This is a genomic window from Agrobacterium tumefaciens (assembly GCF_017726655.1).
Lineage (GTDB): Bacteria > Pseudomonadota > Alphaproteobacteria > Rhizobiales > Rhizobiaceae > Agrobacterium > Agrobacterium tumefaciens_B.
Genome location: NZ_CP072308.1, coordinates 2,430,001 through 2,487,671, shown reverse-complemented (window position 1 = coordinate 2,487,671; position 57,671 = coordinate 2,430,001). Strand labels below are relative to the sequence as shown.

Here is a 57,671-nt window from a genome sequence, read left to right as displayed (position 1 = left end):
GTCGCTGATCGGTTACGCCTCCGGCTATGCGACCCACGCGCTGGGCAAGCTGATCGTCTACAAGGAAATCGAGTGCAAGGCGATGGGCCACAGGCATTGCCGTGTCGTCGGCAAGCCGGCCGATGCCTGGGGCGAAAGCGATCCGGATGTTCAACGCTTTCGCCGGCAGATCATGCCGCGCTATCTGAGCGAGGAAATCGCCGCGCGTCCAGTCAAGAGCAAATCCAGCCCCTCGGAAGGCGATGCATCGGCAAGATACGATCTTGCCGTCCTGTCTCCGGTCATGGACCAGATCGAAGCCTGTTCGCGCGCGCGTTTGCCCGTGCTGCTTTCGGGTCCCGTGGGCAGCGGCAAACGAATAGCCGCCAGTCAGATGGCGAGCATCGCCGCGCCCGGCGGCGCGATGCCCGAATGGACGTCGGGCCACGGATTGACCCCCGATGGCTTGCGCGGTCTTTTGTCGCCCTCCCCGACACGCTCGGGCAGACAGCCCATGGCGCTGCTTCAGGACGTCGAGCATCTCGACGAGGCGTGTCAGGCCCTGCTTGAAAATCACCTTCGATCGCATAGCCAGGCCGCCGCGCAGACCTTTCTGATCGCGCTGACGGAAGCCTCGCCCGCCGCCTTCCTGTCGGATACGCGCCTGCGCCCCGCTTTGCGCCGCCTGCTTTCCATAAAGCCGGTCGTCATGCCTGCCTTGGGCGCAAGACGCGGCGATATTCCGGCGCTTGCTCTTGCCTTGGCGGATGTCGTGGCGGAAAAATTGCACCTGCCGGCGCGCGACATCGACCCCACAGCCCTGGAAAAACTGGCATCGCTAGCTCTGCCGGAAAATCTGCTGACCCTTGAGGTCATCCTTGCCAATGCGCAAATGGCGGCCTCGCCTTTGAAACGGATCGATGCCGACGCCATCGAAAAAGCGGCCGCCATGCCGTCGCCCGCCGATCATCGCGATTGCGCGCTCCGGTCTCTGGCTGAAGCCGCGCTGGACGAAAAGGGCTTCGAGCTCGAGGAATTCAACCGCTTGATTTATGAGCTTGCCCTGGAGCGCGCGAACGCAAACGTGGCGAAAGCCGCGCAATCCCTGGGCTTGAGTCGAGCGCAACTGGCCTACCGCCTCAGGACCGCCGGGGCATAGGCCGCCCGATCTATATTGGCAGGGGTTTCGCGCTGATCTAGCAGTTTGGACCGCCGGGAATTGGAGTTTTCTGGCTCTGATCACCCGATACATTGATGGCTTTTCAAGCTAATCCGGCGGCACTCCGCGCTTGACTACCTAAGCGCTGCACAGTTCGAAAGGCTAGCGGCCTGATCTGAAATTGCCTCTCCAGTTTTCCGAAGTAAGCCGAACCTGCCTGACATAAAACCGAAGGCGTACGCCGGGCAATCGAAGTGGCGCGATGCTGACTGCTTTACCTTCCGTCATACAGCCAAGACTTCAGTAAGACCGCAAAGCGTTCGCAAAACTGATGGCGGTCTTGCACGCAAAAGCCGAGCGGACCGTCGATGCACTTTGGGCTGCAGTCGGCCAAGCTGTGACCACGTTCCTGCCGCAAGAATGCGCCAACTGCTTCATATCTTTGCGGAATGGAACTGAGTAAAGTGTCCGTGCCCCATCAAAAACCGGGCGATTCCGCGCGCTAACTTTGACATGCGTATGGCGTTCTGCCGTCTGAAATTCTTAAGTAGAAGCGACACTCTGCTAGCGATTGTTTGTGCACCGTTTAGCCGAGCGCTTTCGCAACACGTTCAAGAATGTCGAGATAGCCCGCTGGTTGCCAAGCAGATCGGCCGATGAAAAGGCCGTCGATATGCGGCTGGGTGATCAATTCCGCACAGTTTTCCGCACTAACGCTGCCCCCGTATAGCACGGGAACCTTAACGCCTAAGACCGCCCTGGCCACGCTTGCGATCATCGCCTGGCGTTCGTTGGCAAAATCGGCTGATGCTGGGATACCGTTGACACCGATGGCCCAGACCGGCTCATAGGCTAACAGGATCGTCTTGCGCCTTTCTGCTCCTTCTAGAAATGCCAGCGCCGCTTCTACCTGCCGTTTCAATACCGCATCCGTTTGCCCTGCCATGTACTCGGCCCGAGTATCGCCTATGCAGATCAGCGGTATCAGGCCATGTCGAACGGCGGCAGCGGTTTTTCGGCCAACGGTTTCGTCGGTCTCGTTGAAGAATTCCCGCCGCTCCGAGTGGCCGAGTTCCACCAGGTCGAGGTTACAGTCCTTCAGCATCGGAGGTGAGATCTCCCCGGTCCATGCGCCGGCATCTTCCCAGTGCATGTTCTGGGCTCCAACCTTGACGCTGGTCTTCATTAGGCGTTCCTTGACCTGCCGCATCGTCGTGAACGGCGGAATGACAAAACGCTGCACCCGTTCATCGCTGCCTGTCTCTGTTGCCGATAACATGTCAGAGAAGGCCATCGCTTCCGCTAGAGACTTGTTCATTTTCCAGCTGGTGCCGATCCAATATGTCGCTTCGCGCATCTCTTCTCCTAAACTTTGCCGACAAGCGTCGCCACGCCACTAGCAGCGCCGCCTTCCTTTTAGTGTGACATCAGCGGTTGAAGCCGGTATCGATATAGGGCTCCCAGAATTCGACGGATTCACGAATCATATCGACAACTAGATGGTCGGTCGGTTCGCGTTCGCGGAACGACAGTTCAAGGCATATCTCGTTGTCGATGCCTCCACCACGTTCGATTGCGGCAAGCAACTTTGGAGGCGTGATACGGCCGTCAACGTTGTAAGCGGCGGTGAATGGCCAGTGGCCGCCCTTGTTCATCGAAGATTGCTTGATGTGGATGATCGGTGATTCCTTCGGGAAGGCTTCTGCCCAGGCATAAGGATCGATATCTGCGGGATTACTGGAACTGACGTCGCCATGGTCGATATCGATCATCATCTTCAGCGGGATTGCCAGATCTGATTGCACCAGACGCGTGTCCAGCGCCCGGCAGTCGGCAAGCGTATGGCCGAACTCGCGTCCGACCGACATTGGCTCCCAAAAAAGATAGTCAAGGCCGGCAGCCTTTCCATGGTCGGCTACCGCGCGCCAGCAGTCGATGGCAACCTTAATCAGCTCCTCACGGCGGAGCGGGTCGTCGTAGTCCTTTTGGGCGAAGATGGCGAATTGTGTGCCGATCCCGGAGGCACCGAGGTCGGCGCAGGCGTCAGCAAGCGTCTTGAACCAATCGACGTAGTACCGGCGCACGTCGGCATCTGGGTGGCCGAAATGATTGAGACGGCCGTAAGGCCCGGTCATGCCGGATGTCACCTTCACACCGGTGCGGGCCATTGCCTTGTTCAGAAGTCGCACATGTTTGGTAATTGTCGCTGCTGGCCATCCGGGATTGATGAATTCATGTGTCAGTTGCAAATGGCCGATCCGCATCTTCTCGGCCACGGTCTCGATCAGGTCGTCTGGCTCGGCAAAGCGATTGACGAGAGGATTAGTATTGAGCGACAGCGTGAAAGCCATAAACGAAGCCTTTTCTACCAGGTAAACGCCGGGAGTATGAAATCGGGAACGGTGTTATGCTCGGTGAACATCGCCTTGCATTGCTGTTCCGGGGTTTGTGGGAGTATGCCCGTCGTGACGAGACAGAATAGAGACCGGCCCTCCTCCCGCCCACGATGTCGTGCTCGATGCTGTCCCCGACGCATCCTGTCGGTGAGGAATCCGGCTAGATTCTCGCGCGCGGTTGCGTAAATGTCCGGAAAGGGTTTGCCGATCCAGTGCACTCTTCCACCCATGGCTTGGTAAAGCTCAGCAATCCGCCCGGCGCCGAACGATGAGCCCTTCTGCGTAAGCATCACCTTTTCGAGATTGGTGCAAAGGCAGGGTACGCCGCGCCGTGCAGCCGTCTCCAGAAGCGCGCGATAATGGTCCAGTGAATATAAATCATCCTCGCTGGCGGCCAGCAGGATGACATCTGCTTCCGCGCCATTATCGACACGCCGCATCGGAAGGCAATCGATGGGTGATGTGTCACCGTCTCGGCTGATGAGTAGGCATGATTTCGGCAGCGGTTGGGGTCCTTTGCTCTCTGTGGAGAGCAGCCGCCAAGCAACTTCACCGAACGTGAAAAACCAGTTCCAGGTCGTTGCATTGAAACCCAGTTTTGCCAGCCGTTCGCTGTTCACGGCCGAACGCTTTCCGGAATTCGCTAAGACGATCACGATCTTTCCAGCTTGTCTAAGCGCTGAAGGCGTCGCCGCGGCGTCCTGATAAGGGCTGTGCCCGTCTCGCAGCATGCAGAATTGATCGATGAGAAAGGCGTCGAAACGATCGGCAATGGCGGACATGCCTGCCATGGTCTGCGGCAAGGTCATGTGACACCTGCCGTGATGGCGCCTGCCAGCCACATGTCCCCTATTCGGTGGCTGTAGATGCCGTATTCCGGGACAAACAGCGGAACGTCAGACAGCATCATTATCGTCAGCGTCGTGCCAAGCACGCTGACGCCGTCGCCCCGCCGGTGGGGCCCCGTTGCTAGAAATGAGGCGCATCCATCGGTCGTTCCTGCCACGCTGAGGGCGTTACCTGGCAGTCCGTAGGCCGCTGCGGCATCGGCGCAAATGCTGGCGGCGAGGGTGCGAGCGGGCAGGATCTCCGGCAACAGGGCGGTATCGGCATCTGTTTCAGCGATCCAGCCCGGCCAGCAACGCGTAATCGGGTCATAGCCGGTATTTAGGGCGCAATTTCCGTCGGACACACCATAGAGACCACTGAAATGACCCATGATCCAGTCGGCCTGATGGATGACGCGGAACGCCTCGGATTGCCTTTGGGAAGTCCGCAGTTTCGCCAGAGCAGAGGTGCCCCCGTGAACAGCGCTGTTCTGCGGTGCATGCCTGGCGATCCAGGCAAGGATGACATTATCGTCATTAGCGTCGTTATACATCATTGGCACGGCAAGAAGTTCGCCGACTGCGCTTACCGGCAGCTTGGTGCCGGAGGTTCCATCGGCAGCCAGCGCCCGGATTTTTCCAGGCTCCACTGCATCGAGCACGAGGCGCAGAGCTGTTTCTACGGCTTTCCGCCAGTCAGCCGGATCGCGGTGATCCGCGGAAAAAGCCGCTAGTTTCGCAGCCCCTGACGCGACGATTGAAAAATCCGCTGGCATCGCGACCGCTCTTGCGTCGAATGTGCGGATGTCGATACCGACAACGAGAGACTCGTCATGCCGTCTCATTGAAGCGCCTCTCCGTCACGGCTGAGAGCCTGGCGATGTTTTTCCGCATCCCAGCCGAGAAGTTCGGCGTTTTCATCCTGGGTGAGATAGCGAAGCCGGGCCGCCTCTGGAATACGGAGCGTCACGTCGGATAGGCAGCGTGCCATTGCCAGCGCACCTGAGGTGATGTCCTTGCGGACAAGTACGCCCTTGCCGGGAAACATAAGCATCGGTGAGACGGCTGCGCCCTCATGGCTGGTGCGGTCCTCGATCGACGTGGCAGTTTCGGTCGGGCCGGCTATCTCCGGGGTTTTGCCGAGAAAGATCACATGGTCGGGATAGAGGCTGCCGCGGGCGGCGATGCGGCAGCTTGCCAGATCGGTCGCAACGTCGTGCAGGCGTGTGTCCTCAGGCAATGTGTAGGTGCTGTCGAGCGCAAGCCGCGCGAGGGCAACAAAATCGGGCGTGGGTGCCTGTCGCTTTGGCCGGGCCAGCAGTGCGGAGACGCACGCCAACAAGGCTTTTGCTTCCGCCACGGTCTCACCGGCGACAACCAGCCCATGGTTGCCGAGCACAAGCACCGACGTATCGTCACGCAGGCGCGCGGCAATCGCCTTTGCCAATGGAAGACCGGGATGGGCATAAGGCACGAAGACATGCCGGATCCGGCCGAGTTTTTCTGCGACGATTGCCGCGCCATTGGCTTGTACGGCGGTGGCGAGCGTCTCGACACAATGAACGTGGAGGACAACCTTCTGAGGCATCAGCGCGTGCACGGTCGTCTCGATTGAAGGCCGCAGGCCGGATGGATTACGCTCGGCGATCACGAACGCCTGCGCCTTTTCCGCTGCCGGATCATCACGCTCCAGCGCCGCAATCAGCGGCTCCAGCGCCACTGGCACCATCAGATCACGCTGCCGCGCCTGCTTCAGCCATAGACCAGACGCCTTGATCCAAAGAATATCGCCTTCCTTGATTGACGTATTTCCGCCAGCACCCTGTACAAGGTGCGGATCGGCGCCTAAGGCTGCAGAAACATCCAGGAGGGCCTCGAACTCCGCGCTTTTCACCGCCACGTCACGCTTTCTCCGAATAATCGTTAAACCAGGCAAGGAATGCCAGCCGCTGGGACGGCGTCATCTGCAATCCGTGTTTGGTGCGGCGTTCGAGAATGTCGTCTGCAGACCTTGCCCATTCGGTTTGCATGAGGAATTGCGCTTCGCGCTCTCGAAAAAGCGGTGTGAAGGCGAGGCCAAGGTCCTCGACGCCGCCTGCCTTGCCGATCAGCGCGTGCAGACGCGTGCCGTAGAGTCGTGCATAATGCTTGGCGAGATCAGTCGGTAACCAAGCATATCGTACTTTGATGTCACTGAGAAACTTGTCGAAATCCGCATCGAGCATGTCGCCGCCCGGCAAAGGTGCAGAACCGGTCCATGCCGCCCTCATTTTAGGAAAAAAGGGGCTCAGCCGCTCCAGCGCATGCTCCGAAAGCTTGCGGAAAGTGGTGATCTTACCGCCGAAAACGGACAGCAGAGGCGTCCGTCCGTCGTCCTCGTCGATCTCGAAAATGTAATCGCGCGTCACGGCGGACGGGTTTGCCGCATTGTCGTCATAGAGCGGCCGTACGCCGGAAAAGCTGTGAACGATATCGGCCTGCGTCAGCTGCTGCTTGAAGTACCGGTTCACCGACGTGATCAAATAGGCAATTTCGTTGCCATCGGCAGCGACGTCTTCCGGGCGGCCCTCATAGGGAATGTCGGTTGTTCCGATCAGGGCCAGATCGTTCTGGTAAGGGTTGATGAATATCACCCGCCTGTCCGGATTCTGCACCAGGTAGGCCTGTTGCCCTTCCCAGAATTTTGGCACAATAATGTGGCTGCCTTTGATCAGGCGAACGCTGCGGCTTGAATTCAGTCCCGCGACACGGCCGATAATGTCGTTTACCCAGGGACCCGCCGTGTTGACGACGCCCCGCGCCGTGGCTTCGCTTTTCGCCCCTGTTAACGTATCGGTCATCTCGATCGTCCAGAGATCGCCGGTGCGGTGGATTGACGAGCAGGCGGTGCGGGTCATGATCGTCGCGCCGCGCTGATGTGCATCTAATATGTTGAGCAACACCAGGCGGGCATCGTCTACCCAGCAATCGGAATATTCGAAAGCCGTGCGATACTCTGGTTTTAGTGCGGCCCCTTCGGGGGCCTGCGCCAGATTGAGCATACGCGTCCCCGGCAGTCGCCTGCGCCCACCCAGATGATCGTAGAGGAACAGGCCAAGACGTACGAGCCAGGCGGGCCGGTTCTGCGGATTGTGCGGCAAGACGAACCGCATCGGCCAGATGATGTGCGGCGCTGACTGCAGCAGCACCTCACGCTCGATCAGAGCTTCACGGACCAGACGAAACTCGTAATATTCCAGGTAACGCAAGCCGCCATGCACGAGCTTTCCGGACCGCGAGCTGGTGCCTTGCGCCAGATCGTCCTTTTCGCACAGCAGGACGGAAAGGCCGCGGCCGGTCGCATCGCGGGCGATCCCGGCGCCGTTGACGCCGCCGCCGATGACAAAAAGGTCATATATAACGGGTTCACGGTGCACAGCCATCTCTCCTCAGCAGGGGTTGAGCGGCGGTTCACCGGCAATGTAGCGGCGCACCTCTTCGGCTGCCAGCTCCGCAGCATAGGTCACCGTCTGCACCGAGGCGCCTGCGATGTGTGGCGTCAACGTGACATTAGGAAGTTGCAACAGCGGCCAATCCGCCGGTACAGGCTCGACACCAAAGGTCTCCAGCATGGCGCTGGAAAGGTGACCGCTTGTCAGCGCCACGTAGAGGGCATCGTAATCACAGAGTGGCCCGCGGGCGGTGTTGACGAAGATTGCCCCGGGTTTCATCTGCGCGAATGTCGAGGCATTCATCATGCCTTTTGTTTCCTCAGTCACACGCGGATGCAAGGTCACGACGTCGGAGCGCGACAGGAGGTCGCTTAATCCCACCTGCTCGACGCCGCCGTTCAGATCGTCTGCACTCAATTGGACGTAGGGATCGTGGACAATCACTTTGCAGCCGAAGGCGCGAAGCAGACGTACCACCCTGGTGCCGATATTGCCGTATCCGATGACGCCTACCGTCATCTCGCTGAGCTCCCGGCCCGTCCGGTCGGCGCGATAGAGGTCGCCGCGCCATTCACCTTTGCGCAAGGCTTCATGGCCCACACGGATCAGCCGTGTCTCAGCCAGGATCGCGCCGATGGTGAATTCGGCCACGGCGCTTGCGTTGCGGCCGGGCGTGTTAACGACGCGCACGCCGGCAGCGCGCGCCGCCGCCATGTCGATGTTGACCGGGCCGCCACGCGAAACGGCAACCAGCCTGAGATCAGGCAATTGGCCAAACATCCGCGCCGAAAGTGGCGCAAGTTGCGTAACGACGATTTCCGCATCGCAGATGAATTCCACGATCTCGTCGGCATTGCCCATATATTCCTTGAGGCCGTCCATCCCTTCAATGGCGTAACCATGTTGCATTGGTTCGTCTGGCCAGGGCTGTTCGACGGCGCGTATGTCATGTCCCTCTCCGCAGGCGGCAGCGATCTTGTCACGAAAAATCTCGGGAAGCATGAACCGGTCGCCTATGATGGCTATCTTTTTCATTTCGTCAGTCCTCATGAAAGGGTGGGCCTGTGGACAGTTTCAGCGTGAGAGTGCCAAACCGGGCGCAATGCTACCCACGATTGCCTGTAGACGGGAAAGACAGCATCGAAATAGCGAATCATGTCCGCGTCCGGCTGTTCCGGCGGCCGCTGAAAGGGCGTAACCCAGTCGCGGACGCAATTTTCCATCGTCTCGTAAATACCGAGCGAAACGGCAGCAATCATCGCCGCGCCTGCAGCGCCGGCCTCTTCCCGTTCGCTCGTCTGGATACTGGCGCCGAGGGCGCCACCCAGTATGCCCCGCAGCGAAGCGCTGCGGGAAGCTCCGCCGGTCAGGCGCACCCGTGCCGGCAACACGCCCATCTGCGTATAGCAATCCCGTGATGCCAAGGCGAGGCCGTTGAAGACCGCGCGCACCATATCGCCGAAACCGTGGCCGATTGAAAGGCCGATAAGCGAGGCAAAAGCCGAGGCATCGACGAAAGGCCCACGCTCTCCGGCCTCGGAAATATAGGGGTGGAAAATCGGCGGGCTGGAGCCTGCTTTTTTAAGCCAGCCTTCAAGATGGGCGAGCAGTTCCGACTTGCTTTGTTAGATGCCGGCTCCCTGAAACACACTGCCGGCGACACCGAGAATCCAGTCGACGTTCAGTGTTGCCGCCATATTCGATTGCATCTGTGCGTAGATACCGCTCACGGGCATGCACATTGTGTAGCCGGTATGGTCAGGATTGAGCTGCACGTCGCCGGGGCCATTGGCAAGTCTCATATGCATGCCGGTCGATCCTATGATCGAGCATCCGGCGTCGGTTCCGGGTTCGTAGAGACCCGCACCAAGGGCCGTGCAGGCAACGTCTACGTAGCCGAGGACAACGGGCGTGCCTTCCGGCAAGCCGCAGAGACGGGCAGCTTCCGTACTCAGCCCATGGTGTTCGACAGCACCATCGATGATGTCGGGCAGCAGATATTTCAGTCTTTCAAGACCCAGAAAACGGATGACCTCGTCGCTATAGTCGCGCCGCCGAAAGTCACCGAAAGTGAAGCAGGCTTCGGAGGGATCAGTCGCACGCCTGCCGGTCAGCTTGAAATAGAGCCAGTCCTTGCAGTGGAACGCGGTGGTCGCCCCGGCCAGCATTTCGGGCGCGTTGTCGGTCATCCAACGCAATTGCGGTCCCTGCTGGCACGCGGCGAGGCCACTGCCGGTGCTGCGAAAGCGGTCTAAATCCCCATTGTCGCCACGTAGCCTTTCGACCGTTTCGCCAGCGCGGGCATCAAGCCACAGCCATCCCTTGCCCACCGGTTCACCCTGCCTGTCGATCAGCCAGGTGCCGTCACCCTGTCCCGTGACGGCAATGCCAGCGACACGGCTGGCAAGATCGTCAATCTTGTTGGAGAGTTCAGCAAGCGTGTGAGCGGTATCGGCCCATGTCCGTCGAAGGTCCTGCACCGAACCTTGCCGTCCCACCGCGGCATAATGGTTGGGAGTGGCGCAAGCGGCAAGCGGCCGTCCCTTGAGATCGAAGGCAACGGACTTTATCACTGAAGTGCCGGCATCGATGCCGATCAGCACGTCGCGCATCAAGCAAGCTCCTTCCCGTGGGAAATTGCCCTTCCGGTTTCGCTATCGAAGACATGCAGGCTTGACGGGTCGAGATGGATGCGGATTTCCTCTCCAACGGCAAGACGTGTCCGGTCGTGTTCGACCAGGACGACGGTGGCACCGACAAAATCTGCTGCGATATGTGTCTGGTCGCCAAGCCACTGGTTGACAGCCACGCGCGCCTTGACGCCATCGACACTGCGCCGCACAGAATAGGGTCTAATGCCGAGCACCACCTTACGCCGTCTGATCAGCTCTTGCCTGAGGTCCGGCGAAAACGCGGCAATCTGGTAATCAAGTCTGACGCCTTCGCTGAGCTCGAAGGACAGGCGATCGTCACCCCCGCTGATGCTTGCCTCGAAGACGTTCATCGGAGGCTCGCCGACGAAGGTGCCTGTGAACAGGTTGGCAGGACGTTCCTTGATCTTTTGCGGCGTTTCAAATTGTTGCAGCACGCCGCCTTCCATGACGGCAATACGGTCGGCGAGCGCGTTGGCCTCCGTCTGGTCGTGTGTGACGAGGATCGCCGTCAGACCGCGTTCCTTGATGTAATGTTTGATGCGGCCGCGCAGTACGGCGCGCAGTTGCGGCTCCAGCTGCCCCATCGGTTCATCCAGCAAATGCAAATTGGCATCGCGGATAAGCGCTCGGCCGAGAGAAGCACGCTGTTGCTGGCCGCCGGAAATCGAGCTCGGGTAACAGCCGAGAATATCTTCGATCTCCAGGAGCTTGGCGATATAGGTGACTTTTTCGTGGACTTGGGCTTGTGACAGACGCTTGGCCTTGAGCGCAAAAGCAATGTTTTCATACACGGTCAGCGGCGGATAAAGTGAATATCCTTCGAATGCCATCGCGACGTTTCTTTTTACGGGCGGCAAGAGATGGACCTGCTGTCCGGCAAGGGTAATCGTACCGTCCGACACCGGTTCGAAGCCCGCGATCATGCGCAGGGTAGACGTCTTTCCACAGCCGGAAGAACCGAGCAGGGCGATAATCTCGCCCTTTTGGACATTCATCGAAAGATTTTTGACCGCGTGTAGACCATAGCCTTTGGGTCCATAGAATTTGTCGACATTCTTGATCAGCAGTGCCGTGTCGTTCATGCCGCCTCTCCGTTGCGACTGGTTATCGCCACAGGCGATGTGATGCGCACGCCGCTTTCCTTGTCGAAGAGGAAAGCGGCATCGCCGTTGACGACAATCGCTGCCGGGCCGGAAGACCGACCAGGCGTCCCGGCTGGCCGCGAAAGCAAGATTTCCCGGCCTCTCGCCGTCAACAACAGGGTCACTGTCTTTTCGTTGAGAGGCGTCTCGGCCTCCACCGTCACCGGAATGGCGCCCGGAGCGGAAGGCTCAGCGAAGACGATGGTCTCCGGCCGTAGGCCGAGAACGCATTCCCTACCGACCACACTTACCGGCATCGAAGGCAAGGGTATTCTGACATTTGAAAGCTCTACATAGACGCCGGAGGCATCCAATTTAGGGATCACGGCGAGGAGATTGATGGTGGGGTCGCCGAATAGCCTCGCAATCTCGATGTCTGCCGGAGAATTATAAATATCTTCAGGCGTGCCGATCTGCCGGATGTTGCCTTTCGACATGACGGCGATGCGATCGCCAAGCGCCATCGCCTCCTTGTAGTCCTGGGTGACGTAGACGACCGTCGCGCCTTGCTGGGCAAGCAAGCGCGGCAGTTCAAGACGCATCTCGAAACGCAGCTTGGCATCGACGTTGCGCAGCGGGTCGTCCAAAAGCAGCAGCGGCGGAGAGCCGGCGAGCGCGCGAGCCAACGCCGTGCGCTGCTTCTGGCCGTTCGACAAAGCCTTCGGACGATGACCGAGCACATGGTCTATCTTGAGAAGCTTCGCCACCTTCTCCACGCCGTCGCGGATTTCTGACGTCGAGCGTCGATTCGCCGCCAGCGGACTGGCGATGTTGTCAAAGGCTGTCATATGCGGAAAGAGTGCGAAGTTCTGGAAAGCCATGCCGACACCGCGGTGTTCGGCATCGACCTCGGCCATTTCCTCACCACCGATGAGGATACCGCCAGCATCCGGCTCGATGACGCCAGAAATGAGGCGCAGCAGAACAGTCTTGCCCGCTCCGGACGGCCCGAAAAGCACAAGGGTCTCGCCGGAAGCGACTTCGAGGGTCAGGTCGTTGATTACGGCCTGGTTTTTATAACGCTTGGTGATGTTTTGAAGTTGCAGCGTGGTCATGATTACCCCTTCACCGCGCCCAGCGACAGACCTTCAACAAGGTAACGCTGGGCATAGAGTGCTAGCGCCAGCGTCGGCGCGATCGACAGAACGATGGCGGCGGCAATCTGGCCGTACTGGATCCCGGAAGAGGTGACGAAAGCAAGCGCCCCGACCGTCACCGGTTGTTTGGACGCAGATGCCAGCACCAGCGCGAAGATGAAATTGTTCCAGGCAAAGATGAAAGCAAGCAGACCGGCAGCGGCGATACCTGGCCCGGCGAGCGGCAGCGCGATCTTGCGGAAAGTGGCGAACCAGGAATTTCCGGCAATGCGGTAGGCATATTCCACATCGGCCGAAATATCTTCGAAATATCCCCGTACGATCCAAAGTATAAGCGGCAGGCAGATCAGCTGGTAGACCCAGATAAGGCCAATATAGGTATCGGAAAGCCCGAGCCATTGAAAATACTGAGTGAGAGGCAGGAGTACCAGGAGCGGAGGTGCAAAACGGAAAGAGAGCAGCGTGAAGGCAATGTCCTCCGAACCGCGAAACTTGTGCCGAGCGAAGGCATATGCCGCCGGAACTCCGAGCATTAGCGATACGGCAACGGATGCCGCCGACAGAAAAACCGAGTTGCCAAGATTACCCATGAAAGCAATGTCGAGCGTCCCGGCAGCTGACGTCAGCTTTCCGGTAATCAGTGCGTTGTAGTTCGACAGCGTGGGTGTGAAGGCGAGCGATGGTGGGATTTGCAGGATCGTTTCGTTCGTCTGGAACGACATCATGAAGATCCAGAAGATCGGGAACATGAAGAAGAGGATGATGAGCGTCAGCGCGATACCGCGTAAAACTTTTGCGAGCGTGGATGTGTTTTCCATGGTTTCCTCCTCAGGCTTCACCACGTGCCCGCTCGCGCAGGCGTAGCCAGTTCTTGATAAAGACATTGGAGAGAACGTAGGTGATCGCCCACAGAATAATCAGAAGCGCTGCAGAGCGGCCGACATTGGTGGACTGGAAAAAGTTGAGATAAGCCTCGACCTGGAACACAGTCAGCGTATCGCCCGGCCCGCCCTGGGTCATCGCATAGATGATGTCGAACTGCTGTATGGAGTCGAGCAGGCGAAACAGCGTCGCCGTCAGGATGTAGGGCGTCAACATTGGCAGGGTGATGCGGAAAAACACGAATGTATGCGGCACGCCGTCCAGGGCAGCAGCCTCGAAGGGCTGGGTCGGCAGCGAGCGCAGGCCTGCCAGCAGCAGGATCATGATGAAAGGCGTGTAGACCCAAATATCGACCAGTACCACCGTGAGTAATGCGGTGTCGGGGGACGAGGCCCAGCGGAAATTTTCGAGTCCGATGAGCCCTGCGAGGTAGCTGAGAATACCGAAGCCCGGATTGGTCATCAGCTTCCACATCAGCGCGGCCAGCGCCGGAGCGATCATCAACGGCATCAAAAGCATGATCGAGACAAAGTTATTGAAGGTCGACCGCTTCTGCAAAAGCAATGCTATGCCGAGACCGAGCAGCAACTCAAACACCACCGTCAGGCCGGCATAGGTGAGCGACACCCGTAGCGTGTCCCAGAAGCTCTGATCGGTGAAGAAATTCAGATAGTTTTCACCCCAGTTCAATTGCCGCGCCCATGGCTGGCTCAGGCGATAACGCTGAAGGGAGTTGATGAACGCCGTAAAAAATGGGATCAGAATGCCGATGCAGACCAGCAGCGCCGGGAGGCTGAGCACATAGGGAAGAGCCCTCTTGCTGATCCTGAAACCGCTTGACGCCTTGCGCGCCGTTGCCACAGAAGCCATGGTCCAGCTCCTTCCGGATATCTGGGTGAATGAAATGATAAAGGGGATGCGCGCCACCGTTCAGCACGCCTGACGGACGTCCGGACGGACGGGTACGCGGCATTTTGCCCTGCACCCGCCAGCCGGAGACATCAACCGAGACCGGCTTCCTTCAGCTGGCCGTTGATGCTTTCAACCAGCCGGTCGAGCCCTTCATCCACCGGGACTTCCTTGGCCACCATCTTCTGGAGGGTGGCCGCCCATTCGGTGGTAACGTCAAAGAAGAGAGGCTGTGCTGTGAACTTGATCGATGCGCCCGGAGCCGAGGCGTTGAACATGTCCACATAACCCGGATAGCTCTTGTTGAGCCTGTCCGTGAAGGCTGGGTCTTTCCAGACAGACTGGCGGACCGGGTTGACGAAGTCCATCTTGGTCGCGCCAAAAATGGCATGCTCAAGTCCCGAGGCCCACTGCAGGAAGTACCATACGGCATCCTTGTCCTTGGCAAAGTTGGACATGGCCAGCGACCAGATCCATATGTTCGGCGTCGGGCTCTGCGCGTCGGGATTGGCGGCAAAACCGGCATAGGCCAGTTCTCCCTTCATCTTGTTATCGCCGCCATTCATGAAATAGCCGAGGATGTCCGCGTCATAGATCATTGCCGAGGCGCCGGCACCGAGATCGGTGCCCACCTGATACCAGGTATATGTCGACCAGTCCTTCGGACCGCTCTCCTGGATCATCTGCACCCATTTCGCATGAAAGGCCTTGGATTCCTTGGTATTCATCGCCGCGGAAAGTTTGCCGTCGCTGGAGACGTTGAGGTCCTTCTGGCCAAAGTTGACGTAACCCGAGAGGAAGCCAGGGTGGATCGTCGCCCACGAGCGCGAACCGCGGACGCCGATGCCGTAGATGCCGCCAATATCCTTTTTAAGCTTCGCAGACGTCTCCAAAAGCTCATCGAGATGTTTCGGAACGGTTACGCCGGCTTTATCGAACATCTTTTTGTTGTAGGTGAGATTGTTCTGTTCGAAGCCCCACGGAATGCACCATTGCTTGGCGTCGTCCGAGCCGAGTGCGCCACCGGGTTTGCCGTTCCACGCACATGAGTTCTTCACGCCTGGCAGGAAGTCGTCCCATGCGTATTTCGGGTTTGTCTTTGCGGGATCGTTGATCCACTCCTTAAGGTCGGTGATCCAGCCGGCAGGGCCGTAGGTCCATGTCATATAGGCGCCGGTCATGAAGGCATCGTATTCCGAAGAGCCGGACGACAGCGCTGCCGTTACCTTGTCGAAATAGACATCTTCCGGGAAAACGTCATAGGTCACATTCATGCCTGTCAGGTCCTTGAATGCTTGAAGGTTGGCGATCATTGCATCGGCGTAAGGGTGTTTGTTGAGCAGCAGTTTCAGAGATTTGCCGGAATGCACCTTCCAGTCGAAATCCGCAGCGAGCGCCTCTGTCGACATCATGTTGAAAAGAGTGCCAGCAGAACCGGCGGTCATGCCCAATGCCCCCAGCCCCCTCAACAGGGCGCGGCGATCCACCTGTCCCCGCAGGAATGCGCCGATGAGGTCTTTTTCCTTCTCATACATTTGTGTTCTCCTCCTCTACACGGGTATCAAAAAGCTGTCTTAAGCACCGGATATCCGACCGGTCAGTCCTCCTCAAAATCGTGATATGCCCTGCCCTCCATGCTCAGCAGTCACGAATTATTTCTTTTGATCGACACTCACCAGAGCCCTGGCTGTGCGCTCATCCGTGATCAGGCCGCTGAGAAAACGGCTTTCCAGCACGGAAAAAATGGCTTTGGTTTTGCCTTTGCCGGCAGCGACGGCAACTGTCCGGCGATCACGCAGCTCATCCCGGCCGAGGGTAAAGGTCCGGTTAGAGAGCGCCGTTTCGATAGGCTGCCCTCGATCGTCGAAGAAATGGCCGAGCAGTTCGCCAACGGCACCGCTGTTGCGGATGTCATCGATCTCGCTGGTTTCGATCATGCCAGTGAACACGAGCGAGGCTTCGCGCTCGGTGGTGCCGATACCGACGAACAGCAGATCGGCGCTTTTGGCGAGCTGGAATACGTCAGATACGCCACGTTGATTGAACAGCACATCACGATCTTCGACCGTATTGGCGAAGAAAGGCACCGGCATGACATAGGCTTCTCCCGCAACGCGGTCCGCCAGCCTATGGATCACATCATGCGGGTTGGCAGAGAATTTTCGCGTCAGACCACCAAGCAGTGAGACGAAGCGCGTCCGGCCCGCAGTCATGCGCGGTAGATATTCGACACAGGCGCTAAGCGTGCGACCATGGCCAACGCCAATGAGCATATCTTCGCCGCGTTCGATTTCCCGCTTGAGGAATTGTGCGCCGGCGATGCCGAGTGCACGCAACGGTAGATCGGCATCGTCGAATTCCGGCACGACTTCACAATAGTTGAGGCCGAAACGTTCGCAAAGGGCCTGCTCAAGGGCCACGCATTCCGAAACTTCACCGTCGATATAAACCTTCACCAGTCCGTCCTGGTTTGCTTTCATAATAAGGCGGTGGGCTTTCAGTGAGGTGAGACCAAGACGCTTGGCAACCTCAGCCTGGGTAAGGCCGCCCGCATAATGCAGCCATGCCGCCCGCGTTGCCATGCTCGCCTCGTCCTCACGCAAAGTGCCACCAATTCCTGCCATCATAGTTTTGCCTGCATGATAATTTTATCAACGTATGAAAAAATTGTCACAGCCCGGACAGCGTGTCAATAGTGGAGTGAACCACTCGGACTCAAACTCTGGACAAAATGAGCCACCTGCGATTGACGCCCGCAAAGTGAATCCGTTATTCATTGACTAAGCTGGAGACGCTGGCTCCAAAACCGGCTCAGTTCTACCTTACACCAACAGCATATTAAGTCTCACGAAGCGTGGGATTTGAATGTGGGATGCTCGGCCATCACCGACCGAGATCCTCTTTACCCCGCGCCATCGTTTTCCCGTCTGAACCAAAGCTCCTGCCGTGTTGCTTTAATTCCCGGAGAGGTGTTTCAAGAAATCTGCACAGCGAGGATAACTGGAATCTCTGCCTGACGTCCGCTAGATACCGTGAAAAGGCGATCGCGCCGAAACCAAAGCCAGTCTCTCGAAGCAAAGGTCGTTCGCCGCCACCCGTGCTCCGCTACGGCGCTTGCCAGGACGACGTGACCTGCGGTGTCATGCAGAGCGTCAAACTTCCGCGCCGACGAAGCCAATTCGTCACCTTGAACTTCAACTTCCTGATACAACGGCAACGGAAAGCATCGTGTTTGAACGGCGGGTGGGGACCGTTTATCGGGATGGCCTCGCATGTACGATAACCAGTTGAACGATCCCTGCACCAATGCCAATAACCAATAGAGTTGGCGAAGGGCCCTTCGCCTGCTTGATCGCATCTCAAGCCGATTAAACTTTTAAAAGGACGCGATCATCCGCGTCGAAGTGATGCGCGCGATCGTGGCTTGGCGTCGCGAAAACGACGTCGTCCGGCTCGTAGCGGTGGTCTGCGAACAATCGAACCGTTAAAAGTCCCACGGTTTCACTGTCGACATACACTACGGTGTCGGCACCAAGATGTTCAACATGAACAACTTTTCCTCGCCAATCTCCTTTGTCGTGCGACAATTCGATATGTTCGGGCCGGATTCCAATCGTCGCGACTTTCTCGCTGACGACAATACCGGCCGCCTTTCCGGCCTTGATGAAATTCATCCGCGGCGATCCGATGAAGCCGGCAACGAAGATGTTGGCGGGCCTGTTGTACAGTTCCATGGGTGAACCGACCTGTTCGATATGTCCGGCATTGAGCACGACAATCTTGTCAGCCAAGGTCATCGCCTCAACCTGATCATGCGTAACGTAGATCATGGTCGTCTTGAGGCGACGGTGCAATGCGGCGATCTCAAGCCGCGTCTGGACGCGTAGTGCCGCATCCAGGTTCGAGAGCGGTTCGTCAAACAGGAAGAGTTTAGGCTCTCGTACGATGGCGCGGCCAATGGCAACGCGCTGACGTTGGCCCCCGGATAATTCTGAGGGACGACGGGCAAGATAGGAACCAAGTGACAACATCGCCGATGCGTCAGCAACGCGTTTTTCAATTTCTGACTTGCCAGTCCCCGCTTGCCGCAGTCCAAGAGCCATGTTGTCCTTGACCGTCAGATGCGGATATAGGGCGTAGGATTGAAAAACCATGGCAATCCCGCGCTTGGCCGGCGGAACGCCTGCGACCTCCTTGCCGTCGATCTTGATCGAGCCGGAGGTTATATCCTCAAGACCGGCAATCGATCGCAACAATGTCGACTTGCCGCAACCAGATGGCCCGACAAAGATAACGAATTCGCCATCCTTGACGTCGAGGTCGATACCCTTCAACACCTCAAGGTTCCCATATGCCTTACGGATGGAGCTTAAATGTAACGAACCCACTCGCTTATTCCTTCAGGAGCTCAATCGACAGCGTTTCGACTTTTCCCAGAACGCTCTCACTCGTTATTTTCACGCTGCTTTTACCGGAAATATTTCAGATCGCTTTGGTTATTCCTTGAATCGCTGAATCTATCTAATTGTTTGTTTTGCAATGATTTTAAAGAAAGCCGCGTCACGCTTGCCTCAAAACGCTCTAGAGCCGGACCGGTTTGCCAAACCTTATGCTTTTATCGGCGGCAAGGCATATCCTCAGGGACTGAATTGCATCGTCCATGTGGCGGCTGAGATCCATGTCCTGGCGAATGGCCTCCAGTACGTAGGCCTGTTCGCGGTCGCACAGCTCCTGATGACCCGGCTCGCCGGCCATCGTCATGTCCTGATCAGCTTTAATGAACTTCCCGTCGAGGCCGGTCGCCGCGCTGTGCAGGCGGATGACCGACGTCCTGGTATGCGTATCGATATCGTCGGACTTGGCGTTCGGATCCATGACGATCGACACCGCGCCGTTCGGCGACATCACATCCTTCACGAAGAACGCCGTTTCCGAAATCATCGGTCCCCAGCTGGCTTCGTACCAACCGACCGAGCCGTCTTCGAAAATCACCTGCAGGTGGCCGTAATTATACATGTCCGCGGCGATCTCGTTCGAAAGGCGCAGGCCCATTCCCCGAACCTCGACCGGCTTCGCATCGGTGATCTGGCACATGACGTCGACATAATGGACGCCACAATCGACGATCGGCGGCGTCGTGTTCATCAACGACTTGTGCGTTTCCCAGGTCGCGCCGCTGGACTGCTGGTTGAGATTCATGCGGAAGACATAGGGCCCCCCAGCTTGCGTGCTTCCCCGATCAGCGTGATCCAGGACGGATGATGGCGCAGGATATAGCCGATCACCAGCTTCTTGCCGGCTTTCGACGCCGCCGTGACGACGCGCTGCGCATCGGCAACGGTCGTTGCCAGCGGCTTTTCGACAAAAACATGGCAGCCCGCCTCGAAAGCAGCAACAGCGTAATCGGCGTGACTGTCGGAATACGTGTTGATCGAACAAAGATCCGGCTTCAACTCGGCGAGCGCCGTCATGAAATTGGCATGGATCGTGTACTGCTCCAGCTCGGGGGCGATCTTGCTCGGCTTGGAACGGTTGACGAGACCGACGATCTCGTAGCCCGGATTGTTGTGATAGGCGAGCGCATGACTTCGGCCCATGTTGCCGAGACCCGCCACAAGAACGCGGATCGGTTTTTCGACAATGCTCATTTGACTGCTCCTGCCGTGATGCCGCGGATCAACTGTCGCGAGAAAATGACATAAAGAATAAGGATCGGCATGATCGCCAGCGACAGTGCTGCGAGCACCGCGTTCCAGCTCGTCACGAACTGGCCGATAAAGATCTGCGAGCCGAGTGTGATCGTCTTTGTTGCCTCGGAGGGCGCGAGGATCAGCGGGAACCAGAGATCATTCCATATTGGGATCATCGTGAACACGGCAACCGTCGCCAGGGCAGGCCGTACCAGCGGCAGCACCAGTCGAAAGAAGATCGCGTATTCCGACAGGCCATCGATGCGCCCGGCATTCTTCAAGTCGTCGGAAACGTTGTGCATGAATTCCGACAGAATGAAGATCGCGAGCGGAATGCCTTGCGCTGTATAGACGAGAACAAGCGCCGTCAGGGAATTTACCAATCCCGCCGCAGCCATGCCCTGCAGGATCGCCACGGTCCCGAGCCTGATCGGAATCATGATGCCGATTGCCATATAAAGACCAACGAGCGTGTTGCCGCGGAAGCGGTACTCCGAAAGCGCGAAGGCCGCCATGGCGCCAAACAGCAGGACTAGGAAGATCGACACGATGGCGACGATGAAGCTGTTCTGGAAATAGAGCGCGAAATCGCCCTGTCCCAGGACCGTCTGGTAACCGACCAGGCTGAAGGTTGACGATGTCGGCACCTGCATCGGCGTGCGGAAGATCGCATTGCGGTCCTTAAAAGAATTGATGATTGTCAGAAAAACCGGGAAGATCGCGATCAACGTGTATGCCATGAGCGCCAGATGAACCAGGAGGGCGCGGATAGGGTAAGTGCGGGCCTTGCCGGACATCGTTGGCCCTTCAGAATTTGTAGCGGCGCATGCGGCGCTGGATGGCAAAAAGATAGAAGGACACTCCGGCGAGAATGATCAGGAACATGACCGTCGCGATGGTCGCCCCCATTGAGCGATCGCCAAGCTGCAACTGAAAGCCGAAGAAGGTGCGATAGAGAAGCGTTCCCAGGATATCGGTGGACATGTCAGGTCCTGCAAGCGCGCCCTGGACGGTATAAATGAGGTCGAAGGCGTTAAAGTTGCCCACGAAGGTGAGAATCGACACGATCCCGATCGCCGGCAGGATAAGCGGAAGCTTGATCTTCCAGAATTGACTCCAACCCGTAATGCCGTCCATTTCGGCGGCCTCGATAACTTCATCGGGGATACTCAGAAGTGCTGCATAGATCACCATCATCGGGATGCCTACATATTGCCAGTTCGAGATCAACGACACCGCAAGCAACGCCGGGCCGGATTGTCCGAGCCACGGGGCGAAGAACGATTTCAGCCCGATCAAGCTCATCAGCCAGGGCGCAACGCCCCAGATCGGGGAGAGGATGAGCTTCCAGATAAAACCGACGATGACGAACGAAAGCAGTGTCGGAAGAAAAATCGCGGTGCGATAGAAGGCCGCGAAACGCAAGCGAGGTGTGGACAGGAGCGCCGCCAGCGCGATGCCGACAGGGTTCTGGATCCCCATATGAACAGCAAAGAACACGAGATTGTTGCGCAATGCATTCCAAAAGTCGTGCGCCCAGCGGCTTTCCCCAAAAAGCGTGGCGTAATTCTTCAGACCAACGAAGGCCGGTGCGCCGTCAACCGTATTGTAGAACGAAAGCCGAAGCGTTTCGATCAACGGCAGAATCATGATCGCCGTGTACACCAGGAAGGCCGGCAACAGAAAAATGACGATGTGCCATCTGACGGGGCGCCTGATCGCGGGGGATTTCGATATGACCCGGGTATCGTTCATCATCAACGCCTCAATGTTATATTGTGTACGGGATGCAGACCGCGCCACATCGGCGGTGGCGCTGTCCACATGTTCCCGTAAACGGTGCCAATCGCCCCTCGCGCAGAGGGGTTACATGTCACACCGGACGTTGGTCACTTCGCAGGCTTATACCAGCTGTCGAGGCCCTTTTGGAGCTTCTCGGCGGCAACCTGGGGGGTATCGGTGCCGTTGATGACATTGGCCGATTCCACCCAGGTCGCGTTTTCGAGATTCGGCGTGCCGCGCGACAGGATCTGATAGGTCGAACGGACGGTCGACTTGTACGGGCCGCGCCAGGAAACAAATTCCTGGGCGAGCGGATCGCTCATCTTGACCGGGCTTGAATTCAGGCTGAAAAAGCCCGGCAGGGAGTTCGCATAGATATCCGCGAACTCAGGCGAGGCGACCCAGGTGAGAAATTTTTTGGCTTCTTCCCGAGATGCACTCTTGGCGTTCAGGCCGATAGCGATATCCGGATGGTCGGAGATGTAGCCCTGGTCGCCAGCCTTGGCAACCGGCGGCGGGAAGGCGCCCATCTTGAACTGGGCCTGGCTGTTGAACAGCGCGATTTCCCAGGAGCCGGCCGGATAGATGGCGGCGCGGCCGAGCGTGAAGAGGTTTTGGCTGTCTGAGTAGGTCTGGGCTTCAAAACCGTCACCGAGATAGGGCTTCCACTTGGCCAGCTTTTCATACGGCTTGACCCAGGCGGCGTCGGTGAGCTTTTGCTTGCCGGAGATCAGAGCGGCACGGCCTTCCTCACCCTTCCAATAGTTCGGTCCGATGTTCTGGTAGCCCATGGTTGCGGCTTCCCAGAGGTCCTTCGTGCCCATGGCGAGCGGTATGTAAGTGCCGTCGGCCTTGATCTTGTCGACGGCGGCGAAGAATTGGTCTTCGGTCTTAGGAACGGCGATCCCGAGCTTGTCGAAGGCATCCTTGTTGTACATGAAGCCGTGGATGACCGACGCCATCGGCACGCAGAAGGTGGATTTGCCGTCGTCGGTCGACCAGGCCGCCTTGGCGACCGACGTGAAGTTTTCCATGCCCGACAGGCTGGTCAGGTCCGTCAGCTGTTTCTTGTTGAAGAGTTCGAGCGAAGCGTCGAATGGACGGCAGGTGATAAGATCTCCGGCGGAACCGGCGTCAAGCTTGGCGTTCAGCGAAGCGTTGTACTCCGTCGGCGCGGTCGGCGCGAAGACGACCTTGATTCCCGGGTTCTTGGCTTCGAAAGCCGGGATGATCTTTTCCTGCCAGATCTTCAAGTCGTCGTTTCGCCAGCTTTCGATCGTCAAGGTGACCTCGGCCGCGCTCGCGCTCGCGGCTGCAGAAAACATCGTCGTGGCGAGCAGTATATTGGTAATCAACACCTTCATTTCATTCTCCCTCTTCATTTTTTTTGTTCTTGAAACTATTTTATTTGCCCTTCTCCCTTTGAGCACGCCTCAGATTTTGTTTGGATGTAACGAGAAACGCGCGCCGTTAATGACTGCCTTCGATTGGCGACAAGTCGCCGACTTCACTGCAGAACAATTTGATGGCTTGATCTGCACTGACCCCTCAGGCTTGGGCCACCTCAAGAGCATCAATTCTCTCCATGGTCGGAGCTATAGTCTTCAAGAAAAAAGTACCTCTGCCGGATCGCGAGAGTTACATGCGGCAATAGTATCGGCAACTTCACGCCCAATTTCGAGAATTTACTCCCTCGCCCCTCAAAACAATTCCATAAAGATACTAAAATACACCATTTGTCCAGTTGATTTAATATTTCATATTCCAATATTAAATGCGGAAAACACTAATTTATATTGAGAAAAAGTACAATTTTATTATATTGGCATTGACGCAAGGAACTGCAGCATTTTCCGATCAAAGCGACGTGACCTGAAATGCACTTGGTTTAACGCATTGCCCCGACGTGAAATCCGATCCGGATTTCACTGGAAATGCTCTAGATGACGCCATGTAAGGCGGGATAGAGCCCGCCTTGACGTGCCGAAAGGGCGCGCCAATCGTCGCGTGTATGCAAATCAGGATCAACCTGTTCGGCAAGACGAGTCATGGCACGGGCTGCCGCAGCAAAATTCTCGTACCAGCCATGACCGACGGCTGCGCTGATTCCGGCGCCAAGGGCGGACGCTTGGTTGGAGAGGCTGCGGATCACGGGCAGACCGCTCGCGTCCGCTACTATCTGGCGCCAAAGCGAGCTTTCGGCCCCGCCACCGATGACGAATATACGATCCGCTTCAATACCCACCGTGCGCATCTGTTCGAGCGAGCGTACAAACTCCAGCGTGATCGCCTCTATCGAGGCGCGATAGAGATGAGACATGCCCGTTTCGGGGCCCATGCCGACGAAAGCAGCTCGGGCGGTCATATCCCAATGAGGGTCCATGCAGCCGAGGAGATAGGTTGACACCGTGACCCCGCCCGAGCCTATCGGCAAACCGCGCGCCTCCGCCTCCAGCTTTCCGAAAATTTCCGCGCTGCTGCGGCTGCCTGCAAAAGTTTCGAGCAACCAATTGATGAAATAAGCGCCTCCGCGCTGGCAGTTCTCCAGAAGATAACCTTCCCCGCTCGGCGAGGTGAGCGTTCGCCAGTATCGACTTAGTTCAGCCGTTGGTGACCAAAGACCGCCCACGACGGCGGTTCCGAGATTGAGATAGGCGATGCCGGAACTGATGGCGCCGACGCCCAGAGCCGCGCAATGGCCATCGCCGCCCGCCGCATAGACGGGTGTGCCGATCCGCAACCCTGTCGCAGATGCGGCATCTGCTGTCACGCGACCGATGAAAGAACCCGGTCGATGGGCGTGCGGCAGTTTTGTCGGCGGGATACCGAGATGGTCGAGAATTTCGTGAGACCAGACTTTCTTCTCTATATCGAAAATTCCAAAGGGATCGCCGCTCGTCCAGCTTGCGGCTGCGTGCCCCGTCAGTTTTCGTACGAGAAAATCATGGACGCTGAGTATCTGTGCGGCTTTGTCGAGCAGGGCGGGATCAGTCTCCCGCAGATGACGCAGACGATAAACGCAGGGAATGACATCCACCGGCTTTCCCGAAATGGCGTGTATGCGCTCGCCCCCAAGTTCCCTCGCCAGCAAGGGAACCATTTCGGCGGCGCGGCGATCCAGCCAGAGGGTTGCCGGCGCGAGCGCCCTGCCTTCTGCATCAAGCAAGACCATGGTTTCACGCTGGTTGGAAATGGCGATACCATCGATCTTTTCGGCGGCGACCTGCCGCGTCAAGGACTTCAGTGCGTCTGTGGCGGCCGTCCACCAATCGTCAGCGTTTTGCTCCGCTTTCAAGGGGTGAGGGGTTTTGATGACATGCGGCGCGCGACCCTCTGCGCGCGGTGTGCCGTCCATGGTCCAGGCGATCGCCTTGACCGACTGGGTTGATGAATCGATGCCGACGACATAACGTTCCCTGTCCTGCATAAACACTCCTCCCCTCCCGTCGCCCGGTGCCGCTTTCTCGCCCCGGTGAATTCGTAGTGTTGTGGCCTTTGCCCCCGACCGGCGTCTCCCACGCTACCCGGGCCCCTGTTGCTGCTTCAGTCGGACAAGAGGACTTCGGCCGTTGCCACGTCCGTCACGAAATGTGTGGCGTAACCGGCGTTCAGCGTCGCCTTGATCGCTGCGACTTTAAGCGATCCTCCCGCCAGACAGATGCGATTGCGCACTCGGCGCAACTCATCAAGCGTGATACCGACCATGCGCTCGTCATGATCGCCGCCGAGCGGGCGCCCACCCGCGTCGATAAAACGGCCGATAATGACAGCAACCGCGCCGCGAGCCACATAATCTTCCATCTCTTCCTTGCTGGCGATGCCAGAAAGACGCACCGTGCTCTTCGGCCCGATATCGCCGACACCGAAAAGCACATGGTTGGTGGAGTGCACCAGTTCCATTTGCTTCTTGAGGATAGGCTCGGCAAGCAGCTGGGCCTTGAGTTCCCGCGTTGTCAGAAAAGCGGGCGCCAGCAGGTTGACGCAGCGCGCATGAATACGGTTCGACAGGAGCGAGGTACAGAATTCCGGCGAGAAATCGCGCTCGCCCGTCGAGCTTCCCGAAACCTGCACCACCGTGAGGTCGGTGACCGGCCGGGTCAGCGAAATGCGATCGGCGGCGGCCAGCACCGTACGTCCCCAGGCCACACCGATCGTATCGCCGTCCACCAACATATCAGCCAGAACCCGCGCGCCGGCATCGCCAAGCCTGTCGGAAAGGCTTTGCTCGTCGGCGCTCGGTATGACGAACGCACCGTCGAGTCCATATTTCTCCATCAGTGCGCGGGCAATCGTGGTGCGGCTGCCGGCGGCCGGGCTGATATGAACCGCAACAACGCCGCGCTCCCGCGCTTCCTGCAGATAATTCACGATTGTCGCGCGTGAAACGCCAAGCTGCTTGGCGATTTCGCTCTGGGTCATTTGATCCGCGTAATACAGCCAGGCGGCCCACATGATGGCATCGCCGAATTCCGTGGGTACCACGGCCCCGGCTTCTCCTGTTGATCTTCCTGAGGTTTTTTCCTGTGTCATGTCGCTATCTGGCGCAAGCGGGTGTCATTTGTCAACTGCTTCTGTCATGTGTATTGACAATTGCCATAATGTGCTGTCACTTGTAATGCGCAGACAGTCAGACGGGAGCTTGGGAAATGGAGAGATCGATGGCAGCGGCGTTGGGCACGGACGCTCCTCAGGGCGGCTGGACAGGGCTGATCGACGATCTTGTCGCCGGAAACTGGACCAATCCCGAAACTGGCAAACGCGCCAGCGTTCCTTATGAGAAGATTGTCATTGAAGAGTCGCTGGACGGCGGGGAGGCGGATCTCATTGCGGATCTCAAACTTGGTGAGCGCTTCACCGTGGTTGCCGATCCCGATACCTGGGATGCCATGGGCGGGCGGGTAGCGGAAGCGCTAAAGTCCTTAGGGCCGGTTGAAACGGTGATCCTCGATCACCCCCATGCCAACATGGCCGCCGTCGCCGACCTCACCGAAAAGCTGAAGCATGCCCAAGCCGTGATCGCTGTCGGTTCCGGCACGATCAACGATCTCTGCAAATTCGTGACCGGCAAAACGAACAGGCGCTACGCCGTTTTCGCGACGGCCGCCTCAATGAACGGTTACACCTCAACGACAGCATCGATTACCTTAAAGAATGGTTTGAAGGTGTCGCTTCCGTCTCACGCGCCGGCCGGTTTTTTTGTCGATTTGGGAGTGACGGCCGCCGCGCCGACCTATCTCTCGGCATCGGGTTTTGCGGATTGCCTGGTGCGGTCCGTCGCGCAGATCGACTGGTGGATGTCGCACCGCCTGCTCGGCAGCCTCTATTCCACAGTTCCTTATATTCTTCAGCAGAAGGATGAGGCTGAACTAAACGCCCGTGCGAAAGGACTTGCCGACGGCGATGTTGCTGCCAATGGTTATCTGCATCGCGTGCTCGCCTTTTGCGGTCTCGGCGTGTCCTTCACCGGCATGTCGAACCATGGGTCGATGGGTGAGCACCAGATTTCCCATTATATTGACTGCTTCGCCGGCGAGCGCCATCGTGGCACGCTGCATGGGCAGCAGGTCGGTGTTGCAACGCTGACCATGGCGCGGCTGCAGGCGCATTATCTTGCCAGCGAGACGCCACCGGTCATCCGGCCCACCATCATCGATTCTGCCGACATGGCGCGGCGGATGGGCGGCGATATCGCTGCGCATTGCCTTGCCGAAATTCAACCAAAACTATTCGACGCGCGTGCTGCCGCCGCGATGAACGAGAAATTCGCCGAATTATGGCCGGTCCTTCGCGAGGAATTGCAGACCTTCGCGCTACCGGTTGTGGAAATGGAACAACTGCTCCGCGGCGCAGGCGGGCCGATAACGGCGGCCGATCTCGGCCTGCCAGTGGAATTTTACCGCGAGTCGGTCCTCCATTGCCGTGAAATGCGCAATCGCTACTCCTTCCTCGATATCGCCGCCGATGAGGGCATCCTCGCCGATTTCGCGTCAGGGGAGGCTTGAGGCGATGAAGGCGATTGCGGATATGCCCATCGACATCGCCCGCCGCATCACGGTGCTGTTCTGCGATATCGACGATACGCTCACAAATGAAGGGCGGCTTCCGGCCTGCGCCTACGCGGCGCTGGAGCGGCTGACGCAGGCAGGCATTGCAGTGGCCCCGATCACGGGCCGGCCGGCCGGCTGGTGCGATATGATCGCGCGCCTGTGGCCTGTCGCCGGTGTCGTCGGTGAGAACGGCGCCTTTTATTTCGCCTATAATGACAATGCCCGTCGTATGCGCCGGGTTTTCGCCATCGAAGATAGCCAGCGTTCTCTGGACCGGGAAAAGCTAAAAAAGGTCCGCGCCCGCGTACTGGCCGAAGTGCCGGGGGCGGCAATCTCGGCGGATCAGCTTTATCGCGAAGCCGATCTCGCCATCGATTTCAGTGAGGACGTGCCGCCTTTATCGGTTTCCCATATCGACCAGATCAAACGGATTTTTGAGGAGGAGGGCGCGGTCGCGAAGATCTCGTCGATCCATGTCAACGGCTGGTACGGCGCTTATGACAAGCTGACCATGGCCCGCCGTTTCGCCGCCGAAGTCCTTGATCTGGACATCGACCGGGATTGCGACCGTGTGGTCTTTGTCGGCGATAGTCCGAATGACGCGCCGATGTTCGGCTTCTTTCCGCATGCCTGCGGGGTCGCGAATGTTCTTCAGTTCCGCGGTCGTATCGATGCGGAGCCGGCCTATGTGACGATCCGCGAAGGCGGCCACGGTTTCGTGGAGGTCGCAGACCGCATTCTCGACGCGCGTGGCGGGAGGTATGCGGCATGACACAGCCGGACTACGATCTCGTCATCATCGGCGGCGGCATCAATGGCGCGGGTATCGCGCGCGATGCGGCGGGCCGCGGACTGAAGGTGCTGCTCGCCGAACAGGCCGATCTCGGTTCAGCGACATCGTCGAATTCGACGAAGCTCATCCATGGCGGCCTGCGTTATCTGGAACACTACGAATTCAGGCTGGTGCGCCACGCACTGGCGGAACGAGAACGACTGTGGGCAATTGCGCCGCATATCATCTGGCCCTTGCGGTTCGTATTACCGCACCGCAGGGGGCTGCGTCCGGCATGGCTGCTACGCTTCGGCCTGTTCATCTACGACCATCTGGGCGGACGCAGGCTTTTGCCGGCGACGAGAACCCTTCGGCTGAAGACCGATCTCGCCGGTGCGCCGCTGCTCGACGTTTCCTCGGTTGGTTTCGAATATTCCGATTGCTGGGTACAGGACAATCGCCTCGTTGTCCTCAACGTCCGCGATGCGGCGTCGCTCGGGGCGGATGTGCGGGTTCGGACGCGGTGCGTTTCCGCGCAACGTGACAATGGGTCGTGGGTCGTGCGGCTTCAGGATGCCGAAACCGGTGTCGCGAGCGACGTGCGCGCCCGCGCCATCGTGAACGCCGCCGGTCCATGGGTGGACAAGGTCGTCAGCGACCTCACGGGCAGCACATCGTCAGTGCGGGTCCGTCTCGTGCAGGGTTCGCACGTCGTTGTGCGCAAGCTCTACGATCACGACCGCTGCTATATTTTCCAGAATCCGGACGGCCGCATCTTCTTCGCTATTCCCTATGAAGACGATTTCACGCTGATTGGCACGACCGATCGAGATTATCGGGGGGCGCCGGAGAAGGTCGAAGCGTCAGCGGAGGAGATCGATTACCTTGTGACGGCTGCGTCCTCCTATTTCAGGACGCAGTTGACGGCGGCGGATGTGGTCTGGACCTATTCCGGCGTGCGCGCCCTCTATGACAACGGCGCGGACAAAGCGCAGGAGACGACGCGCGACTATGTGCTGCTGCTTGACCGGCTGGGCAAGGAAGCACCGCTGCTTTCGGTTTTCGGCGGCAAGATCACCACCTATCGCTGCCTGGCGGAAGACGCGCTCGACAGGCTTGCTGCGATCTTTCCCGATTGGAACAGGGACCGCGGCTGGACCGCCAGACGTGCCCTGCCGGGGGGCGACTTTCCCGTCGGAACGGCCGACGATCTCATCTCGGCTCTCCGCGCGGATTTCCCGTTCCTGTCGGGTCGCCAGGCGCGCCGATTGGTCCGCCACTATGGTCTCGAGGCAAGGGAGATACTCGGCGCGGCGAAGAGAAGGGAAGACCTCGGCCGCGATTTTGGCGGATCGCTGACAGAAGCGGAAGTGAATTTCCTGATGGATCGGGAATATGCGCGCGCCGCTGCCGATATTGTCTGGCGGCGCACGAAGTCGGGCCTGCGAATGACAGCTGGTGAGATCGAGGCACTCGACAGCTGGATGCGCCAGCGCCGCTCATTTTTAAAGAGGTCGAGCGCTGCGCGATAGGAATGACGTCACCCTTGGGAGAGGGGCGAAGTAATACGACCGTTCGTGAGACTTCGCAAATAAGGGGAAAGACGCGGACCGCATCCTGCGTGTCGGCGATCATTCGAGAGGAGGAACAACGTGTCTATTGCGCAGGTAAAACGCATAGCGATTTCGGATTCGCCTTGGCCATGGCTGCTGCCGCTTATCGCATTGTTGATCGTCTTCACCATTTATCCGCTGGTCTATAATATCTGGCTGAGCTTCCATGAGTTTGTGCCGAGGAAACGTGTTCTAGCCTTTGTCGGCTTCGAGAACTGGATGCAGCTCTGGAACGATACCCGCTTCTGGGGTGCGCTCGGCGTAACCTTCGTCTATTTCGTTGTGGCGCTGACCATCGAGATCGTCCTCGGCATGGCGGTTGCGCTGCTTCTCGATGCCGAATTGCCGGGCTTCGGGGCGCTGCGCGCCATTCTGTCGATGACGCTGGTTATCCCGCCGGCCATTGCCGGTATGATGTTCCTGCTGATGCAGGATCCACAATTCGGCATCATTCCCTATATTCTCAATACGCTCGGCTTGCTCGACAAATCGACTCCGATCCTTGCGACATCCTCGTTGGCGCTGGCGGGGGTTCTGGTTGCGGAAATCTGGCAGTGGACGCCGTTCATGGTGCTGATTTTCATGGCGGGTCTGCGTTCGCTGCCAAGCGAACCCTACGAGGCGGCGATGATCGACGGGGCGTCCTCGTTCCAGATGTTCCGCCGTCTGACACTGCCGATGATGTCGCGGGTGATTGCCGTGGCGGTGCTGTTGCGCGGCATCGATCTGTTCCGTGTCTTCGACTACGTCTTCGTGATGACCTCCGGCGGACCCGGCACCTCCACCTATACGCTCAGTCTCTATGCCTGGCAGCAGACCTTCTCTTTCCTGAAATGGGGTTACGGCGCAACGCTCAGCCTCACCAGCCTGGTGATCGTCATGGTCCTCGCCAATCTGTTCACCCGCGTTGCGAAGATACGGTGGTAATCATGCATCAGAGCCGTTTTGCCCGAACTTTTAGAACCATTGCAGGCTGGCTGGTGGTCGGGGCGTTCTTCTTCCCGATCTACTTCTGGACCTCGGTCGCCTTCCGTGACGCCAAGGACATATTCAACTGGCCACCGATCATCGCTGATTTCCAGCCGACGATGCGCAATTTCGAGCAGGTCTTCGGTATCTCGTTCGGTTTTGCCCGGGATGCCAGCGTGTCACCCGGCGGCGGCAATTTCTATATGGGACCGCGTCTGTGGGATTCCATAGTGGTCGCGTCGCTATCGACCGTGCTTGCCATCGTCGTCGCGACGCTCGCCTCCTATGCGCTGTCGCGCATGAGTTTTCGCGGACGCCACGATTTCGTCAACTGGGTGCTGTCCACCCGCATGATGCCGCCGGTTGCTGTGGCGATCCCGATGTTCTTCATTTTCAAGCAGTTCAGCCTGCTCGATACCTATATTGGCATCATCCTCATTCACGGGCTGATGAACCTGCCGCTGGCCGTGTTACTGCTGAAGAGCTTTTTCGACGACATTCCGGCCGAAATCGATGAAAGCGCACTGCTCGACGGCGCCTCGCGCTGGACGATCTTCCGCCGAATCGTTCTGCCGATGGCCAAGGGCGGCATCGCCGCTACTGCGGTCCTCTGCTTCATCTTTTCGTGGACCGAATTCCTGTTCGTGCTGACGTTGACACAGACCGGTATCAAGACAGTGCCGGTTGTTTCGTCCACCTTCGTAACGTCGATCGGCACCGCCTGGGGCAACATGGCGGCGCTTGGTGCGGCGGCAATCGTACCGGCCTTCATCGTGATCCTTCTCGTTCAGCGCCATCTGGTGCGCGGTCTGACCATGGGGTCGCTGAAGCAGTGATAAAGCCTGCGCATGAGGAGTGCGCGGATCAATAGGGGAATCCCGTCGTCAAACACGGCGAGGGAAAAGAGGAGGAGAGACCATGAAAGAGGAAGATAGAAAGCTTTATCTCGCATCCATCACCGACCGGTTCGTTCGTGGGGGAATGGATCGCCGTTCGTTTCTGAGTTCGGCTGGCAAGCTCGGCCTTGGAGCCGCCGCGCTCGGCATGGGCATGGGCAGCCGCCCGTTCGTCATGAACAGGGCGCTGGCTGAGGAGCAACTGACCCCCAGCCAGGACATCCTTGCCTGGCTGAAGGACGTCGGCAAACCTTTCGCCGGGACGACGCTGAAGCTTGCGACGGAATCGACGCCGCCATCCAACGCCATCAACTCGCAGCTCAAGAAATATTTCGAAGAGGCGACCGGCATCAAGGTGGAAATCGAAGTTCTGCCGCTCGAACAGGTTTTGCAGAAGCTGACACTCGACGTCGCCTCCTCGCTCGGCACCTACGACCTTTATTACATCGACCAGAGCTGGGCGGCCTCGTTCAGCCAGGATGTTTTCGACCCGCGTGAGCAAATTCAGGCAAAGCCCGACCTCGCCATGCCGAACTACAATATCGACGACTTCATGCCGGCGCTGGTTGACGGTATCGCCAAATACGAGGATCGCTGGGTCGGCGTGCCCTACGATATCCCGATCTTCATCATGATCTACCGCAAGGATATCTACGAGAAGCTCGGCCTCAAGGCCCCGACGACCTTCGAGGATCTCCTCAACAATTCCGTCACTATTACCAAGGAGATGGGACCGAAGGTTTATGGTTATGCCGGCCAGATGAAATCGGGCCATTATGCGCTGGAATGCGAATGGACCTCGATGCTGTGGGGCCACGGCGGCTCGGTCTTTACCGCTGACAAGAAATTCGCCGGCAATGACGAGCGGGGCATCGCCGCGCTCGATTATTATACGGCGCTGCGCAAGGTCATGCCGCCTGGCGTCGATCAGTGGACCTGGGATGGTCAGGGTCAGGCGGTCGCGCAGGGTGTCGCCGCATCCATGCTCTCCTGGGGCGAGTTCTTCCCCTATTTCGACGATCCGACGCAGACCAAGGTTTCCGGACTTTGCGAAGCGGTCATTCCGCCGCAGCCGATTGCGCTGCGCAAGCCTTCGGAATGCGGTTACGGCGAAATCCCAGGCGTCGGCCACCAGGGCGGGTCCTCGCTTGCCGTCTCGCGCTATTCGAAAAGCCCGGATGCGGCGTGGCTGTTCATGCAATGGGCGACCTGCGCCGATACGCAGGCCCTCATCACCACGCTCGGCGGCGGCACCGGGCCGACCCGCACATCGGTCTATAACGATCCCCGCGTCAAGGCCAATGCCCGCATCGGCGCCGGCACGACCCGCCATCTGCCGGTCGTGCGCGAGACCATCGACAAATATATGGGGTCGGAGCCGGACCTGCCGGAATGGGCGCAGCTCTCCAACGACACGATCCCGGTCGGTCTCGGTAAGTATTTCGCCGGCAATTACGGCTCGCCCAAACAGGCGATGGACGACATCGCCTCCCAGGTCGAAGCGGTGCTGAAGGGCTGATCCGAAGAGTGGCAAGGGCGGCGGCGCGGCCGTCGCCCTTCCAGACCGGAGTAAAAGGGAAAACGGGAGGAAAATCATGGCGGATAAACCGTTGATCGCAATCACGGGCGCGAGTTCCGGTATAGGCGAGGCCGTGGCGCGCGCCTTCTCCGCAGCGGGCCACCCGCTGCTGCTGATCGCCCGCCGGCTCGACCGACTGGAGGCACTCCGTCTGCCGAACGCCGTTTTGAGAAAGGTCGACGTGCGCGACCGTGCCGCCCTTGCCGAAGCGGTGAAAGAGGCAGAGGCGACATTCGGACCGGTGGACCTGATGTTCGCCAATGCCGGCATAGCTAGGCTCGGCGATATCGGTCGGCAGCCGCCGGAAGAGTGGGACGAGATGATCGATATCAACACCAAGGGTGTGATGAACAGCGTCCATGCGGTGCTAAACGCCATGATCGCGCGCAAATGCGGCACGCTCGTCATGATGAGTTCGATTGCCGGCCGTAAGGTCTATCCTGATCATACCGTTTATTGCGCTACCAAGTTCTTCGTGCATGCCGTGTCCGAAAGCCTGCGCGAATATCTGGCGCCGCATGATGTGCGCGTCATCGTCGTCTCTCCCGGCATCATCGAAACGGAGGTGCTCGATCACGTGAAGGACGAGGCGACGCTTGCCGGCTACAGGGCCAATAAGGAAGCTATTGGCGGCGGGATATCGGCGGATATCGTCGCCGGTCTCATCCTCGACGCTTACCGGCTGCCGCAAAGGGCCATCGTCCAGGAAATCGTCATCACGCCGACCCGGCAGACATATTGACCAAGCCGCCGGCAGGTTCGGCAGGCTGATAAAATGGAGTGGGAACCCCATGGCGACCGTGGAATATCAAGGCATTGGCAAGTCGTTCGGCGCCTTTACGATCATGCGCGACATTTCCTTCAAGATTGAGGATCACGACTTCGTCGTGCTTCTCGGTCCTTCGGGATGTGGCAAAACCACCCTTTTGCGGATGACTGCGGGTCTCGAAACTGTCAGCGGCGGCGATCTACTGATCGGAGGTAGGCGCGTCAATGAGGTTCATCCGCGTGACCGCTCTATTGCGATGGTGTTCCAGAACTACGCGCTTTATCCGACGATGAAAGTTTACGACAACATTGCCTTCAGTCTCGAGGTCGCCAAGGTGCCGCCGGCGGAGATCAAGAAGCGGGTGGAGTGGGCGGCCGCAACGCTCAATCTCACTCCCTATCTCGACCGCTATCCCAAGGAACTGTCGGGCGGCCAGCGTCAGCGCGTCGCCATGGGCCGCGCCATGGTGCGCGAGGCGCAGGTTTTCCTCTTCGACGAGCCTTTATCGAACCTTGACGCGAAGCTGCGCGCCCATATGCGTACGGAAATCCGCCAGCTTCACAAGCGCCTGAAGACCACGACGATCTATGTCACTCATGACCAGATCGAGGCCATGACCATGGCGGACAAGATCGTCGTGATGCGGGCCGGCAAGATTGAGCAGATCGGCTCGCCCGACGATGTCTATGACCGCCCGGCCAGCAAATATGTCGCCGACTTTATCGGAAGCTCGTCGATCAATTTCCTCCCCGGAACGGTCGTCGCATCGAACGGCACAGCCGCCGTCGATACGGCGACCGGACGGGTGCCGATTGAAGCGACGACCACGGCAAGGCCCGGGCAAAAGGTAATTGTCGGGCTGCGCCCCACCGACGTCGTGGTGGACGAGGCAGGGTCGCTTACCGCGAAATCCTTGCTGCTCGAACGGCTCGGCCATGATGCGCAGCTCTTTTGCGACGGGGCAGACGGCAGCTTCCTGGCCGTTGTCGACAAGGCGGCGCGGTTTGCCGAGGGAAGTGACGTGCGTTTCTCCATAGCGCCCGCCAAGGTTCATGTTTTCGATGCCGGAACGGAGGTCCGCCTCTAAGGGTGCGCGCTCCAAATATTACAACATCGCGACTATCGGGCCGGGCAGACGGCCGCAGGAAAGGAATTTGTAATGAAATCACGTTGGTCGGACTCAGAGTTCAAATCCGTGGTCGATGCTTATGTCACCAGAGGAATCAACCGCGACCTCGCCATCCGCACCTATACGACGCGCCTTCTTGGCGTGGACCCGGAACTGGTGCTGCATGGCGGCGGTAACACCTCGGTCAAGACGAGCTTCACGGAAATGGACGGGTCCGAGGTTGATGTCCTGTGCGTCAAGGGTAGCGGCTGGGACATGAGCACCATCGAACCGCAGGGCTTGCCCGCTGTGCGTCTCGATCCACTAAAGGCGATGGTCGGCTTCGAAACGCTCTCCGACGACGATATGGTCATGTTACAGCGACGGTTGCTGCTTGATCCAGTAGCCCCCAATCCTTCTGTGGAGGCGATCCTACACGGCCTTCTGCCGTTCAAACACATAGACCACACCCATGCCAACGCCATCGTGTCGCTGACCAATCAGCCGCATGGCGAGGATATCGTGCGCGAGCTGTTTCCTGACAGCATTATCGTTCCCTATGTCATGCCGGGTTTCGATCTTGCCAAGGCCTGCGACGCCGCCTTCCGGGCGAACCCTGATGGCGACGGGATGATTCTTCTCAAACACGGTATCTTCACCTGGTCGGAGGACCCACGCCAGTCCTATGAGGACATGATCGAGAAGATCGACAGAGCCGAACGGCGCATCGCGCAAGGCCGGGCGCGACCGTTCAAAAGCGTCGCCATCCCCGAAAGGCTTGCCACCGCTGCCGATATCGCGCCGATCCTTCGCGGCGCCATCGCCATCGATACCAGCATCGACGGGGCACCGAAACGCTTCGTGCTCGAACACCGCAGCGGCGAGAAGATCCTTGATTTCTGCAATGCCGAAAATGTCGAAAGCCTCGTCAGGCGTGGCAATGCGACGCCGGAACATGTGATCCACATTAAGCGCTTCGGTGTAGCGTTGCCGGCGCCGGTCGAGGGGGAACTGGAGCAATGGGCAGAGACGGTCCGTGCGGCGGTGAGCGCCTATCAGGCCGATTACCGGGCCTATTTCGAGCGCAACAATGCCCGCGTCGGCGACATCAAACAAATGCTCGACCCCATGCCGCGTGTGTTCTACGTGGCCGGCGTCGGCCTGTTCGCAGCCGGCGCGGCCCGGAAGAACGCCCTCGTCGGCGCAGATGTGGCTGAGGCGACCATTTCGGTCATCACCAATGCCGAGGGCATCGATGCTTTCGAGGCGCTTTCGGAAAGCGACCTCTTCGACATCGAATATTGGTCGCTCGAACAGGTGAAACTGACCAAGGTGCAGGAAAAGCCGCTGACCCGGCAGGTCGCTCTCGTTACCGGCGGGGCGAGCGGTCTCGGTCTCGCCGTGGCGGAGGCGCTGAAGGCGGAAGGGGCGGAAGTCGCCCTGTTCGATATTTCCGACGAGGCTGTGACGCGGGAGGCCAAACGGATCGGGGCATTTCCAGTGGTCTGCGACGTCACCAGCCCCGCTTCCGTCGACGCGGCGGTGGCAGAAGCCGCCCGGCACTTCGGCGGCGTCGACATCCTTATTTCCAATGCCGGGGCGGCTTTCCAGGGCAGCCTGCTTTCCGTCGATGAGGCGACATTCCGGAAAGCGTTCGAACTCAATTTCTGGGGCCATCATTACATGGCGCGGGCCGCCGTGAGGGTGATGGAAAAGCAGAAGACCGGCGGGGCTCTTGTTTTCAACGTCTCGAAACAGGCGGTCAATCCCGGTGCCGATTTCGGCCCTTACGGCACCTCCAAAGCAGCGCTGATGGCGCTGATGCGCCAATATGCGATCGAGCATGGTGCATCGGGCATAACCTCCAATGCCGTGAATGCCGACCGTATCCGCACCGGCCTGATGACCGATGAAATGGTACAGGATCGTTCAAAAGCGCGTGGCCTGACGCCGGAAGCCTATATGCGCGGCAATCTCATCGGGCGCGAAGTCACAGGCGCGGATGTGGCAGCGGCCTTCGTGCATCTTGCCAAGGCGCGGGCCTCTACGGGGGCGGTCATCACAGTCGACGGTGGCAATGTCGCGGCGATGATGCGCTGAGCCTTGCCTCCAAACGTTTGAAGGAAACGACTATGGCAACCATACTCATTCTCGGCGCGGGCGTTATGGGGAGTGCCCTTTGCGTGCCCGCGTCCGATAACGGGCACGCGGTGACGCTGGTGGGCACGCCCCTCGATGGCGAACCGGTCCGCCGCATGAAGGCGGGCGAGGCACATCCGAAACTCGACAAGCCGCTGCCGGACAGCGTAACGGTCCTCGCTGATCAGGAACTGACGCCAAGCCATATGGCGTCCGCCGATCTCGTCATTGTCGGCGTCAGTAGTCCGGGGATCTCTTGGGCCACCGAACGACTCAACCAGATGCTTTCGATGCCAAAGCCGGTTGCGTTCGTGACCAAGGGTCTCGACCGAAAACATGGGCGTATCGTTACCTACGCGCAAACCGTGCCGGGGCTGGTGGGAAATATGGCGGCTTTTATCGGCATTGGCGGGCCCTGCATCGCGCGGGAACTGGCCAATCGCTATCCGACGACCAGCATTTATGCCTGCCGCGACCGGCAGGCTGGCGCGTTCGCGGCCGGTCTTCTACGCACACCCTATTATCGTCTGGCAGTCAACGACGACGTCATCGGGGTCGAAGCCTGTGCCGCCCTCAAGAACTTTTTCGCCATTGGCGTCAGCGCCATGCAGACCCGCTATCCCGATATCTCACGGCCCGACGGTCAATCCAAGAACCCGACGGCTGCTGCCTTCACCCAGGCTGCCAGCGAAATGGCGGGGCTTTGCGAGCGGATCGGCGGACGCTGTGACACCGCCTTTGATCTTGCTGGTATCGGTGATCTGCATGTGACCGTGGGCGGCGGACGCAACAGCCGCCTCGGACACGGCCTTGGACGCAACCAAACGGTCAGCAGCATGATGGCCGGCGACCTCGCAGGTGAGACGGTGGAGGGTATCGACACGGCCCGCATGCTTGTGGAGCTGTTAAACACCGTTCCTTCGGCGAAAACCGATTTTCCACTTGCCTGCGCGATCATCGCCGCCGTGCTCGATGGCGGCGCTCTGAACTTCGATTTCACGACACTTTTTGCCTGAGCCGCCGGCCGAGCCAGTTGCGCAGCCATAGATTCATTCTTGAGACAGTGGAAAGGAAACCGCCATGAAAATTGCCCTCGGCGCCGACAGCGCCGGAAAACCCTTGCTGGATGTCATCGCTGCCCATCTGTCCGGGCGGTCGGATATCGAGGTCACCGACCTTAGCCAATCTGGTTATTACGCCGATCTCGCTGCCCGGATTGGGCAAGATATCCTCCAACATAAGCACGATCGAGCAATCCTGTTTTGCGGAACCGGGATTGGCGTCTGCATCTCTGCCAACAAGGTAGCGGGCATAAGAGCCGCCCTTACCCACGACACTTATTCGGCAGAGCGCGCCGCCAAATCGAACGACGCCCAGATAATCACACTGGGTGCGCGCGTCGTTGGCCCCGAACTGGCAAAAACGATCGTCGATACCTGGCTGGCTTCGAGTTTCGATCCAGACGGTCCATCCGCTGGCAACGTCCAGGCCATTAATCGGCTTGACGTGGCGCGGTGACGCGCCGCCAGCACCGCTGGGTACTCTTGTTTTTTTGCTCGTTGTCTTCAGCACCATCACGTCGCCCCTTGCTCCACAGGATTGTTGGCGGCTCTCCTGTCCACGTCGTGATTGCCGGGGATGACCATAACATCCTCGAACTTGCAGCCGTAGACCGGGCATAGTCTCTCCCGGATCCATTTCAGGGCGAACGCACACTCTTCGTCATCAGCAGCGAAGGCAATATCGCCCGAGATCAAGATTGCATCGACAGGCCCACCGGTCTTTACGCGCATCTTCTGAATATCATCAATGCGATCATCATGCAGACCCAGGTTCGGATCGTTTGACGGCCTATGTCGCGCTTCTTAAAGTGGATGTCGGAGAGATGGAGAAACAGCATAACGCAACTCTTGACTGACATATGTGACGAATATGCAATTAGTGCGATGGTTTTCGAGTTCTCAGCAGCAAGCAAGCCTTTACAAAATACTCTTCCACCGGAAATACTTAGATCGATATCGAGGAAAAGATTTGATCCTCACGGCAGTGGTCTGCCACCCGCGACTTCGAAAAGACAATCCTGTCTACTCGCTAGAGGATTTCCCACGCCCGAAGCCTGCCCCTTCCCGTCATCTCTCTGAGGCCGAGCTCGGCAACAATCCGCCGCGCCGCATTCGGCGTGACCTCGAGCGCCTTCGCCACCATCCCGGCCGAGACCAACGGTTGCCATAACCAACTCGACCAGTTCCGGCAGTTTTGAAGACGTTCGTCTTCCCGCCAATTTGCGCTCCGTCATCTGCCGAGCAAGCGCCAGCCGTTCGTGCTCTTTCATGCCCATCTCGGAGGCCGCCAGTAAGCCTTGAGCAATTGCGAGCGGCCGCGTCTCGCGGCCGCAATGCCGGCGCCGATCGACGGGGGTGGTTTTGAGGCCGAGATTGATTAGCGGCGAGATGGGCGCATGAGGTGATCCCAGCCTGGCGCAGGATCGAAGCGTAAAACAGCCGGCCGAGCCAGGCGGCGTGCTGCAGGACAAGCAGCTCGTTCCAGGCATCGAGGGCGACGATCGCCTGCAGCACTACCGGCAGGTGTTCGGTTTGGCGCAGCACGCCGCGCCACTCGTCCAGCCGCGCATCCTCGTCCCAGTCGAGATCATAGACGAGAGTGCCTGGTTCACCGGCGTCAGCTCGCCAGGGCCGCTTTGCCTGTTCGATCTTGGCTTCCGATCGGGCGAGCAACGGATCGATGGCACCGAGATCGACACAGGGGAGGTCGACGCCATCATCATCGTCGCTCCCCTCCCCTCCCCTTATGGCTCAACCATCTGTACAGACTCGACCCTGCGTCGTTTGCCGCCCTCCCGCATTGGCAACTGCTGTCCAGGCAATGATCTCGCGGTCGAAGCGTCAATAATGAAGGCGAGACCAATTACCTCACCATTCCGAGCCAAGTGAACTTCAGGCCGTCCGAGCACCAGCGCAGGTTGGAACGCATGACCATGACCTGCCATCGTGGAGGCGGCCCTTGTGAACGGCCGTATGCTTCTCCAGCAACATGACGTAGTTGCCTATGATGCGGTGAACCCGTTTTGCGTTGACGACAGGCTATCGGCGGCTCACCTTTCGCGATTGAGGAGCGCGGCGATCCGCAGATAGCCATAGGCCAGCCCTTGATCCACCAGCCTGCGAATGGCGGACAGAAGCTCTGCATCCTCGACCTTATGGTATGGCCCACGCGGCTTTGATTTGCCCTTCAGCTGCTCAGCGAGGTAGGAACGGGAGACGCCCAGCGCGTCTGCGACCGCCTTCATAGCGAACCGTCCTTCCGCAGCAAGATCGGCCGCGAATGCATTTTTTTGAGTCCGCTTTGGAAAGGGCTTCGCGGAGGATTTCAACCACCATCGTCTTGCGACCGAGCATGCACCCCAGCTCCCGGACGCGATCTTCCAGTTTCTTCACTTCTGAATTCCCGATAACCGGCTCGTCAGAATCCACGGCAGCAGCACCTCCCTCGCTCAAGAGCCTCCGCCACCGATAAAGGAAATTGGGCGCGACGCCATGACGGCGAGCGGTCGACGATACCGTCTCGCCTAGTTTGGAACTCTGCTCAATAATTGTCAGCTTTTGCTCGCTTGTCCACCGCCTGCGGCGAACATCGCCGTCAGAATTCGAGGTGGCGATGGTCTTTACACATAAGCCTGTCCTCAAGCCTGTGCTTGAGCCTTTCTGCTTATGCCGACTGTCCGGTCGAAATGGGGGGCAGTTCAAACGGCCTCTACCAGGCTGAAGTGATATATGGGCGTGGACCGTCCCGCAGCTTCGAAGCGGTTGAGTTCGCCACCCTGGAATAGGTTGACTGGTTCAAGCACCGACAACTTCTGTAGCCGATCAGAAACATACCGCCAGTTGAGGCTGAAGAACGCTACTACGCCATGCGGGGCGAACCAGCCATGGCTGCATAACTTAAATCAAATGGCCTCCGGCAAACCACGTGCGGTTCAACCCCTACCCCAAAGAAGCCCTTCGATGGTGCCGGCGGCCTCGAACCCATCTAGATAGCGTAATGACGACGCGGCGCGACGCAGGCGGCGCATCGCGAGCGCATGGGTCGCTACCGATTTCTACAGGGTTTCATACGGCCCGGTCACGGGTGGTATGGCCGAGTCGCGAGCCAAGGAATTGGCCACATTATACTCGCGATGGCCGATCGAAAGGTGGTCCTCGTGCCCCGTTTCGTACCCTACAACAGAAACGCCGCCATGAAGGGTGGCATATCTTGTTTAAATATTTGGAATCGTTGGTTGAGGGGGCCTGAGTACACCGAGACTTGTTAATTCAAAGATATGGCCGCCTTCAAAACTTCAGTCCCGTCACCGACAACAGTTCCTCAAGACGGAGAAGGCAGCGATTGACTACATCTGGACGCGCCGTAAAGCTTCAAGCGGACTGCGTGGATCAAATTCCTCCTGTTCGTGCACGAGTTCTGCCTGCTCAATCAGCGAAGCGAGCTCTGCGATTGCGCTCTCCGCCATATCGCCACCGACGCGATTTGCACGCTGCGCTTTCGAACCGACTTGCCGAAGAAGGTCTGTATTCATCATGTGTGGCTGCAAGCTTACTCCGATCGATGCAAGATGTTGCTCGATATAACGGAAGATGCGCACGCCGCCCCCATCCATGTCTCCCCAATGGTAAGTCGGTGCGCAAGCCTGCCCCGTTAGCCTCACTATCGTCTCCAACACGGGCCTCGACGGGAACCCGCCTGAATAAATCACCAGTCCGTTTTCGCTTTGCCCGATCTCACGGACATACCGAACAAAGGAGGAAAAATTCTCGATGGTCAGAAGATACTCCGGTCTTTTATAAAGGTTTACGCGCCGAGCGCATTCGGCAGGCACGCCAACAAAAGGCATTTTCGGGAACGGCTGCTCATCTAATGAAACCGCGCCACCAATAAGAACGGGTTGGGGAAGCCGTTTTATCCCGACGCTGGCGAGAAGTTCTTCTGCATCCAGAGCGACTTGCGCTTCGCTCAACGAAGAAAGCCGCGAGATTGCGGACGCAACCGAGGTGAGATTGCTTTCGAGCGCTTTACTATCGCCCGATATAAGTCTGGAAAAACTGCGAAAATCGACGTCACCTACGGAGGGTCCGGTAAGGCGTGCGGATATTGCGTCTGCAAGGCGCAGGACTTGATCGAGTGTTCGACTCTCCCCCGGTGCAATACCCATATACGAACATTTACGGCCCCAAGCGAGAGCGGCTTCATCGATCAGCAGCGCAACTTTGCCTGAAAGGTCTTGCCGAGCGCGAAGTGTCGCTAAAGATGCAACAGCAAATTCCTGGGCTGGTCGCCGCTCAGTCTGTCGATAAAGCACTTCGGGATCTCGAAGTTTCACGCTCTTTATGGAGCGCTCCCATCTCTGACCGGTCCAAACAATCTCCAGTCCACCTTCCTTTTCCAGGAAGGCGAGAGCTTCTTCGAACGCATCACTCGCATCGACGGTCAAGCTATCCTGATCAATCGCGGCTGTCCAACGGCTCGCATCCGGGTTCTTCTCGTATCCGTCGAGTAGGTAGTCGATCAAGGATGCAATATTGGAAAAACGGCGGCGGCTCATTCTGCAGCCTGGGCCTCCACGCTCAGGCGCATAGCCAACTCTTCCTTTGTTATATATTGCGGATTGGCCGCTCGCATCTCCTGACGAACCCGATCTTTTATCTTGATGGATTCCGCCATCGAGACATCACCGCTACGAAATATATCGATGATGTAATTTAGATTTTCATAAACAACGGCACGCTTCTCGGTCGGCGCAGCGATGACGACCTGAAGTCCGATATCGCGATAGAAATTCAGTAGCGTTCGCTGGTTCGGCCCGTCCATCTTGCTGAACGCCTCGTCAAACACGGCAAGCCCCATGCCGATCCCGGCCTTGTCCTCTGACTGCCGCGCGCCGTGATAGGCGACGGAAAGTGCTGCGCCTATCACCACATAGAAAGGCACCTGCCGTTCGGCTCCGCTGGCAACCCCGCGTCGCCGGTCGAAACTCGTTGTGCGATCGGCTGAAGAATCATATATTTTCAGATCGTAGGTGAAATAGTTCTGATACTCTTCAAACACCGTAAAATCGAAGGTGTCGTCCGCCAGCAATTGCTCGACCTGCCGTATGGCCCTGCCATGTCGCTCATCTCGAGGCGGCACCTGCACAAACAACACGTCAAGCACGCTGTCGTCGGTTTCGCTATCACGCACGAGACGATAAATATCCTCGAATTCCTGCTTGATCGAAGCCTTGAGGCTGTAGGTTTCGTTATTGAATGGACGCGACCGGAGCGCTTTCGCAAGCCTCTCCATCTCGACGTCCATTTGCCCGAACCGGCTGTTCAGCTCATGAATGAACGTGGTCTTGAATAGCAGGGTGACGCGGCTTGCCGCTTCATCGGCTTGCTCCCGGTAGCGGATAAGCTCGTTGCCTTGAAGCGTTGCTATGCCTTCCAGAACCCAGGGTTTGACCGTTTCGACAATCAAGGCCTGAGCGTAGCCCTCCAGCGGGTCTGGAAACGCCATGGCATAACGCCCCAATGCGTTTCTGATACTTCCCCGCAATTCCTGATATTCTTCCTTGGCCTGACTGGCGCGGTTCGCCATATCTTCCGCAATTTTCCGGGGCGAACGTAAAGCGTACTCACCATAGCGCTTCCGCACAGCCTGAAAGTGCAATACCAAACGAATTTCGTTTTTGAATTGGCGACGGCGGTGAGACAGACAAAGCCATGAACCTGGGTGCTCATCGGAACCTTTCAACTTTTGCGCAATCTGCTGAAGTTCTGATGTCACAGACGCACGTGTGGTGATCAGTCCGTCACGATCGTCCTTCAGGCTCTTGATCGTGCGCAATACACGCTGTTCGGCCTCAATAAGCTGCGGATCGACCTGCGCGCTGATCCTTCCAAGACGCTGGCGGGCCTCGGCGCGCCTTTCGGCAAGGTCACTATAGGCGGATGTGATGGCCTCCAGCCTGTCCTTTTCATCAACCGGCTCAGCACATTGTTCGAGCCGACGCAGAACATCGTCAAAAAAGCGCTCTTTGTCATAATGGACTTGCCACAGGCTGGTGTACTCACGAATCCGCTGTTGCAGCGTTTCGATCATGAGTGGCGCAGCAGCGCGCCCAATCTTCACGCCCTGGGCACGCCGCACCTCCGTGACGAGGCCATCATAGTAGGCCCCATCAGCCATGACGGCCCGACCTCCAGAAAGAAGTTCGTCCTGGTTCGAGGCGAGACGAACGTTTCCAACCCTGAAAACCACGAATGCCATCACCAAAGAATCGTCACTATGGATGATCGAAGCCAGTGTTCCGGCTTCGGGCGTGTTTGAACGGGATTGGAGTTTGCGGGTATTCGCGACCCGGCAACCCGGATAGTCACCTCTTCCGCGCCTGAGAATCTCGGTTGCCCGATAAGCGTGGTCAGGATCGACGATCACCGTTTCCCGGTCTCGGCCCAGCAGTGCCTCCGCAGCATTACGCCAGTTTTCATCGAGAACCTCCGCGACCTCACAGAGCGTTCGAGGCCGCATCCCTTCACGGCGGAGGGCATCCATGAATCTCACTGTTGCCGAATCAAGGAGCGCCTGTCCCCGCCGTGCAGCATCGAGTTGTTCGCTGTCACGTTTTATGTCGCCGTCGACTATACGTTTCTGATAGATCGCTTCGTCGCGTTGCTGCGTGACTTTGTCCATGCGCGAACGGGCTGCTTTCGCCACAGCCTCAAGCATCATTTCCATGCCAGCAGGGTCACGGGGCCACTCGGGTGGCGTCACGCCCCGACTGGCTTCCTCAACCTGATCCAACGCACTGATCAACTCGCCGGGGTTGATGATTGCCAGCCGATCACGCAGCGTAAGTAGCTGTACGGCTCTCGCAGCAAAGAGATGCCTTCGATTAAGTCTATCCACAACGGTTGCGCTCTCTCGGTCAAGCTCTTTGATATATCTCTCGACCTCGTTTCTCTGGGCTTGCGCGCCGCTCGCTGCCAGTTGATCCTGTATTGCCTTCTGCGTCTGCTCTTCCCGCTCAATCTCCTCGTCGACACGGCTAAGTTCGGCCTCCGCCTCACGCAATTTATCCTGCTTCAGCCTTTTATCCGCAAGGTTGCCGAAAAGAGCGCCTAGTGCTTCCCGGAGCAAGGCGGTCCTCTCGACGGCGCGGCAGGCCGCTTCTTCGTTCACAAGCTTTATGAATTCCTCGATCTGAAGACTGATTGCCTGTAAAGCCTCCAGACGTTCCTCAAGATTACCGATGGTCTTTTTGATTTCCTGATAACGCTTAATAGAATCCCGCAGCTCCCCTATCTTGATGGGGTTTGGTTCGAGAAGATGTTTCTTGACGAACTGTTCGACTGACGGCATGTCCGTAAAAGAAAGTGCCGCAATGAACGTGCGGATAAACCGCTCCGGATCACCGCGGAGCTTGTTCGTAAAGAGCACACGCATGTACTCGCGAATAAATGTCCTTGCGTCATCATGTGTATGAAGCTGGCCATCAGCCGCGTTGCACGCCTGTTCCAGTCGCCGCTTCATCGCGCGCCATTCCGTCGGTCGCCGCACTCCGTCGTTCTCATCGATCAACATTCCGGAATCCAGGCGAACGCCGTCCGCAACGAAACGGCCTACGATATCCGCCGCATGCCCACGCATCGCTTCAATCGCCAACCCAAGCGTGACCGGTCGCCGTTGCGCAGCCGTGTCCTCAAAAACCAGCGCAATATAGCTCCGCGCATCTTGCCGAAGAAACGTATCGTCGTTGAGTTGCGCGAGGCAATATCCGGTGAGGGTGCGTTCCGACCGTTGGCCGCCCTCGCCGGCGGACCGATTGAACTTGTAGAGCCGTGGCGAACCACCGGCCATAACCGCCTGGATCAGGTCGATGATTGTTGATTTGCCTGCCGCGTTCCTTCCAAGAATCGCGGCATCACCAGCCAGATCAAGATCGGCAAACACCATAAGATGCCAATTGATGAGGACAATCCGCCTGAGTTCTATCACGATACGACCTCCACGTTTATCTGCTCCTTCGCCCCAGGAGGAGCAGCGACAACGCCCGACAGAAGTGCTTCCAGCGACGCCACGAAATCGTCTCCCGCGACTGTGGCAACAAGTGCACGGATATCGAGATCCATGTCCTGCATTTCCGGATCGAGTGCGCCCAATCGGACCAGTGCGCGTTTCTCCAACATTTCGAGCACCTCACGGAAAGCGTTTGGAGACAGACTCGCCCGACGTGCACCAGCGACAATTTCCTGATACGCCGCATAAGCTTCGTTCAGACTCGTCCGTACTGTGCCTTTATCTTCAATCTCTCCGAGCTGCAGCGCTTCCTCCCAGAGACGGCGCAATACCAGCAGCACCACGGTTTCGTCGGTACGCATTCGCGGCAGAGATATCCGCTCCGGATCCGGCAATATTCCCGCCCATCCTTCGGTTTCGCGATGCACCAGACGATATCCGGCCACGTCGAAGTAAGCCTCTATCAACGCCTTCAATTTCGGACGAAATAACGTCTCCAGAAGCGTGGCAGAGCCGCGATCCTCCACGTGCACGAACTGATCGCGCATCAGATGTGCTATGAGTTGGGTAACCCGCTGGGAGTCCCGTGCATTGGTCTCTTCCAGCAAGGCGAACTCATGAAGCATGGCCTATCTCCAGTGCAATGCCGCCGTCGAGGCGTCTGACGATAAATCCCGGGGAATCCAGCCAATCATTGGAGATGTCCCGCGTGTTGTCACGAATGAACTCGAAGCGGTTCCGCATCCCGATCGATAGTGCAGAACTGTCATCCGTGCCGAGGCCGCTGGCTACCAGCAGCCGCAAAGCTTCGAACACTAGAAAATCGTCCGCGGTCTCGATGGTCAGGGATGCACCATGCACCTCTCCATACGGCGGCACCTGTCGCTCCAGAAACCGGCTAACCTTTGCCGGTGAGATGATCAAACGCTCGAGATACTCCTTTTCCAACAGCCGGCGGTACTCCGCGATTGGATCTGGCGGAGCTATTGAAATATCGCCCTCCGACGGGCTGGGGCGTGCGCCGCGCGGCTTCGCCAGCAGATTTGGCGCAACACCAGGTGTCCGTTGCTCAAGCGACCCTCGAACTTCCACTTCACTGCCGGGATACGACATCACCTCATCCAGCTTCTGGATAAGACGCTCGCTACGCTGAAGAAAACTGGTGCGCCTGCCAGCATACCGAACCACGTTGCGCAGCCTCGTCTCAAGCCGCGTGCGGTGCTGCTGAATGGCCTCGAAAGCTTCCTCAATTCGTTCAAACACGTGACGAATACTTGATATGTCTTCAAAGACCAGATCGCGCGCTGCCGCAGCGGTCGGCGCCAGCCTTGCTTCAAGATAGGCATCAGCGATGGCATCCGTATCGATGCTGGAATCTTCAAGCCTTTCCAAGGCGGTCAAGATCGCACGGCGATGGCGATAAGGGTGAGCATTGGTCGTAATTGCGGTATAGTCTCGCAGAAGCACCTGCTCGACAAATTCCTCGAAATAATATCGCAGGCGATCGGCGAGCGTATCGGAGGAAAGAACCTGGCGGTCGATATCCCTAAGTGCCGAAAGCACGCTGCGAAGATATCGCCCGAAAGCCGCCGCATCACGCGCCGCCTTGTTCAAGCCCAGTGCATTTTCCGCCGGCTTCTCCTCAACCGCGCGTATGGCGTTGCGGACCTCGATTACGAGACCGCCGAGTTGCTCCACAACACCTTCCTTAAGCGAGCATAGGAATTCTGCTAGGCGCATTGCACCCGACGGCATTTCCACGGTCGTTTTTAATCCGTAACTGGCCTCATCCAACCAACCGGTCTGGAGCATTCGATTATAAATGTGACGACTGCGACTGATGGCAATTCCTGTTGCTTCGTCGTTCACACCTTCGACTCGACGTCGCCGTACTCGCCGGCCCGTTCGCACGACGAGGCGATCGAGATCAACAGCAACTTCTTCCTCCGCCCACAGGCCGGGCTCTCGATCGAGGCAGTCGTAGATTACATTCACGACCTCGGCTTGACTGGGAAAAAGTAAATCCGATCGGTAAAGGTTCCTATAGACCGAGAGTACTACCCGTTCATAAAGCACACGATTGGCACCCGCGAACAGTGTAAATATCTCCGGCTCAAGCTGCCCAAACAGCCGTGTGGTAGATTTTTCAACTGAAGATGTAAAACTGCTTTCTGCCAAGACGTCCCCCTGTCCCTGGGAAATTTCGGCAAAAAAAAGAATCCGTCAAGGGTAGATCGTCACGAAATCAATCATAAATGGAACTCGTTAAAGTTGCCGACAGATAAACCCCAATGGGTCTGGCTGTCGGAAAATTCTGATTCCAAGCGTTGGCTCCAGCGAACCAGACATGAGTACGGCCTCGTCGGATGTCAAAAAATAGAGAATTCGGGAAACAATCCAGCTACAGGATGCGCGATCAGCGCGAGGATAATCCCGCGCTGATGAAACTTACATCACTCACTCGGCAGGCTTTTGATCGCATCGAACACGCGAGCCGTATAGGTCAGCGCAGCGCCAGCATTAAGCGAGATAGCTACGCCGAGGGCCTTGGCGATCTCTTCTTCGCTGGCACCCAGTTCGATGGCCTTCCTGCCATGAACGGCGATGCATCCGTCACAGCGGGTCGTGACCGCAACGGCCAGAGCAATGATCTCGTGCGTCTTCGGCTCAATCTTGCCGGTCTCGTTGCCGCTGGCTTCCATGATGTTCAACCCGCGAAGCACATCGGGGCTAAGCTTTGCGAAATCGCCGACATGGCCGATCAGGGCGTCGTGGTATGAATTCCAATCCTGCATATTGCTCATGAAAGCTCCGACTGGCGGCCGGCGGTGACGCCGCCGTCTACGGGAAGAATCGTGCCGGTGATCCATGACGCCTGTTCGGAGGCCAGGAAAAAAAAGGATCGCTTCGGCGACGTCGCGCGGCTGGCGGACCAATCTGTATTAAACAGCCTCAAGACGCTTACCAATCATGCGCAGGACGACTTCAAAGTAGAGGGCACGTAGACATTCTTCATCAACGGTAAGAAGATTACCGGCACCCCAAGCCTTGAAGCAATACGGCGCGAGATCGCCGTCGCTCTGGAAAGGAAATAACTTCTGTTGCCACCTGGCGCGATACTTGGTGGGGATGGAGAGTTCGACAGCGGCGGAACTCCTGTTTACAAGCTTCGGCGATCACCAAAGCCTCGGCTGTTCTCCAGGAAACTCGCCTCCTCAAGAGACGTGCTGCCTACCAACGCACCGACAAGACGGCGGAACTCGACACGTCCGACCCTTGCAGCCGTCTCATCAACGATATCGGCTTCAGCACTGGCCGAATTTGTCATAAGCCGGGCGGCATCCTCGATCGTCGTACCAAGCTTCAAGATTTCGCGCGCGTTATCGTCGCTCTGGTGTCGCGGCGCCATGAGTTGCTCGACCCAGATCACCCTTCCGCGATTGACCTCCTTTACGAAACTGGCGACGTAGTCATCGGCAATGTTGAGCACAATATCCTGACTGGTCCCCTGCAGGACGATTTCCCCTTTGCGCGGGATAAGCTTCGTCCATCAGCAGAACGGGAGCGTCGTTCGACGAGGCGCGGGCAAGGCCGACGCGCTGTTGCATGCCGCCGGACAATTGGTTGGGATACTTCTTCTCGAAACCCTTTAGCCCTACCCGCTTGATCCATCGCATCGCGATGTCAACGCTTTTCACGCGGGCAACGCCCTGGACCTCGAGCCCGTATTGATGTTGTCCAGCACGATCCGATGCGACAACAGAGCGAATTTCTGAAATATCATCGCGGTCTGATGCCGGCGGAAGTAGCGTAACTCAGCATCGTTCATCTTGACGACATCCACACCATCGACGAGCACCTCGCCGGCGGTCGGATCGATCAACCTGTTGATGTGGCGTATCAGTGTAGACTTGCCGGAACCGGAAAGCCCCATGACAACCTGAATCTGGCCCGATGGAATTTCGATGTTGATGTCTTTCAGACCGAGAACATGTCCATGTTTTTCGTTGAGTTCGCTCTTGTCGAGGCCCCGCTTGACGGCTTCGACGTAGGCGTCGGGATTGGATCCGAAAATCTTGATGAGGTGGCGAATCTTGATGCCGCCGAACTTGTGCTCAGCCATGAAAAACTTCCCGGTGTTTCTGAAGGCGGCGGCCGTAAGCCTGTGTAGCCCTGTCGAAGATGATCGCAATGCCGACGATGGCAAACCCACCTAATGGACCGAGACTGAAATATTGGTTCACGATCGCACGCAGTACCGGCTGCCCCAGCCCCTGAACCCCGATCATCGACGCAATGACAACCATCGCCAATGCCATCATGATGGTCTGGTTGACGCCGGCCATGATCGTCGGCAGGGCGAGCGGGAGCTGCACTTTGAAGAGTTTCTGCGAACTGGACGATCCGAATGCGTCCGCAGCTTCCAGCACATCCTTGTCCGCGAGACGAATGCCATGGTTGGTAAGACGGATCATCGGCGGGATGGCATAGATAATGACCGCAATCAGGCCTGGCACGCGCCCGATACCGAGGATCATGACGACGGGGATCAGATATCCGAAGCTTGGCAGCGTCTGCATGATATCGAGAGCGGGATTGACGATCTTTTTGCACCCTGTCGGAACGAGCCATCAGGATACCGATCGGCAAACCAATGGCGATCGAGAGAATGGAGCCGAAGAAGATGAGCGAGATGGTGCGCATCGCATCCTCCCACATTCCGAAATAACCGATCGCCATCAGGATCAGGAAGCAACCCAGCACAATCTTCACGCTGCGGCTCGCCGCATAGGTGACGGCGAGAATGAGCCCGACAATGATGGGCCAGGGCGTCTGTGCCATGAACCGCTCGGATGCAAGCAGAAACTGATTCACCGACGAAAAGAAGCCCTCGATGGTGTCACCGTGAGAGCGCGAGAATCACAGGAAACCTTCGTCGATCAGCTTCTTGAAATTCCGCAGCGACTCGTTGTCCATCTGCGGAAACTGATAAAACCATTCCATATTCGTTGTGCCTCCCTGAAACCTGTGGCCTTGTTGCCTGAAGGGCTGGCGGAACATCGCGTGGATGCTCCGCCCTAACCTCAGTGGGCGGCCTTCACCTTTGCCGCGACATCTGCGGGAACCCATGCCGTCCAGACGGGCTCACGGCCTTGAGGAACTGCTTCGCCGCATCCGCGCCCGTCGCCTGGCTGTCCGTCATCCAGGCCAGCATCTCGCTCACGACCTTGTTCGGCCACGAACGTTTTGTCAGGAACTCATAAGCAGATCCGCCACGCTCTGCGAAGGCTTTGGTCACGACTTTTCCGACTTCGTCAGTCGGCCATTCATTCGGCTTGGGATCTGGGCAGCTTTCGACTTCGTTGCAGCGTGCCCATTCGGCGGCATCATAGCGAACACCGGCTGACAGGCGAACCATGTCGTATTTGCCGAGCAGAGCCGTCGGATCCCAGTAATATCCGATCCAGCCACGACCTTTGTTATAGGCATTGATCAAAGCGCCGTCATGGCGGCAGCGGAACCGCTGTCGATGAGATTGAAGCCGGCGTTCTTTGCCTCATATGCCTTGTAATATTGGGTCGCAAAGACAGTCGCGCCCCAGCCCTGCGCGCCGGCACATCAGGCGCCTTCGAGGAATCCTGCGGATCAGGAAAGAGCTCGGGATGTTTCAGCGCATCCCTAATGGTTTTGATGTCGGGGTATTTTTCAATGAGGAACTTCGGCACATAGATGCCCTGCACACCGCCATCCGTGAAGACCTTGCCGGCAACGACGAGCTTGCCATCCTTGATGGACTGTTGCGTGACCGGAGGACGCGTACTCGTCCAGGACTCCGATACGATATCGGGCTGCCCGCGCTCCGCCATGGAGGTCTGCGTCGGCACGGTATCACCGACAACGACGCTTGCATCGCGGCGGGGCTCTTAAGTTCCCCGTCGCCGGTTACCATGTCCCCCGACTTCGCCCATTCGAACGGAGATCACCCCATGACCAAGAACGTTCTGTTCTACGCACGCCACTCTGCCGGTTACCATGACCACACCTGCCTCGAAACGCAGCTCCACGACGGGCACCGCTTCATCAAAGAGAATGGCTGGACCTTCGTAAAATCCTATGCTGACGCCGACATCGGCGAAGTCGTCTTCCTGGCGCAGCCCGGCGTGCGCAAGCTTTTCGCCCATATCAATCGCGAGAAAGTCGATATCGTCCTCTGCCATACGCTGGACCGGTTGTGCTCGCGATTCGACATAGCTAATCGACTGTTGAGCGCACTTACTCGCAAGGGCATCGAACTCTGGGTCATCGATACCGGAGAGCGTATCACCGGCCGGAACGGGTCCGACTATTATATGACCGACCGCAGCAACATGTTTGTCCCGGGCGGCCGTATTGCCCAGATGCCCGACGACCTGCGCGAGGAGAAACACTTCGCGCCCCTTCCATTCGGCTACCGCTATTCCGGCGCCTGCAATGCGGACGGCCAGCGCATCTTCGTGTTCAAAATCGTCGACCCGGTTGCGGCCGACGTCGTCCGCCGTATTTTCGGTATGTATGCCGAGGGGATGGCTCCAACAAAGATCGCAGCTCTTCTGAACGTGGAAGGCGTGGCCGGTCCCTGCGGCAGTATTTGGCGCGACGCTGCGATCCGCGGCAATCGCGCCCAGACAACGGGGATCCTCAACAACCCGGCTTACATCGGCGTGTGTAATCAAGCGGGCAACGATGACGACCATTATGTATCGGCGCTGCGCATCGTCAGCGATGAACTCTGGGACCGCGTGAAGGATCGCCACGATGCCGTAGCCGAGCGTGCTGCAGGATTGGCAGGGCGCCGTAATCAGCAGAACTGAACACGCAGCAGACGCACTGGCCGGCGATGCCGGCCAGTGTTCACGATGAGATTGTTTCAGATGGCATTGCCCCAATGACCAAGAATGTCCTTTTCTATGCCCGCTACTCCACCGACCGCCAGCACGAGGTCTCGATCGAGGCGCAAATCGAGCTTGGCGAAGCCTTCATTAAGGATCGTGGCTGGAAGCTGGTCGCAACCTATTCCAATGCCCCGATCAGCGGCACGAGCTACCAGCTACGCCCCGGCATCCAGAGTCTCATGTCCCATGTCCGGCGCGAGCAGATCGACATTGTCCTTTGTGTCACCGGCGATCGCCTGTCGCGCGACCTCGAGCGTGCATTCAAGATGCTGAAGGAGTGGCAGTATCGCGACATCGACCTGTGGACCGTTCATGGCGCCTAGGCGGTCACCAATCTCGAGATGGCCCTGCGGACTGCTCTCAGCCATGAACTGGTCGAGCAGATCCGATACCGGACACGCGAGCGCATGAAGATGGCCGTAAAGAAGGGCAAGGCGTCGACGTGTCTCGCTTACGGCTACAAGCTTTCGCAACAACGCGATGAGATGGGTGACCGCATCAGGGGCTTGCGTGAGATCGATGCCGGCAAGGCCGATATCGTCCGCCGCATCTATCAGGTCTATGCAGACGGTATGTCGCCACGCGACATCGCTCAGCTCCTCAACAAGGAAGGCATCCCCGGCCCGCGTGGCCGCAAATGGCGCGATACCGCGATCCGTGGCCATGTCGACCGGGGCAGCGGTATCCTCAACAATGAGAGCTATATCGGCCGCATTGTCTGGAACCGGCGCCAGTACCGTAAGAACCCGGAGACGGAACGACGCACGGCCCGCGCCAACGACGCCACTGAATGGGTGCTCAAGGACGCCCCGGAGATGCGTATCGTGCCGGACGAGCTGTGGCAGCGCGTCAAGGCCCGGCAGAGGGTAGTGGGCGATCTGTTCGACTTCGCGCAGAGCAACCGGCTCAACGCGACTCACCGGCCGGAATATCTGCTGAGCGGCATGCTGGAATGCGCCTAGTGCGGCGGCCCCTACGCCATCTCCGGCAAGGACCGCTATAGCTGCACCTCTCGCAAGAAGCGGCTACCGATCGATGACCTCGGTGGCGCATGCTGCGGCAACAGCAAGACGATCACCCGCGATGAACTCGAAGAGCGCGTCCTCAACTGCTTGCCCGTCGCCTTCTACTCCCTCGACATCTTCGACCGCATTGCCGAGAAAATGGTAGCCCACGAGACGAGCAGGCTGAAGAGCACCCCCTCCCGAAGAGAGGAATTGGCGGTCGAGCTTGCGACCGTCAAGTCGAAGCAGGCAGGCCTCATGCAGCAGATCCAGAACCAGCAAGCGGAAGGCCGGCCGCGCCTCGCCATCCTCGACGACCAGCTCGATGAGCTGGAAGTCACGCGCGAGAAGCTTGTCTGCGAACTCGCCGGTGCAGCCGAAGAGCCGGTCGAGGATTTTCAGGTGAAGATTGCGAAGCTGAAGGCACAGTTCAATCCGGCCAACACGGAGATCGCCAACATCATGGCATCGATGGATGTGATCGACATCATGCAACAGCAGTTTGTCGCTTCCGCCCAGAACGATATGATGGCCCGCATTGCATCGGGCGAGATCGACAAGGAGGCAAAAAGGGAAAAGCTCCTCAAGGCCTACGCCGAGGAGCTTCTGAGAAAGTCTCCCGAGTGGGAGAATTTGCAAGTGTCGGTGGTTGCGGGGGCAGGATTTGAACCTGCGGCCTTCAGGTTATGAGCCTGACGAGCTACCGGGCTGCTCCACCCCGCGTTACCAGCGCATTCGGCAAAGCCGAATGTCGCGTCTACGTCGTTGCTTTAGCGACGACGGATTTCTTTCGGAGTAAATTGCACAGCAATTTATCTCCTGTAAGGGACGCATTATCATTTGTGCCTGTTATAGCACAAAGGCCGCTTGAGCGGCCTTTTTGATTTGGGCATTGGCCCATTTTGGTGATTTGAGAAGATTTTGTGTTGCGTTTTGCAGACCTGGCAGCGACCTACTCTCCCGCGTCTTGAGACGAAGTACCATTGGCGCTGGGGCGTTTCACGGCCGTGTTCGGAATGGGAACGGGTGCAGCCGCCCCGCGATAACCACCAGGTCGGCAAAACGCAACAACGAAAGTTGTTTTCGAGAAGCTGGGAAGCTTGCGCTTCGTTTTAATTTACACGTCTTTCTGTGACCGATCCGTATTCCACCGTTGCTCGAGATCGAGCGTGGCACCGATACAGGACGCTAGTCCGTCGCCTCGGGTTTTTGCCTTGGCAAAATACCCTGACGGCGCGCCGTCTGCAGCGTAGTGGCCGAAGGCCACGTCAGCGTGAAGACAGAACAGATCATCGAGCTTGGCTTGATGAACATAATCAATGGGAACGAAGAAGTCGATCGAGCTATTAGTAACGGTAAGCTTCACACATTGCTGTGCTTCCACACCCGTCCTATCAACGTGGTCGTCTTCCACGGCTCTGATAGGGAACACTCGTTTTCAGGTTGGTTTCCCGCTTAGATGCCTTCAGCGGTTATCCATTCCGTATATAGCTACTCTGCTATGCCCTTGGCAGGACAACAGATCCACCAGAGATACGTCCATCCCGGTCCTCTCGTACTAGGGACAGATCCTGTCAATATTCCTACACCCACGGCAGATAGGGACCGAACTGTCTCACGACGTTCTGAACCCAACTCACGTACCGCTTTAAATGGCGAACAGCCATACCCTTGGGACCTGCTCCAGCCCCAGGATGCGATGAGTCGACATCGAGGTGCCAAACAACCCCGTCGATATGGACTCTTGGGGGTCATCAGCCTGTTATCCCCGGCGTACCTTTTATCCGTTGAGCGATGGCCCTTCCACACGGGACCACCGGATCACTATGACCGACTTTCGTCTCTGCTCGACTTGTCAGTCTCGCAGTCAGGCTAGCTTATGCCATTGCACTCGACGACCGATTTCCGACCGGTCTGAGCTAACCATCGCGCGCCTCCGTTACTCTTTCGGAGGCGACCGCCCCAGTCAAACTACCCACCATACACTGTCCCGGATCCGGATAACGGACCGCGGTTAGACATCCACGAAGATAAGGGTGGTATTTCAAGGATGGCTCCACACAGACTGGCGTCCATGCTTCAAAGCCTACCACCTATCCTACACATGCCTTGGCGAATGCCAGTGTAAAGCTATAGTAAAGGTGCACGGGGTCTTTCCGTCTGACCGCAGGAACCCCGCATCTTCACGGGGAATTCAATTTCACTGAGTCTATGTTGGAGACAGCGGGGAAGTCGTTACGCCATTCGTGCAGGTCGGAACTTACCCGACAAGGAATTTCGCTACCTTAGGACCGTTATAGTTACGGCCGCCGTTTACTGGGGCTTCAGTTCAGAGCTTGCACCCCTCCCTTTAACCTTCCAGCACCGGGCAGGCGTCAGACCCTATACGTCGTATTGCTACTTCGCAGAGCCCTGTGTTTTTGATAAACAGTCGCTACCCCCTGGTCTGTGCCACCCCATCATACTTGCGTACAAAAGGGTCACGCTTCTTCCGAAGTTACGCGTGCAATTTGCCGAGTTCCTTCAACATAGTTCTCTCAAGCGCCTTGGTATACTCTACCTGACCACCTGTGTCGGTTTCGGGTACGGTCTATACGGTGGAGCTATTTCCTGGAACCTCTTCGCCGCCCAACCAATCCAATAAGGTTGAACAACACACGAGATCCGTCACTACCACCAGGCCCACGAATATTAACGTGGTTCCCATCGACTACGCGTGTCCGCCTCGTCTTAGGGGCCGGCTAACCCTGCTCAGATTAACTTTAAGCAGGAACCCTTGGTCTTTCGGCGAGGGAGTCTCTCACTCCCTTTATCGTTACTCATGTC

The 57,671-nt window shown here is 58.0% G+C and carries 43 protein-coding genes, 1 tRNA gene, 2 rRNA genes and 9 pseudogenes (2 of these 55 only partly in view); 18 read left to right on the top strand and 37 right to left on the bottom strand.

Annotation, left to right across the window (positions count from 1 at the left end; translation table 11 throughout):
* Both AT6N2_RS12115 and AT6N2_RS24410 read left to right on the top strand, forming a co-directional pair.
* A protein-coding gene (locus AT6N2_RS12115) for a sigma-54-dependent Fis family transcriptional regulator (protein WP_209087100.1) crosses the window boundary here: on the top strand, positions 1–1,138 show its 3' portion. 464 nt of this gene lie to the left of the window's left edge; only the last 1,138 of its 1,602 coding nucleotides appear in the window; its start codon lies beyond the left edge, outside the window; it ends in the stop codon at positions 1,136–1,138.
* Between the two features lie 221 nt (positions 1,139–1,359).
* A pseudogene (locus tag AT6N2_RS24410) lies at positions 1,360–1,601 on the top strand (IS630 family transposase); the annotation flags it as partial.
* A 123-nt stretch (positions 1,602–1,724) separates the two neighbouring features.
* Here AT6N2_RS24410 and AT6N2_RS12110 read toward each other — a convergent pair.
* The 21 genes and pseudogenes from AT6N2_RS12110 to AT6N2_RS12010 form a co-directional block, all read right to left on the bottom strand.
* A complete protein-coding gene (locus AT6N2_RS12110) occupies positions 1,725–2,495 on the bottom strand; it encodes a triose-phosphate isomerase (protein WP_209087098.1) in 771 nt (256 codons plus the stop codon).
* 70 nt (positions 2,496–2,565) lie between these two features.
* Positions 2,566–3,489 (bottom strand): sugar phosphate isomerase/epimerase family protein, encoded by a 924-nt coding sequence (locus tag AT6N2_RS12105; RefSeq protein WP_209087096.1) that lies wholly within the window; start codon positions 3,487–3,489, stop codon positions 2,566–2,568.
* Positions 3,490–3,503: 14 nt separating this feature from the next.
* Positions 3,504–4,343: pseudogene (locus AT6N2_RS12100) on the bottom strand (TIGR01459 family HAD-type hydrolase).
* Positions 4,340–5,206 (bottom strand): hypothetical protein, encoded by an 867-nt coding sequence (locus AT6N2_RS12095; protein WP_209087095.1) that lies wholly within the window; start codon positions 5,204–5,206, stop codon positions 4,340–4,342. Before AT6N2_RS12095 ends, AT6N2_RS12100 begins: the two are co-directional and overlap by 4 nt.
* Positions 5,203–6,255: a class II aldolase/adducin family protein gene (locus tag AT6N2_RS12090; RefSeq protein ID WP_209089682.1), complete on the bottom strand. Its 1,053-nt coding sequence runs from the start codon at positions 6,253–6,255 to the stop codon at positions 5,203–5,205. Before AT6N2_RS12090 ends, AT6N2_RS12095 begins: the two co-directional genes overlap by 4 nt.
* A 7-nt stretch (positions 6,256–6,262) precedes the next feature.
* On the bottom strand, positions 6,263–7,783 hold the full coding sequence (locus tag AT6N2_RS12085; protein WP_209087093.1) for a glycerol-3-phosphate dehydrogenase: 1,521 nt from the start codon (positions 7,781–7,783) through the stop codon (positions 6,263–6,265).
* Between the two features lie 6 nt (positions 7,784–7,789).
* Positions 7,790–8,827 carry a 2-hydroxyacid dehydrogenase gene (locus AT6N2_RS12080; protein ID WP_209087086.1) on the bottom strand — a complete coding sequence of 346 codons (1,038 nt, stop codon included), beginning with the start codon at positions 8,825–8,827 and terminating at the stop codon, positions 7,790–7,792.
* An 11-nt stretch (positions 8,828–8,838) separates the two neighbouring features.
* A pseudogene (locus AT6N2_RS12075) lies at positions 8,839–10,404 on the bottom strand (FGGY family carbohydrate kinase).
* Positions 10,404–11,528: an ABC transporter ATP-binding protein gene (locus AT6N2_RS12070; protein ID WP_209087084.1), complete on the bottom strand. Its 1,125-nt coding sequence runs from the start codon at positions 11,526–11,528 to the stop codon at positions 10,404–10,406. The pseudogene AT6N2_RS12075 and the gene AT6N2_RS12070 overlap by 1 nt, the downstream one beginning before the upstream one ends.
* Positions 11,525–12,643, bottom strand: coding sequence for an ABC transporter ATP-binding protein (locus AT6N2_RS12065; protein WP_063948158.1), 1,119 nt, complete (start codon positions 12,641–12,643; stop codon positions 11,525–11,527). The genes AT6N2_RS12070 and AT6N2_RS12065 overlap by 4 nt, the downstream gene beginning before the upstream one ends.
* A gap of 2 nt (positions 12,644–12,645) precedes the next feature.
* Positions 12,646–13,503 (bottom strand): carbohydrate ABC transporter permease, encoded by an 858-nt coding sequence (locus tag AT6N2_RS12060; RefSeq protein WP_063948159.1) that lies wholly within the window; start codon positions 13,501–13,503, stop codon positions 12,646–12,648.
* A 10-nt stretch (positions 13,504–13,513) separates the two neighbouring features.
* Positions 13,514–14,437: a carbohydrate ABC transporter permease gene (locus AT6N2_RS12055; protein ID WP_209087082.1), complete on the bottom strand. Its 924-nt coding sequence runs from the start codon at positions 14,435–14,437 to the stop codon at positions 13,514–13,516.
* A gap of 131 nt (positions 14,438–14,568) precedes the next feature.
* The gene (locus AT6N2_RS12050; protein WP_209087080.1) at positions 14,569–16,011 is read right to left on the bottom strand and encodes an extracellular solute-binding protein; all 1,443 of its coding nucleotides are present in this window, start codon (positions 16,009–16,011) and stop codon (positions 14,569–14,571) included.
* A 117-nt stretch (positions 16,012–16,128) separates the two neighbouring features.
* Positions 16,129–17,100 (bottom strand): sugar-binding transcriptional regulator, encoded by a 972-nt coding sequence (locus AT6N2_RS12045; protein WP_209089680.1) that lies wholly within the window; start codon positions 17,098–17,100, stop codon positions 16,129–16,131.
* 744 nt (positions 17,101–17,844) lie between these two features.
* On the bottom strand, positions 17,845–18,864 hold the full coding sequence (locus tag AT6N2_RS12040; protein ID WP_209087078.1) for an ABC transporter ATP-binding protein: 1,020 nt from the start codon (positions 18,862–18,864) through the stop codon (positions 17,845–17,847).
* 193 nt (positions 18,865–19,057) lie between these two features.
* A pseudogene (locus tag AT6N2_RS12035) lies at positions 19,058–20,124 on the bottom strand (Gfo/Idh/MocA family oxidoreductase).
* On the bottom strand, positions 20,121–20,963 hold the full coding sequence (locus AT6N2_RS12030; RefSeq protein ID WP_209087076.1) for a carbohydrate ABC transporter permease: 843 nt from the start codon (positions 20,961–20,963) through the stop codon (positions 20,121–20,123). The pseudogene AT6N2_RS12035 and the gene AT6N2_RS12030 overlap by 4 nt, the downstream one beginning before the upstream one ends.
* Before the next feature lie 10 nt (positions 20,964–20,973).
* Complete coding sequence (locus AT6N2_RS12025; protein WP_209089678.1) at positions 20,974–21,921, bottom strand: carbohydrate ABC transporter permease; 948 nt, start codon at positions 21,919–21,921, stop codon at positions 20,974–20,976.
* Between the two features lie 134 nt (positions 21,922–22,055).
* Positions 22,056–23,312 carry an ABC transporter substrate-binding protein gene (locus AT6N2_RS12020; RefSeq protein ID WP_209087074.1) on the bottom strand — a complete coding sequence of 419 codons (1,257 nt, stop codon included), beginning with the start codon at positions 23,310–23,312 and terminating at the stop codon, positions 22,056–22,058.
* A 575-nt stretch (positions 23,313–23,887) separates the two neighbouring features.
* Entirely contained in the window at positions 23,888–25,375 is a 1,488-nt protein-coding gene (locus AT6N2_RS12015; RefSeq protein WP_209087066.1) for a xylulokinase, read from the bottom strand.
* A 116-nt stretch (positions 25,376–25,491) separates the two neighbouring features.
* Complete coding sequence (locus AT6N2_RS12010; protein ID WP_209087064.1) at positions 25,492–26,478, bottom strand: sugar-binding transcriptional regulator; 987 nt, start codon at positions 26,476–26,478, stop codon at positions 25,492–25,494.
* Positions 26,479–26,606: 128 nt separating this feature from the next.
* Here AT6N2_RS12010 and AT6N2_RS12005 point away from each other — a divergent pair, with 128 nt between their 5' ends.
* The 11 genes from AT6N2_RS12005 to AT6N2_RS11955 all read left to right on the top strand — a co-directional run bounded on the left by AT6N2_RS12005 (position 26,607) and on the right by AT6N2_RS11955 (position 39,358).
* Positions 26,607–27,950 carry a sn-glycerol-1-phosphate dehydrogenase gene (locus tag AT6N2_RS12005; protein WP_233282447.1) on the top strand — a complete coding sequence of 448 codons (1,344 nt, stop codon included), beginning with the start codon at positions 26,607–26,609 and terminating at the stop codon, positions 27,948–27,950.
* 4 nt (positions 27,951–27,954) lie between these two features.
* Positions 27,955–28,767 carry an HAD-IIB family hydrolase gene (locus AT6N2_RS12000; protein ID WP_209087053.1) on the top strand — a complete coding sequence of 271 codons (813 nt, stop codon included), beginning with the start codon at positions 27,955–27,957 and terminating at the stop codon, positions 28,765–28,767.
* On the top strand, positions 28,764–30,299 hold the full coding sequence (gene glpD, locus AT6N2_RS11995; protein WP_209087051.1) for a glycerol-3-phosphate dehydrogenase: 1,536 nt from the start codon (positions 28,764–28,766) through the stop codon (positions 30,297–30,299). The genes AT6N2_RS12000 and glpD overlap by 4 nt, the downstream gene beginning before the upstream one ends.
* Positions 30,300–30,419: 120 nt before the next feature.
* On the top strand, positions 30,420–31,307 hold the full coding sequence (locus AT6N2_RS11990; RefSeq protein WP_209087049.1) for a carbohydrate ABC transporter permease: 888 nt from the start codon (positions 30,420–30,422) through the stop codon (positions 31,305–31,307).
* Between the two features lie 2 nt (positions 31,308–31,309).
* On the top strand, positions 31,310–32,185 hold the full coding sequence (locus tag AT6N2_RS11985) for a carbohydrate ABC transporter permease (protein ID WP_209087041.1): 876 nt from the start codon (positions 31,310–31,312) through the stop codon (positions 32,183–32,185).
* A gap of 82 nt (positions 32,186–32,267) precedes the next feature.
* Positions 32,268–33,764, top strand: a complete 1,497-nt coding sequence (locus tag AT6N2_RS11980; protein WP_209087039.1) for an ABC transporter substrate-binding protein — start codon at positions 32,268–32,270, stop codon at positions 33,762–33,764.
* A gap of 76 nt (positions 33,765–33,840) precedes the next feature.
* Positions 33,841–34,566 carry an SDR family oxidoreductase gene (locus AT6N2_RS11975; protein ID WP_209087037.1) on the top strand — a complete coding sequence of 242 codons (726 nt, stop codon included), beginning with the start codon at positions 33,841–33,843 and terminating at the stop codon, positions 34,564–34,566.
* Positions 34,567–34,615: 49 nt separating this feature from the next.
* Complete coding sequence (locus tag AT6N2_RS11970; RefSeq protein ID WP_209087035.1) at positions 34,616–35,680, top strand: ABC transporter ATP-binding protein; 1,065 nt, start codon at positions 34,616–34,618, stop codon at positions 35,678–35,680.
* A gap of 72 nt (positions 35,681–35,752) precedes the next feature.
* A complete protein-coding gene (locus AT6N2_RS11965; RefSeq protein ID WP_209087033.1) occupies positions 35,753–37,801 on the top strand; it encodes a bifunctional aldolase/short-chain dehydrogenase in 2,049 nt (682 codons plus the stop codon).
* Positions 37,802–37,833: 32 nt separating this feature from the next.
* Positions 37,834–38,856: a 2-dehydropantoate 2-reductase N-terminal domain-containing protein gene (locus tag AT6N2_RS11960; protein ID WP_209087025.1), complete on the top strand. Its 1,023-nt coding sequence runs from the start codon at positions 37,834–37,836 to the stop codon at positions 38,854–38,856.
* Positions 38,857–38,920: 64 nt separating this feature from the next.
* Positions 38,921–39,358 (top strand): RpiB/LacA/LacB family sugar-phosphate isomerase, encoded by a 438-nt coding sequence (locus AT6N2_RS11955; protein WP_209087023.1) that lies wholly within the window; start codon positions 38,921–38,923, stop codon positions 39,356–39,358.
* A gap of 56 nt (positions 39,359–39,414) precedes the next feature.
* On the opposite strand, the gene AT6N2_RS11950 is transcribed toward AT6N2_RS11955, so the two are convergent.
* The 3 genes and pseudogenes from AT6N2_RS11950 to AT6N2_RS24405 form a co-directional block, all read right to left on the bottom strand.
* The gene (locus AT6N2_RS11950) at positions 39,415–39,633 is read right to left on the bottom strand and encodes a metallophosphoesterase family protein (RefSeq protein WP_209087021.1); all 219 of its coding nucleotides are present in this window, start codon (positions 39,631–39,633) and stop codon (positions 39,415–39,417) included.
* A 298-nt stretch (positions 39,634–39,931) separates the two neighbouring features.
* A pseudogene (locus AT6N2_RS11945) lies at positions 39,932–40,641 on the bottom strand (RHE_PE00001 family protein); the annotation flags it as partial.
* Positions 40,642–40,695: 54 nt separating this feature from the next.
* A pseudogene (locus tag AT6N2_RS24405) lies at positions 40,696–41,530 on the bottom strand (transposase); the annotation flags it as partial.
* Positions 41,531–41,603: 73 nt separating this feature from the next.
* Here AT6N2_RS24405 and AT6N2_RS11935 point away from each other — a divergent pair.
* A pseudogene (locus tag AT6N2_RS11935) lies at positions 41,604–41,798 on the top strand (IS3 family transposase); the annotation flags it as partial.
* A 450-nt stretch (positions 41,799–42,248) separates the two neighbouring features.
* Here AT6N2_RS11935 and AT6N2_RS11930 read toward each other — a convergent pair.
* The 5 genes from AT6N2_RS11930 to AT6N2_RS11910 all read right to left on the bottom strand — a co-directional run bounded on the left by AT6N2_RS11930 (position 42,249) and on the right by AT6N2_RS11910 (position 49,713).
* Positions 42,249–43,457, bottom strand: a complete 1,209-nt coding sequence (locus tag AT6N2_RS11930; RefSeq protein WP_209087019.1) for a Wadjet anti-phage system protein JetD domain-containing protein — start codon at positions 43,455–43,457, stop codon at positions 42,249–42,251.
* Positions 43,454–46,888 carry an SbcC/MukB-like Walker B domain-containing protein gene (locus tag AT6N2_RS11925; RefSeq protein WP_209087017.1) on the bottom strand — a complete coding sequence of 1,145 codons (3,435 nt, stop codon included), beginning with the start codon at positions 46,886–46,888 and terminating at the stop codon, positions 43,454–43,456. The genes AT6N2_RS11930 and AT6N2_RS11925 overlap by 4 nt, the downstream gene beginning before the upstream one ends.
* Entirely contained in the window at positions 46,885–47,535 is a 651-nt protein-coding gene (locus tag AT6N2_RS11920) for a DUF4194 domain-containing protein (protein ID WP_209087015.1), read from the bottom strand. Before AT6N2_RS11920 ends, AT6N2_RS11925 begins: the two co-directional genes overlap by 4 nt.
* Positions 47,525–49,087 carry a Wadjet anti-phage system protein JetA family protein gene (locus AT6N2_RS11915; protein WP_209087013.1) on the bottom strand — a complete coding sequence of 521 codons (1,563 nt, stop codon included), beginning with the start codon at positions 49,085–49,087 and terminating at the stop codon, positions 47,525–47,527. The genes AT6N2_RS11920 and AT6N2_RS11915 overlap by 11 nt, the downstream gene beginning before the upstream one ends.
* 275 nt (positions 49,088–49,362) lie before the next feature.
* Complete coding sequence (locus AT6N2_RS11910) at positions 49,363–49,713, bottom strand: carboxymuconolactone decarboxylase family protein (RefSeq protein ID WP_425292727.1); 351 nt, start codon at positions 49,711–49,713, stop codon at positions 49,363–49,365.
* 51 nt (positions 49,714–49,764) lie between these two features.
* On the opposite strand from AT6N2_RS11910, the gene AT6N2_RS11905 reads away from it, so the two are divergent.
* On the top strand, positions 49,765–49,914 hold the full coding sequence (locus AT6N2_RS11905) for a hypothetical protein (protein ID WP_209087011.1): 150 nt from the start codon (positions 49,765–49,767) through the stop codon (positions 49,912–49,914).
* A gap of 155 nt (positions 49,915–50,069) precedes the next feature.
* On the opposite strand, the pseudogene AT6N2_RS11900 reads toward AT6N2_RS11905, so the two are convergent.
* The 4 genes and pseudogenes from AT6N2_RS11900 to AT6N2_RS24340 form a co-directional block, all read right to left on the bottom strand.
* Positions 50,070–51,032 (bottom strand): annotated as a pseudogene (locus tag AT6N2_RS11900) (ATP-binding cassette domain-containing protein).
* A pseudogene (locus AT6N2_RS11895) lies at positions 51,025–51,913 on the bottom strand (ABC transporter permease). Before AT6N2_RS11895 ends, AT6N2_RS11900 begins: the two co-directional pseudogenes overlap by 8 nt.
* A gap of 94 nt (positions 51,914–52,007) precedes the next feature.
* Positions 52,008–52,406, bottom strand: a complete 399-nt coding sequence (locus AT6N2_RS24345; RefSeq protein WP_273545421.1) for a glycine betaine ABC transporter substrate-binding protein — start codon at positions 52,404–52,406, stop codon at positions 52,008–52,010.
* Positions 52,407–52,413: 7 nt separating this feature from the next.
* On the bottom strand, positions 52,414–52,794 hold the full coding sequence (locus tag AT6N2_RS24340; RefSeq protein ID WP_273545420.1) for a glycine betaine ABC transporter substrate-binding protein: 381 nt from the start codon (positions 52,792–52,794) through the stop codon (positions 52,414–52,416).
* A gap of 102 nt (positions 52,795–52,896) precedes the next feature.
* Between AT6N2_RS24340 and AT6N2_RS11885 the strand changes: the two genes are divergently transcribed.
* The 3 genes from AT6N2_RS11885 to AT6N2_RS24145 all read left to right on the top strand — a co-directional run bounded on the left by AT6N2_RS11885 (position 52,897) and on the right by AT6N2_RS24145 (position 54,803).
* Positions 52,897–53,760: a recombinase family protein gene (locus tag AT6N2_RS11885; protein ID WP_233282444.1), complete on the top strand. Its 864-nt coding sequence runs from the start codon at positions 52,897–52,899 to the stop codon at positions 53,758–53,760.
* A gap of 74 nt (positions 53,761–53,834) precedes the next feature.
* On the top strand, positions 53,835–54,164 hold the full coding sequence (locus tag AT6N2_RS24150) for a recombinase family protein (protein ID WP_233282443.1): 330 nt from the start codon (positions 53,835–53,837) through the stop codon (positions 54,162–54,164).
* An 18-nt stretch (positions 54,165–54,182) separates the two neighbouring features.
* A complete protein-coding gene (locus tag AT6N2_RS24145; RefSeq protein WP_233282442.1) occupies positions 54,183–54,803 on the top strand; it encodes a recombinase family protein in 621 nt (206 codons plus the stop codon).
* 63 nt (positions 54,804–54,866) lie between these two features.
* On the opposite strand, the gene AT6N2_RS24140 is transcribed toward AT6N2_RS24145, so the two are convergent.
* The 4 genes from AT6N2_RS24140 to AT6N2_RS11865 all read right to left on the bottom strand — a co-directional run.
* Positions 54,867–55,340: a hypothetical protein gene (locus AT6N2_RS24140; RefSeq protein ID WP_233282441.1), complete on the bottom strand. Its 474-nt coding sequence runs from the start codon at positions 55,338–55,340 to the stop codon at positions 54,867–54,869.
* A gap of 151 nt (positions 55,341–55,491) precedes the next feature.
* Positions 55,492–55,568, bottom strand: a tRNA-Met gene (locus AT6N2_RS11875).
* Between the two features lie 216 nt (positions 55,569–55,784).
* A 5S ribosomal RNA gene (gene rrf, locus AT6N2_RS11870) occupies positions 55,785–55,899 on the bottom strand.
* A gap of 271 nt (positions 55,900–56,170) precedes the next feature.
* Positions 56,171–57,671: ribosomal RNA gene (locus AT6N2_RS11865) — 23S ribosomal RNA — on the bottom strand; it runs 1,305 nt beyond the window's last position.

Coding starts and splice junctions, on each gene's coding strand:
- AT6N2_RS12110 (WP_209087098.1), bottom strand. CDS start 2,495: ATGCGCGAAGCGACATATTGGATCGGCACCAGCTGGAAAATGAACAAG.
- AT6N2_RS11985 (WP_209087041.1), top strand. CDS start 31,310: ATGCATCAGAGCCGTTTTGCCCGAACTTTTAGAACCATTGCAGGCTGG.
- AT6N2_RS12045 (WP_209089680.1), bottom strand. CDS start 17,100: ATGGCAGGAATTGGTGGCACTTTGCGTGAGGACGAGGCGAGCATGGCA.
- glpD (WP_209087051.1), top strand. CDS start 28,764: ATGACACAGCCGGACTACGATCTCGTCATCATCGGCGGCGGCATCAAT.
- AT6N2_RS11975 (WP_209087037.1), top strand. CDS start 33,841: ATGGCGGATAAACCGTTGATCGCAATCACGGGCGCGAGTTCCGGTATA.
- AT6N2_RS12070 (WP_209087084.1), bottom strand. CDS start 11,528: ATGAACGACACGGCACTGCTGATCAAGAATGTCGACAAATTCTATGGA.
- AT6N2_RS24150 (WP_233282443.1), top strand. CDS start 53,835: ATGACCAAGAATGTCCTTTTCTATGCCCGCTACTCCACCGACCGCCAG.
- AT6N2_RS11955 (WP_209087023.1), top strand. CDS start 38,921: ATGAAAATTGCCCTCGGCGCCGACAGCGCCGGAAAACCCTTGCTGGAT.
- AT6N2_RS12080 (WP_209087086.1), bottom strand. CDS start 8,827: ATGAAAAAGATAGCCATCATAGGCGACCGGTTCATGCTTCCCGAGATT.
- AT6N2_RS12015 (WP_209087066.1), bottom strand. CDS start 25,375: ATGCAGGACAGGGAACGTTATGTCGTCGGCATCGATTCATCAACCCAG.
- AT6N2_RS12105 (WP_209087096.1), bottom strand. CDS start 3,489: ATGGCTTTCACGCTGTCGCTCAATACTAATCCTCTCGTCAATCGCTTT.
- AT6N2_RS12055 (WP_209087082.1), bottom strand. CDS start 14,437: ATGGCTTCTGTGGCAACGGCGCGCAAGGCGTCAAGCGGTTTCAGGATC.
- AT6N2_RS11970 (WP_209087035.1), top strand. CDS start 34,616: ATGGCGACCGTGGAATATCAAGGCATTGGCAAGTCGTTCGGCGCCTTT.
- AT6N2_RS12085 (WP_209087093.1), bottom strand. CDS start 7,783: ATGGCTGTGCACCGTGAACCCGTTATATATGACCTTTTTGTCATCGGC.
- AT6N2_RS11885 (WP_233282444.1), top strand. CDS start 52,897: ATGACCAAGAACGTTCTGTTCTACGCACGCCACTCTGCCGGTTACCAT.
- AT6N2_RS11950 (WP_209087021.1), bottom strand. CDS start 39,633: ATGCGCGTAAAGACCGGTGGGCCTGTCGATGCAATCTTGATCTCGGGC.
- AT6N2_RS12010 (WP_209087064.1), bottom strand. CDS start 26,478: ATGACACAGGAAAAAACCTCAGGAAGATCAACAGGAGAAGCCGGGGCC.
- AT6N2_RS12000 (WP_209087053.1), top strand. CDS start 27,955: ATGAAGGCGATTGCGGATATGCCCATCGACATCGCCCGCCGCATCACG.
- AT6N2_RS12020 (WP_209087074.1), bottom strand. CDS start 23,312: ATGAAGGTGTTGATTACCAATATACTGCTCGCCACGACGATGTTTTCT.
- AT6N2_RS11920 (WP_209087015.1), bottom strand. CDS start 47,535: ATGCTTCATGAGTTCGCCTTGCTGGAAGAGACCAATGCACGGGACTCC.
- AT6N2_RS12030 (WP_209087076.1), bottom strand. CDS start 20,963: ATGTCCGGCAAGGCCCGCACTTACCCTATCCGCGCCCTCCTGGTTCAT.
- AT6N2_RS11965 (WP_209087033.1), top strand. CDS start 35,753: ATGAAATCACGTTGGTCGGACTCAGAGTTCAAATCCGTGGTCGATGCT.
- AT6N2_RS11980 (WP_209087039.1), top strand. CDS start 32,268: ATGAAAGAGGAAGATAGAAAGCTTTATCTCGCATCCATCACCGACCGG.
- AT6N2_RS12095 (WP_209087095.1), bottom strand. CDS start 5,206: ATGAGACGGCATGACGAGTCTCTCGTTGTCGGTATCGACATCCGCACA.
- AT6N2_RS12060 (WP_063948159.1), bottom strand. CDS start 13,503: ATGGAAAACACATCCACGCTCGCAAAAGTTTTACGCGGTATCGCGCTG.
- AT6N2_RS11910 (WP_425292727.1), bottom strand. CDS start 49,713: ATGAGCAATATGCAGGATTGGAATTCATACCACGACGCCCTGATCGGC.
- AT6N2_RS12025 (WP_209089678.1), bottom strand. CDS start 21,921: ATGAACGATACCCGGGTCATATCGAAATCCCCCGCGATCAGGCGCCCC.
- AT6N2_RS12005 (WP_233282447.1), top strand. CDS start 26,607: ATGGCAGCGGCGTTGGGCACGGACGCTCCTCAGGGCGGCTGGACAGGG.
- AT6N2_RS11930 (WP_209087019.1), bottom strand. CDS start 43,457: ATGAGCCGCCGCCGTTTTTCCAATATTGCATCCTTGATCGACTACCTA.
- AT6N2_RS11960 (WP_209087025.1), top strand. CDS start 37,834: ATGGCAACCATACTCATTCTCGGCGCGGGCGTTATGGGGAGTGCCCTT.
- AT6N2_RS12065 (WP_063948158.1), bottom strand. CDS start 12,643: ATGACCACGCTGCAACTTCAAAACATCACCAAGCGTTATAAAAACCAG.
- AT6N2_RS12050 (WP_209087080.1), bottom strand. CDS start 16,011: ATGTATGAGAAGGAAAAAGACCTCATCGGCGCATTCCTGCGGGGACAG.
- AT6N2_RS24145 (WP_233282442.1), top strand. CDS start 54,183: ATGGCCCTGCGGACTGCTCTCAGCCATGAACTGGTCGAGCAGATCCGA.